Annotated in this window: 37 protein-coding genes; 12 read left to right on the top strand and 25 right to left on the bottom strand. The window is 47.7% G+C overall.

Features of this window, described 5'->3' with window-relative positions; all coding sequences use genetic code 11:
* Positions 1 to 46: 46 nt before the first annotated feature.
* Positions 47 to 409: a 7(1) septoil knot domain-containing protein gene (locus tag PMG25_RS04525; RefSeq protein WP_283765719.1), complete on the bottom strand. Its 363-nt coding sequence runs from the start codon at positions 407 to 409 to the stop codon at positions 47 to 49.
* Between the two features lie 51 nt (positions 410 to 460).
* On the opposite strand from PMG25_RS04525, the gene PMG25_RS04520 reads away from it, so the two are divergent.
* A complete protein-coding gene (locus tag PMG25_RS04520) occupies positions 461 to 1,726 on the top strand; it encodes a DNA cytosine methyltransferase (protein ID WP_283765718.1) in 1,266 nt (421 codons plus the stop codon).
* A gap of 50 nt (positions 1,727 to 1,776) precedes the next feature.
* Here the strand turns inward: PMG25_RS04520 and PMG25_RS04515 are convergent, their stop codons facing one another.
* The 3 genes from PMG25_RS04515 to recG all read right to left on the bottom strand — a co-directional run bounded on the left by PMG25_RS04515 (position 1,777) and on the right by recG (position 7,746).
* Positions 1,777 to 3,225, bottom strand: coding sequence for an ABC transporter substrate-binding protein (locus PMG25_RS04515; RefSeq protein WP_283765717.1), 1,449 nt, complete (start codon positions 3,223 to 3,225; stop codon positions 1,777 to 1,779).
* Between the two features lie 347 nt (positions 3,226 to 3,572).
* Positions 3,573 to 5,057 carry a methyl-accepting chemotaxis protein gene (locus PMG25_RS04510; protein WP_283765716.1) on the bottom strand — a complete coding sequence of 495 codons (1,485 nt, stop codon included), beginning with the start codon at positions 5,055 to 5,057 and terminating at the stop codon, positions 3,573 to 3,575.
* Positions 5,058 to 5,301: 244 nt separating this feature from the next.
* Entirely contained in the window at positions 5,302 to 7,746 is a 2,445-nt protein-coding gene (recG, locus tag PMG25_RS04505) for an ATP-dependent DNA helicase RecG (RefSeq protein WP_283765715.1), read from the bottom strand.
* A gap of 200 nt (positions 7,747 to 7,946) precedes the next feature.
* Between recG and PMG25_RS04500 the strand changes: the two genes are divergently transcribed.
* Positions 7,947 to 8,384, top strand: a complete 438-nt coding sequence (locus tag PMG25_RS04500; protein ID WP_283765714.1) for an NUDIX hydrolase — start codon at positions 7,947 to 7,949, stop codon at positions 8,382 to 8,384.
* Here the strand turns inward: PMG25_RS04500 and PMG25_RS04495 are convergent.
* The 7 genes from PMG25_RS04495 to PMG25_RS04465 form a co-directional block, all read right to left on the bottom strand.
* Positions 8,365 to 9,006, bottom strand: coding sequence for a hypothetical protein (locus tag PMG25_RS04495; RefSeq protein ID WP_283765713.1), 642 nt, complete (start codon positions 9,004 to 9,006; stop codon positions 8,365 to 8,367). The genes PMG25_RS04500 and PMG25_RS04495 overlap by 20 nt on opposite strands.
* 95 nt (positions 9,007 to 9,101) lie before the next feature.
* A complete protein-coding gene (locus PMG25_RS04490) occupies positions 9,102 to 9,431 on the bottom strand; it encodes an MgPME-cyclase complex family protein (RefSeq protein ID WP_283765712.1) in 330 nt (109 codons plus the stop codon).
* An 87-nt stretch (positions 9,432 to 9,518) separates the two neighbouring features.
* Complete coding sequence (locus PMG25_RS04485; protein ID WP_283765711.1) at positions 9,519 to 10,244, bottom strand: pyridoxine 5'-phosphate synthase; 726 nt, start codon at positions 10,242 to 10,244, stop codon at positions 9,519 to 9,521.
* 121 nt (positions 10,245 to 10,365) lie between these two features.
* Positions 10,366 to 11,175: a bifunctional hydroxymethylpyrimidine kinase/phosphomethylpyrimidine kinase gene (gene thiD, locus PMG25_RS04480; protein ID WP_283765710.1), complete on the bottom strand. Its 810-nt coding sequence runs from the start codon at positions 11,173 to 11,175 to the stop codon at positions 10,366 to 10,368.
* Between the two features lie 12 nt (positions 11,176 to 11,187).
* Entirely contained in the window at positions 11,188 to 12,474 is a 1,287-nt protein-coding gene (ftsZ, locus tag PMG25_RS04475; RefSeq protein WP_283765709.1) for a cell division protein FtsZ, read from the bottom strand.
* 324 nt (positions 12,475 to 12,798) lie between these two features.
* Positions 12,799 to 13,614 carry a cell division protein FtsQ/DivIB gene (locus PMG25_RS04470; RefSeq protein WP_283765708.1) on the bottom strand — a complete coding sequence of 272 codons (816 nt, stop codon included), beginning with the start codon at positions 13,612 to 13,614 and terminating at the stop codon, positions 12,799 to 12,801.
* Positions 13,615 to 13,703: 89 nt separating this feature from the next.
* Positions 13,704 to 14,123 carry a hypothetical protein gene (locus tag PMG25_RS04465; protein ID WP_283765707.1) on the bottom strand — a complete coding sequence of 140 codons (420 nt, stop codon included), beginning with the start codon at positions 14,121 to 14,123 and terminating at the stop codon, positions 13,704 to 13,706.
* A 188-nt stretch (positions 14,124 to 14,311) separates the two neighbouring features.
* Here PMG25_RS04465 and PMG25_RS04460 point away from each other — a divergent pair, with 188 nt between their 5' ends.
* Positions 14,312 to 16,078 carry a S8 family peptidase gene (locus tag PMG25_RS04460; protein WP_283765706.1) on the top strand — a complete coding sequence of 589 codons (1,767 nt, stop codon included), beginning with the start codon at positions 14,312 to 14,314 and terminating at the stop codon, positions 16,076 to 16,078.
* Entirely contained in the window at positions 16,075 to 16,293 is a 219-nt protein-coding gene (locus PMG25_RS04455) for a hypothetical protein (RefSeq protein WP_283765705.1), read from the top strand. Before PMG25_RS04460 ends, PMG25_RS04455 begins: the two co-directional genes overlap by 4 nt.
* A gap of 238 nt (positions 16,294 to 16,531) precedes the next feature.
* Here PMG25_RS04455 and PMG25_RS04450 read toward each other — a convergent pair whose 3' ends face one another.
* Positions 16,532 to 17,167, bottom strand: coding sequence for a ThiF family adenylyltransferase (locus PMG25_RS04450; protein ID WP_283765704.1), 636 nt, complete (start codon positions 17,165 to 17,167; stop codon positions 16,532 to 16,534).
* A gap of 193 nt (positions 17,168 to 17,360) precedes the next feature.
* On the opposite strand from PMG25_RS04450, the gene amt reads away from it, so the two are divergent.
* Complete coding sequence (gene amt / locus PMG25_RS04445; RefSeq protein WP_283765703.1) at positions 17,361 to 19,871, top strand: ammonium transporter; 2,511 nt, start codon at positions 17,361 to 17,363, stop codon at positions 19,869 to 19,871.
* A gap of 26 nt (positions 19,872 to 19,897) precedes the next feature.
* Here amt and PMG25_RS04440 read toward each other — a convergent pair whose 3' ends face one another.
* From PMG25_RS04440 to PMG25_RS04395, 10 genes are all read right to left on the bottom strand, one after another.
* On the bottom strand, positions 19,898 to 20,611 hold the full coding sequence (locus PMG25_RS04440; protein ID WP_283765702.1) for a DevA family ABC transporter ATP-binding protein: 714 nt from the start codon (positions 20,609 to 20,611) through the stop codon (positions 19,898 to 19,900).
* Positions 20,612 to 20,745: 134 nt separating this feature from the next.
* Positions 20,746 to 21,924 (bottom strand): ABC transporter permease DevC, encoded by a 1,179-nt coding sequence (gene devC, locus PMG25_RS04435; protein WP_283765701.1) that lies wholly within the window; start codon positions 21,922 to 21,924, stop codon positions 20,746 to 20,748.
* 166 nt (positions 21,925 to 22,090) lie between these two features.
* Complete coding sequence (locus PMG25_RS04430) at positions 22,091 to 23,566, bottom strand: phosphoglucomutase/phosphomannomutase family protein (RefSeq protein ID WP_283765700.1); 1,476 nt, start codon at positions 23,564 to 23,566, stop codon at positions 22,091 to 22,093.
* A gap of 408 nt (positions 23,567 to 23,974) precedes the next feature.
* A complete protein-coding gene (locus PMG25_RS04425) occupies positions 23,975 to 24,442 on the bottom strand; it encodes a hypothetical protein (protein WP_283765699.1) in 468 nt (155 codons plus the stop codon).
* A 73-nt stretch (positions 24,443 to 24,515) separates the two neighbouring features.
* Positions 24,516 to 27,308, bottom strand: a complete 2,793-nt coding sequence (locus PMG25_RS04420; RefSeq protein WP_283765698.1) for a CHASE2 domain-containing protein — start codon at positions 27,306 to 27,308, stop codon at positions 24,516 to 24,518.
* A 30-nt stretch (positions 27,309 to 27,338) separates the two neighbouring features.
* Positions 27,339 to 28,052 (bottom strand): DUF928 domain-containing protein, encoded by a 714-nt coding sequence (locus PMG25_RS04415; RefSeq protein ID WP_283765697.1) that lies wholly within the window; start codon positions 28,050 to 28,052, stop codon positions 27,339 to 27,341.
* Positions 28,053 to 28,249: 197 nt separating this feature from the next.
* A complete protein-coding gene (locus tag PMG25_RS04410; protein ID WP_283765696.1) occupies positions 28,250 to 30,712 on the bottom strand; it encodes a pentapeptide repeat-containing protein in 2,463 nt (820 codons plus the stop codon).
* Positions 30,713 to 30,798: 86 nt separating this feature from the next.
* The gene (locus tag PMG25_RS04405; RefSeq protein ID WP_283765695.1) at positions 30,799 to 33,375 is read right to left on the bottom strand and encodes a CHAT domain-containing protein; all 2,577 of its coding nucleotides are present in this window, start codon (positions 33,373 to 33,375) and stop codon (positions 30,799 to 30,801) included.
* Positions 33,376 to 33,487: 112 nt separating this feature from the next.
* Entirely contained in the window at positions 33,488 to 33,994 is a 507-nt protein-coding gene (locus tag PMG25_RS04400; protein WP_283765694.1) for a hypothetical protein, read from the bottom strand.
* Positions 33,995 to 34,385: 391 nt separating this feature from the next.
* Positions 34,386 to 35,453: a pentapeptide repeat-containing protein gene (locus PMG25_RS04395; RefSeq protein WP_283765693.1), complete on the bottom strand. Its 1,068-nt coding sequence runs from the start codon at positions 35,451 to 35,453 to the stop codon at positions 34,386 to 34,388.
* A 266-nt stretch (positions 35,454 to 35,719) separates the two neighbouring features.
* Between PMG25_RS04395 and PMG25_RS04390 the strand changes: the two genes are divergently transcribed.
* Together PMG25_RS04390 and PMG25_RS04385 are read left to right on the top strand one after the other, a co-directional pair.
* Positions 35,720 to 36,061: a nucleotidyltransferase family protein gene (locus tag PMG25_RS04390; protein ID WP_347178742.1), complete on the top strand. Its 342-nt coding sequence runs from the start codon at positions 35,720 to 35,722 to the stop codon at positions 36,059 to 36,061.
* Positions 36,048 to 36,395, top strand: coding sequence for a HepT-like ribonuclease domain-containing protein (locus PMG25_RS04385; protein WP_283751956.1), 348 nt, complete (start codon positions 36,048 to 36,050; stop codon positions 36,393 to 36,395). The genes PMG25_RS04390 and PMG25_RS04385 overlap by 14 nt, the downstream gene beginning before the upstream one ends.
* 301 nt (positions 36,396 to 36,696) lie before the next feature.
* Here the strand turns inward: PMG25_RS04385 and PMG25_RS04380 are convergent, their stop codons facing one another.
* Positions 36,697 to 36,912, bottom strand: a complete 216-nt coding sequence (locus tag PMG25_RS04380) for a hypothetical protein (protein ID WP_283751957.1) — start codon at positions 36,910 to 36,912, stop codon at positions 36,697 to 36,699.
* 15 nt (positions 36,913 to 36,927) lie between these two features.
* Entirely contained in the window at positions 36,928 to 37,440 is a 513-nt protein-coding gene (locus tag PMG25_RS04375; RefSeq protein ID WP_283751958.1) for a PIN domain-containing protein, read from the bottom strand.
* A gap of 492 nt (positions 37,441 to 37,932) precedes the next feature.
* Here PMG25_RS04375 and PMG25_RS04370 point away from each other — a divergent pair, with 492 nt between their 5' ends.
* The 5 genes from PMG25_RS04370 to PMG25_RS04350 all read left to right on the top strand — a co-directional run bounded on the left by PMG25_RS04370 (position 37,933) and on the right by PMG25_RS04350 (position 55,909).
* On the top strand, positions 37,933 to 38,778 hold the full coding sequence (locus PMG25_RS04370; RefSeq protein WP_283765692.1) for a PP2C family serine/threonine-protein phosphatase: 846 nt from the start codon (positions 37,933 to 37,935) through the stop codon (positions 38,776 to 38,778).
* 79 nt (positions 38,779 to 38,857) lie between these two features.
* A complete protein-coding gene (locus tag PMG25_RS04365) occupies positions 38,858 to 39,088 on the top strand; it encodes a DUF433 domain-containing protein (RefSeq protein ID WP_283765691.1) in 231 nt (76 codons plus the stop codon).
* 106 nt (positions 39,089 to 39,194) lie between these two features.
* A complete protein-coding gene (locus PMG25_RS04360) occupies positions 39,195 to 39,464 on the top strand; it encodes a hypothetical protein (RefSeq protein WP_283765690.1) in 270 nt (89 codons plus the stop codon).
* Positions 39,465 to 39,504: 40 nt separating this feature from the next.
* Positions 39,505 to 41,814: a protein kinase domain-containing protein gene (locus PMG25_RS04355; RefSeq protein ID WP_283765689.1), complete on the top strand. Its 2,310-nt coding sequence runs from the start codon at positions 39,505 to 39,507 to the stop codon at positions 41,812 to 41,814.
* Between the two features lie 679 nt (positions 41,815 to 42,493).
* Positions 42,494 to 55,909, top strand: coding sequence for a DUF4114 domain-containing protein (locus PMG25_RS04350; RefSeq protein WP_283765688.1), 13,416 nt, complete (start codon positions 42,494 to 42,496; stop codon positions 55,907 to 55,909).
* Positions 55,910 to 55,987: 78 nt separating this feature from the next.
* Here the strand turns inward: PMG25_RS04350 and PMG25_RS04345 are convergent.
* A partial coding sequence (locus PMG25_RS04345; RefSeq protein WP_283765687.1) for a hypothetical protein occupies positions 55,988 to 56,197 on the bottom strand: 210 nt, incomplete at its 5' end.

Here is a 56,197-nt window from a genome sequence, read left to right as displayed (position 1 = left end):
GGGCAGGGGGATGAGGGGCAGCCATTACACAACTCATTTAGGTTTGCTATATACCAGGAAAAGATTCAACGGTCTTGATTTTCACATCCGGGAAACTCGTTACATATTTAATCTTAAAATCCGGAAAATGCTCGACCTGCTTCCATTTTCCACAAGCATCGGGAAAATGGTCAACCCATTTAACGTTTAGATCCGGGAATGACTCAACCACCTGCACCTGAATATCGGGAAAATGCTCCACCACTTGCACATTTCCATAGAGCTGAATGCCGTTAAAACTGCAATTTTCGGAATTAATTCCATCCTCTGTTTTTCCCGGCAGAGCTGCTAAAATGATAGCCAGAAAAAGACTCAGACTGAAAAGCGCTATTTGTGGGAGCGATCGCCGCATGATTTGACCTCTTTTCATTTCACCCAATTATGCTATAATATACTGCTATCCAATCAGTGTTTCAAAACCGTGTCTAGACCGATCGCTGTAGACTTATTTGCCGGTGCAGGAGGGATGACCCTAGGTTTTGAGCAAGCGGGGTTTGATGTTTTGGCATCCGTAGAAATAGACCCCATTCACTGCGGCGTTCATCACTATAATTTCCCCCATTGGACGACTCTTTGTGCTGATATCTCCCAAATTACCGCCGCAGAAATCCGAGAACAATCAGCCATTGGCAAGAAACCCATTGATGTAGTTTTTGGTGGCCCTCCCTGTCAAGGATTCTCGGTAATTGGTAAACGCGCTTTAGACGATCCGCGCAATACCCTAGTTTATCATTTTATCCGCCTTGTTCAGCAACTGCAACCCAAGTTTTTTGTGATTGAAAATGTTAAAGGCATGGCCATGGGAGAGCATCGTTTATTTATCCAAGAAATTATTGAAAAGTTTGCCTACCATGGTTATAAAGTGGATCGCAACTACAAAATCCTCAACGCTCGTGACTATGGCGTACCTCAAAACCGAGAACGACTCTTTTTACTGGGATGTCATCAAGAGTTGTGCCTTCCCCAGTATCCCCAACCCTTAACCCACTTCACTTCAACTCAGATCAGTAACCCTGAACCCTACTTCGATCCCCATCCCACCGTTAAAGATGCCATTGAAGGACTACCTAAAATTTATCGATATCCAGAACTCGACAGCCAAGATTGGGTCATAGCTCCATTTAGAAATCATAGTCATTATGGTAAAATTTTACATGGAGTATTGAAATTAGTGGATGATTATTCTTATCCTCGAAAGTATGATAAAACCCTGTTGACTTCCAGCTTAAAAACTCGTCATACCCCTGAATCCATCGAGAGATTTAAGGCAACAAAACCGGGAAAAGTGGAACCGATTAGTCGATTTTTGAGGCTCGATCCCAAGGGACTCTGCAATACTTTAAGAGCAGGGACACCCGGCGATCGCGGTGCGTACACTTCTCCCCGTCCCATCCATCCCTTTGAACCGAGATGTATCACCGTTCGCGAAGCTGCCAGGCTCCATTCTTATCCCGACTGGTTTCGGTTTCATCGCACAAAATGGCACGGGTTTCGCCAAGTGGGAAATTCAGTTCCCCCATTTTTAGCCAAAGCCGTCGCTGCTGAAATTGGCAAAGCGTTAGGCTATGCTCCCGTGCGTCCCCGTAAAACGATTCAACTCGATCGCGAAGCGACTCCACAGGAGTATCACACCGATTTATTAGAATGGGATAGCACCACGGCCGCCCGTTATTATAGAGTACAGTAACCCACGTAGTAAAGGCGATCGCCCGATGACAGGCGAGTTAGAGGAGAAGATTAGAACTTATATTGGGCGATTTGCTGTTGCAGATATTGGTTGGGTTCGGTGGGATCAAAGCGACCAAACTTGAGGTCTTCGTAGCGCAAAATGAGGGTAGGGGGGGTTTGACCCAATTGTTTACTCAATTGTCGGGCAAGTCCAGTCATAAAGACTTGATCGGCGATCGCCTCATGCTCAAAATTATTCTGAGTCAGCAGTCCCCAGCGCTGGCATTGGGTGGTCATCCAATAGGAAAAACTTTTCCATGGATAGGGGTCAAAGTCAATGCGATCGGGAATGTTGCGGCGCACTCCCAAGCCATCCTCAAAGTTGCCGGTTAATACGGCGCTAACGGTGGCAAGATTAGCATTAATGTACTCTGGGGAGGCGATCGCCTGAGCCACTTCCTGTCGATGTTGGCCTTGCCGGGCATAATTTGCACTGTCAATAATGGCTTTGTTGAGAGCGCGGAAGGTACTGGGATGCTCTTTAATCCAAGCAGACGATGCCGTGAAGGAACAGCAGGGATGACCGGGCCATAGTTCTTGAGTGAGCAAATGGATAAACCCAATGCCTTGCTCGACGGCCTGTTGATTAAAGGGTTCGGCTACAATCATGGCATCAATCGTGCCATCCTGAAGACCCCTGAGCATTTGGGGCGGCGGTAAAGTGACTAATTGTACGTCGCGATCGGGATGGAGTCCCCCCACGGCTAGGTAGTAGCGCAACAGCAGGTTGTGCATGGAATAGACGAAGGGAATGGCAATGCGAAAACCCTTGAAGTCACTGGGGCCTTTCACACTTTGCCGATGACGGGAGGCTACGGTGATCGCATTACCATTAATGTTTTCAATGCTGGCTAACTTGATGGGAGTGGGAACCGAGCCAAGACCTAAAGACATGGCGAGGGGCATGGGGGAGAGCATATGGTAGGCATCGAGTTCACCGGCGATCGCCGCCTCTTGTACCTGAGTCCAACTGTTCATTTTGATCAGTTCCACGGTTAAGCCATATTTTGCATAAAACCCTAGGGGTTGGGCCATGATGATCGGGGTGGCACAGGTAATGGGGAGAAAGGCGATTTTCAGGTGAGTTTTCTCTAGGCGGGTGGTGGGAACCTCTTCGGCAAAGGGGTCTGGAGAGTTGCCTAAGCCGGTACAGTTGGTGAGGGTGGTGACCATGGCCCCCAGGAGCAGATGTTGTAAAAACTTACGCCGGTCAAAATGAGCGGAGGGGGCAGGGGGAAGCCCACCCTCGGCGAGCAGGCGATCGCCAAAAGCTGCCCCGATCACACTCCTCATTCCCCCGGCACGGTTGAGCAGGTCTTGCCAAACCTTAAGGGATGCAGGCGATCGGGACTGGGCAAGTATCCCCTCTAACCTAGACTGAAGTTCTAAGTCCTGGCAATAGGGACAGGCGATCCCCCCGATATGACTGTGGGTGGACAAGTTCAGCATCTTATTCATGACTGATTACTCATAACTCATAACTCATATCAAGTCCGGTTAAACAGTGGTCATTGCGACCGCAGGGAAGCAATCGCCGAGTTTACTAGGATAGGCGAGATTGCTTCATTCCGCTCCGCTCCATTCGCAATGACATACTAATAGCTAGTCTAAATGAGTTGTGCAACGGGAAATGCCCTCTCCCTTTCATGTCCGAAGGAAAATCCCTCTCCCACGGGAGAGGGACTTTTCCCCGTCTCCTGCGGGAGAAGGGGGCAGGGGGATGAGGGGCAACCATTACATAACTCATTTAGGTTTGCTATATAACTAATCCAACGAACTTGATATCATTACTCAACTCAACTCATTCAAACCAAAGCTCTGAGATTATGTAAGGCACGATTGAGTTGATGCATCCCCGTGCGGAGTTGACTAACTCCCAAAGCATTATTTTCGGCTGCTTGATTAATATCATTCATCGCCGTCAAAATTTGCTCCATGGCCTGGGCTTGTTGTTTAGCATTCAGAGCCAATTCTTGGTTATTGCTCACCACATGCTGCACAGCATCGATCACCCCCCTAAAGGCTTCAGCCATTTCTTGACCGATTTCCACCCCTTCGGCCACCGTTTGAGTCCCCACTTCCGTTGCTTGGGCAGAGGTGTCAATTTCCATACGAATTTCTGTAATTAGGTCATCGATCTGCACGGCTGATTTTTTGGTCGTATCTGCCAGGGTACGAATTTCTGCCGCAACCACTGCAAACCCTTGGCCCTTTTCTCCCGCTCGTACCGCTTCAATACTAGCATTGAGGGCAAGCATATTGGTTTGGGTAGCTAATTGTCTCACCACTTGGGTAATCTTTTCGATCTCCACGGATTTAACCGTCAGTTGATCGCTATGCTGGCGAATTTCTCCCACTTTAGCTTGTAAATTGCCGAGACCGGTTAACGTGCGTTGTACCGCAGCTTGACCCTGTTCTGAGAGGATTAAGGCTTGGTTAGCTCCGATCGCCGAGTAATTGGTTTGTTCTTCGGCATTACGAAGGGAGGAGCCGAGTTGATCGAGGGTGGTGGAGGTTTCCCGCACTGCGCTGGCTTGTTGGGTGCTATTGCGTTCTTGTTCTTCCAGGGTATTGGCGATCGTTTCGGATGTAGCGGCGATCGCGCTAGTCTCTTGAATCATCTGCTGGCTAATGGCAGTAGCAATGCCTATACCCAGCCCGAAAGCAATCACAGCAGAAATTCCAGCAATGCCGAACACCAACAAGGTTAACCCTTGCAGCGCCTGTTGCTGTTTCCCTTGTTCCTCATCGAGCATCCTTTGATCGTTGGCTTCAAACCGAACCACCAAGTCCTCTAGATTTTGGGTAATGGCTTGCACCTCACCCTCTAGCCAAATTTGCTCAACTTTCTGGGGTTTGCCCAATTGTAGATAGGAAATCAAGCGCCGATACAACTCATTCATGCGATCGCCCACTTCAATAATTTCATTCAGCGTCTGTTGCTGTTGCGGGTCTTGAATCAAGGCGCGAATAATCTCAGATTGGTTGTAGAATTGGGTATCCCAATATTCATAGCGCTCTAACTCATCAGCTCTTTGTCCGAGCAAATAACCCCGGCCGGCTTTTTCCAGTTCCGCAATACTAAAGGCCAGATCTTGCACCTCATCAATATTTTTGTGCAAAACCGTAACTCTTTTGGATCGTTCCTGCACCACTCTCACCCCCTGAACATAAACCAAAATTGCCGTCAACACTGATAAAACCACCGGAATAGAATAGCCCAGCAAAATTGAATTTCGTAGCTTAAACTGTTTGAGCAACTCGGTCGTTTGCAGAGGAGTTTCTATCATAGAACAATTCTCTTTTCAGGTTAGAACAGTTTGGTTTGCAGATCTATAGCAATTCTAAATGAGTTATAAATCATTGCCCCTCATCCCCCTACCCCCTTCTCCCACAGGCGCTGTCCTGAGCGAAGTCGAAGGGAGAAGGGGAAAAGTCCCTCTCCCGTGGGAGAGGGATTTTCCGCAAAGCGGACATGAAAGGGAGAGGGCTTTTTCTATTTCACAACTCAAATGGACTTGCTATAGGTTAAGTTTAGGTCATAATAGCTCCCCCCATTAACTGTTCATAGCGCCGTTGCAATTCTTGATTAATGAAGGGATAATTTCCCAACTCTGGATCTTCAGCAATCAAAGTTTCCGCCGCTTCCCGTGCCAACATCAGAATATCCTGATCTTGGACTAAACTGGCTAGAGCAAAATCCGGTAAACCCGATTGACGAGTACCTAAAACCTCCCCAGGGCCGCGAAATTGTAAGTCCATCTCCGCAATAAAAAAGCCATCCTGAGACTGTTCTAAAACATTTAACCGTTGGCGAGCATCAGGATTATTAGAATTCGTTAACAATATACAATAGGATTTATGGGAACCTCGCCCCACTCGTCCCCGCAGTTGATGCAGTTGGGAAAGGCCAAATCGTTCCGCATTTTCGATTAGCATCACCGTAGCATTGGGGACATCAACCCCCACTTCAATCACCGTTGTCGAGACCATAATTTGCACCTCATTGTCTCGAAACGCGGTCAACACTTCATCCTTATCCGCCGCACTCATGCGACCATGGAGTAAACCCACTTGAAATTCAGGAAAAATGGTTTCCGAGAGGTTTTTATGTTCGGCGATCGCGGCTTTAGCATTCAGTTTATCAGACTCCTCAATTAACGGAAACACCACATACGCCTGTCGCCCTTGGGCAATTTCTCGGCGCATCAGTTCATAAACTTTTTTGCGTTCTTTATGGGTTGAAGCCAGGGTTTCTATGGCTTGTCGTCCGGGGGGAAGTTCATCAATTTGACTGACATCTAAATCTCCATGCATGGTTAACGTTAAGGTTCTCGGAATGGGGGTTGCCGTTAAACTTAAAACATGGGGAGATTCTCCTTTTTGCTGCAAGAGTGCCCGTTGTTCTACCCCAAAGCGGTGCTGTTCATCAATCACCACTAAGCCTAAACGATGGAAGTTTACCCCGTCTTGAATCAGGGCATGGGTTCCCACCAGTAAAGGCAATTCTCCCGTTTCTAAATGGGCGTGAATTTCGCGGCGCTTCTTCACTTTCGTGGAACCGGTGAGCAGTTCCACCGGTAAATGGAGACGGTTAAACCAGGTGACTAATTTGCGGTAATGTTGCTCGGCTAACACTTCCGTAGGAGCCATGAGCGCGGCTTGATATCCGGACTGAATTGCCGCTAGAATCGCCATTACCGCGACGATGGTTTTGCCGGAACCCACATCCCCCTGCACTAAACGATTCATGGCAGTGGGCGATCGCAGATCGCTTAAAATTTCATTCACCACCCGTTCCTGTGCCCCCGTTAGGGCAAACGGCAACTCCTGATAGAACTGATCCATTAATTTGCCCGTCGGCATTAAGGGAATCGCTTTCTGATTTTTCTTCTGTTTATGTCTGCGCTGAAGAAAGCCTACTTGCAAATAGAAAAATTCATCAAAAATCAGTCGCCGTCTGGCTTGCTCTAGATTATCTTGATCGTCAGGAAAATGAATTTGAGTAATTGCTTGAGAGAGTCCCACTAAATTATAGGGCGCTAAAATGGGTTCAGGGACTGGATCGATTAATTGCTTGGCAGTCGGTAAAACTCGCCAAATCGCTTTACGAACCGTATCGGCTGTCACCCCTTCCGTTAAGGGATAAATGGGCACAATTTGACCCACAATCAGAGAATCCAATTCTCCGGAAGATTCTAAAACCTCTAATTCGGGTTTATCTAACGTCAGTCCATATTTATTCTTCTTCACCAAACCCGAAGCCGCCACAATCGAGCCAACCGGATAATTGCGTTTCTGGCTTTCTTGCCATCCCCTCTGAGTAAAATAGCCTCCGGCAAAAAAGCGGGAGATTTTTAATTGTCCTGTGGCATCTTTGAGGACAAGTTCTAAGATGGTGAGTTTCTTATTGCGCGGAGAAGAAAAACAGTTAATGCGCTTGACTTCGCCAATTACGGTGACGGTTTCCCCTGGTTCTAAATCGGCGATAGAAACTTGTGAGGCATAATCGGCATGGTTGCGCGGATAATAAAATAGGAGATCGCGAACGGTATTTAAGTTCAGTTTGGCTAACTGTCGCGCATGATACACCGAAAATTCAGGAAGCTCCTTTAAAAGGCGATCATGCTCCGTCGTCTCTGGCAGTTTTTCGCGCACCGTTGCCGCAGGAGCAGGTTTTGGGGAAGGAATCGCTGGGGGGTTCTGAAAGCGCTTTTGGGAGTCTGAGAGAAACTTCCGCGCCTGAGCAACAAGCTGTTGGCGCTGGGCAAATGTAAACTGGGGATAGGTTTGGAATTGATCCGAGAGTTGCGTCCATTGGCGCTTTTCCCGTGGCGAAAGGGACGCGGGAGGGTTAGCAAAACTGAGGCTGAGGAACTGACTAAACCGATATTGTTTGCCTTGCAGGTCATTAAATCCGCGCTCCTGTTCTACTGTCAAGGCTTTTTGGAGTCTTTGCCAGTCGGGTTCTTGAGTCATGGTGCTGAGAAGGCAGATAGGCGAGGGTGGGGCTGTTCCCCTTGATGATAGATCATTAGGCTCTAGGGCGGAGTAGCAGATATCGTAGGGTGGGCAGGAGTAGGCAGCAATATGATTCAAACCCTGCCAGCATACCCTGCCCAAGGAACACCAGAGACCCGATCTCTTAAACTTAAAGAGAACATGAGAATGGGTCGTTTATGATGGAAGCACAACCCACCGAGGTTGCTTTAGCTGTTCTTTACCGTGAAAATCGCTATCTGATGCAACTGCGCGATCGCATTCCCAATATACTCTATCCAGGGTTTTGGGGCTTGTTTGGCGGTCATTTAGAGCCGGATGAGTCCCCAGATGAAGGTATACGACGGGAATTGCTCGAAGAAATTGGCTATTGTCCCCCAGAATTGCATAAATTCGGCTGTGATACCGATCCAGGAATTGTGCGCCATATTTATCATGGCCCGTTAACCGTGCCACTGGAGAGGCTAATTCTCGGTGAAGGGTGGGATATGGAGTTAATTACCCCAGAGCAGGTGCAGGAAGGGCAGGCGTTTTCAGTCAAAGCCAATGAAGTTCGACCTTTGGGAACCCCCCATCAACGCATTGTATTGAGTGTGATTAACGCCGGTTGGGGGTAAGGTGTTGGACTTGGCGAGCGTCTACCAGGATAGCTGAAAAGCCGCGATCGCTCAAAGACATTAAGGTAGCGGCGGCTTCTTCTTGGTTTTCACTCTGGAGCGCCAGTAAATAAGAATTTCCCTGGAAATTTACCCAATAAATAGCAGTTCTCAGAAGGATTTGTAGTTGCCGAGCCGTATCTGGTTGATTATTGGAATTAACTAACACGGCAAATCCTGAACTGAGGGAGGGTAAACCTGGGTTTGGATTCGGTTGAACTACCCTTTGACCTGAGTCGGGGTCAATCATCAGCGCTTGTAAGCCCGTATTTTCAGTAATATATTGGCTCCAACGCTGACTCACTTGGGCATTAGCGAGATGACGAATTTGGATAACCATTTCCTGATTGTATTGACAGACTTGGGCTGTTTGATTCGTGGGTAAAAGATATTCAAGCACCAGTTGCTGACTAGAGGAGTCAGGCGTTTGCACCAAAACCATATATTCCCCTGGGTTGGGTGGAGGACAGGGGAATGGGCGGGTTTGACCCCAGGCAGGGGGAGACAATAGGAAAACAGTGGACAATCCGGCGATCGCCCGGAAAACTTGAGCCAGACTAGAGTTGTGCGGGTAAAAAGGCATAGGAGTAGAATCGGTTGTTTGAGTGATTAGTTTTCCCTGTTTCTCTCCTTGCCTACACCGATTTAGTCTGACCCATAACTGGGCCTCAATAGACTTTAAGACGAAGCAACAAGGGAAGCTAAGGGATCGGGGATCGGGTCTGATGGGGCTTCAAATTCACCCGTCAGCACATATTCTAAGCGAAGTTTGAGCCAGGTTATAAATTGAGGGTCTGTTGAGATAATGGCGGCTGCCGGTTGGGGACATTTGGCTTTAGCCGCAGATAGTTCGGGCGCGTCTAGAAAAGCGGGTTCAGGAACTAACCAAAAGTCAATTTCTTTTTCTTTTTCTTGGTAATTCCGGGTTCTTTCGCGCAAGACTTCTTCTAGGGGTTCCTCTTCCATGAGGAATTTTTTGCTGGCGAGGACGTAGTGATAAGTGGTCATAGGGTTTGGTTTACGTGAACACAGAGAGTTATTTTACCGGTAAATGGTCACGATGGGGGAATTGGTAAGGGGCGATCTTTCCCATTATTAAGGGGTTGTGCCCAGGATGGCGTGTTTCATCTCCCGCACGGCTCGTTCTAGGCCGACGAGGGCAGCCCGACTAATAATGGTATGGCCGATGTTGAGTTCTTCCATGCCGGGAATGCAGGCAACGGGATAGACATTCCAGTAGGTGAGACCATGGCCAGCGTTGACTCGTAAGCCTAGGGTACGGGCTTGTTCGCAGGCTTGGGTGAGCAGGTGTAGTTGGTCGCGTTGTTCGTTTTCTTGATGAGCTTCGGCGTAGGTTCCGGTATGCAGTTCGATAAATTTGGCTTTGATATCTGCTGAGGCTTTAATCTGGTCGGGGTTGGGGTCAATAAACAGGCTGACGGGAATACCGGCATTTTGCAGGGTTTGGACGACATTGGCGAGTCGTTCTCCTCCGGCAATAATGTCTAAACCGCCTTCTGTGGTCACTTCCTCTCGACGTTCGGGAACTAGCGTGATATAGTCGGGTTGGATCTCTAAGGCGATCGCCACCATTTCCTCCGTAGCAGCCATTTCTAAGTTCAGATGAGTCCGCACCGTCTGGCGCAAGACTCTCACATCTCGGTCTTGAATATGGCGACGGTCTTCCCGCAGATGCACCGTAATCCCATCTGCGCCACCGAGTTCAGCTAACACTGCGGCCGCCACTGGATCGGGTTCTACCGTCTTCCGAGCCTGACGAATCGTGGCAATATGGTCAATATTTACACCTAATGTGGGCAATCATCTACCTCCTATACTCTGTAATCAGAATCTATAGGGTTGATTATACTCTAATTGCTTGCGCTTACTGAATTGGCTCTCGATCGAGGTACTGATTACTGAAGAAATTACTGAAGACCCATTAATTCAGGCAAAGGGGAAAGAAATGTCCCACCGGGCCAGTTCCTTGACCAATTTCTAAACTCCATTTCAGGGCTTCAGTGACATAGTGTTTCGCTTGACGCACAGAGTCTCCTATAGAATGGCCGGTGGCTAGATTGGCGGCGATCGCTGCTGAAAGAGTACATCCGGTTCCATGGGTATTACGGGTGTCGATACATTCCGTTTCCAGCACTACCATTTCTTGGTTATCAAGCAGAACATCAATTCCCCGTAATTCTCCGGTCATTCCTCCGCCTTTAATCAAAACTCCCTGCACTCCAGATTGCCATTTTAGGGTTTCAGCCGCTTCCTTCATTGCCTGTAAAGAGTTGATTTCTACACCCGTGAGCAACTGAGCTTCATAGCGGTTTGGAGTCACTATAGTGGCTTGGGGGATTAACGCCTGTTGCAGGGTCTCTACTGCTTGCCGATCGATCAGTTGGGCCCCACTGCGAGAGACCATCACCGGATCGACAACCAGGGGACGCAGTTGCAGAGTTTGCAGGCGATCGCTCACAGCCTCAATAATCTCCGCATTCAGTAACATCCCTGTTTTCAAGGCCTGAACCCCCAGATCGTCAACCACTGCATCGAGTTGAGCCACCACAGCTTTTGGAGGCAAGGCATCGACTCGGTTAACGGCCACAGTATTTTGGGCCGTGACGCAAGTGAGAGCGGACGCACCATGGACACAATGAAACGCAAACGTGCGTAAATCTGCCTGAATGCCTGCGCCTCCCCCACTATCCGATCCGGCGATCGTTAGTACAACGGGAATTTTAGACTGCATCAACTCCTCCTCCTAGTTTCTAGGGGGACGACGACGTTGGAGGAAATCAGGAATATCCAACCCTTTAGGTTGAGGACTCATAGGAGAAGGACTCGGAGAAGGAGCTGGAGCCGGAGAAGGGGTAAAGGGCGCTTGATAGGTAGTGGGATTCGATCGCTGCTGTTGTACTGTTGCCGATGAGGAAACTTCCCCCGTAAACCCGGTAGCAATCACCGTAATCCGGATTTCCCCTTGTAGTTTTTCATCAATCACCGCACCAAAGATAATATTGGCATTGGGATCGACCGCCTCGTAAATCACCTCAGCCGCCGCATTCACCTCGAATAGAGTGAGGTCACTCCCACCCGTAATATTCAGCACTACCCCTTTCGCGCCATCAATAGAAGACTCCAGCAAGGGCGACGAAATAGCGGCGATCGCCGCCTCCCTCGCCCTCGACTTACCCGAACCACCCCCAATACCCATCAAGGCCGATCCCGCATCCGCCATTACCGCTCGCACATCGGCAAAATCCACATTCACCAAGCCGGGAACCGTAATAATATCCGCAATCCCCTGCACCCCTTGACGCAGAATATCATCAGCGACCCTAAACGCTTCCTGTACCGGTGTTTGCTCAGAAATCACCGACAACAACTTATCATTGGGGATCACAATCAGCGTATCCACCCGACTTTTCAGGGCTTCAATCCCCTGTTCGGCTTGACTCATCCGCCGCCGACCTTCAAACGTAAACGGGCGAGTCACCACCCCCACCGTCAGGGCCCCGACTTCTTTCGCCACTTCTGCTACCACTGCCGAGGCTCCCGTTCCCGTGCCACCCCCCATACCAGAGGTAATAAACACCAGATCCGAACCTTCCAGAGCCGTAGCCAGTTCATCACGGGACTCTTCTGCCGCCTTTTGTCCGATCGCCGGATTGCCCCCTGCACCCAGTCCACGAGTTAACTTCTGCCCAATTTGCAATCGATTCAGGGCGGCTGAACTCACCAAGGCTTGGGCATCCGTATTAATTGACCAAAACTCTACCCCAGAGACCTCATTAATCACCATCCGGTTGACCGCATTACCGCCGCCCCCCCCGACACCAATCACCTTAATTTTGGCCACACTACTCGGTGTAATATTTTGTAATTGATCTTCATCGCTTACCATCTGTTGATGCCCTTTAGAATAAGAAGAAGAGACTCCAGCACTTTTAAATGGATTTCCTGAATCCACGGCCGTCGAAGCATTGGATTGACTATCGCGATTCGAGTTGAGGGGGACATTCCCCAGCTTCTGATTGGGAGGTGTCATGGGCAGTTGCTTTACACAGTAAATATCAATGAATGTATAGTATCAAGATGGTTAAGGATTGACACCACTAGTCAGGTTGGCACAAATGGGCCCTAGCGCTCACTCCTTATACCCGCAAACTTGGCCAAGCCAGGGACTTGGCGGATTCACCATACCACCGATGAAGCTTATCATAGCTTTTACTCATGAGTTTATATATTCAGCTTCAGGTTCTCTCATCGAGTCAAGGGGGAATCGTTACCAGAAGTTTATCAGACTTCCCTAGAAAAAACGTTAACTCTTCCCTAAATTTACCGATTCATCCTCTCATCGGTCAGAGTTCTCTCAATTTTGAGAAGGGTTGAATGGGGTTGAGGAGGACTTGATCTCAATCGAAGGAGCGTCTGGATTTCTCAGATCAATATAGTTCATTTGCCCAGGAGCGACCTGCTTATGTAGCTCTCGCATCTGATCGAGCAGTTGTACTTGTTTAGCAAAGTTGGGGGTATAGGTTCCTAGATGCACTTGGCCTAATTCTGTGGTGAGGATTAGGTTTTTAGGGTCTTCCCAGTTGAGTTTGGTAATGTGAACGGGAGACTCCTTGAGAACTCTATAGACTTGGGGCCAATGGGATTGATAATGGCTAAGTTGGCCCATAACTTTCAGGGGAGGAAGAGGAAAATCGGTCAATTGGGTGTAGTTTTCCAAGGGCATCCAGATTCCTTGTTCATCAATTAAACCCACCGTTTTATTGTGTCGAGAGGTCATGGCGATCGCCACCGGAAACCGCTCCTTCACTTCAATGTGTAATCGCAGGGGAAACAACTGACGAGTGACTCGCGCTTGCGCTACGGGGCCATTCACTTCTAAGGTTTGGGCAATTTCATGGGGTTCGAGTCGAAAGACCGATTGAGGATACTCGATCGGTAAAATCTCCCGCAAGGCTTCGGCGGTCACCAATTGATTGCCCGTAATCACTACTTGTTCGGGATCGCGGATCGCCCAGTTAGGTTGGGTGAGCAGCCATCCTCCCCCATAGGCGATCGCCCCAACAGCCACGGTTTGCCACAGGGTTTGTAGTACCTTCAACCGTTGCCTTTGGCGGAGTTGTTTGCGTCGTTCGAGTAATTCCTGTTTAGAAATCGGTTGAATAAGGGTCATTGTTGGAATAGGAAAAAGGCAAAAGGCAAAAGGCAAGAGGGAATGGGGAATGGGGGATAAGGGGTTTTACCCCTCTACCCACAGGACTCTTAACCCTCGTTGTGCTGCAACCACTCCTGATTTAAATAGTTCCCCCATTCCCTGGCCAATTGTGCATCTGTGAAGGGAATTTTCACAGGTTCCTTTTGTCCTTTCAACTGTAAGGCTAAGGTTACCGTTTTTCCTTGGGGGGGTTCATCCCTGACTATTTCCCCATCGACCCACAGTTGCAGGCTTTCCAGGTCACTTAGAGCTAAAGTTTGAGGGTTAATCACCCCGGAAACCGTGGGTTGACCCCAAGTTAGGCGATCGCCTTTTTGTCCCAACGCCGCATAAATATCATATTTATAGCGCTCAAAGTCTTTAGCCCAATCTTCATAGACTTGTAATTTCCGGTATTCCCTCCACCCGGCCCAGGTTAATCCAATAAATACGGCCAGTAAGGGTAACCAGAGTAAACCTCGTTCCATAATCTTTCTCGTTCGTGATTTCTGGAGATGGAAACCATTTTTCCGCTATCGCCAATCTGAAAAGAATCGTTAACAATCCGGCTACAGGCCCCCCAAATCCCCTTGGGGATGAGTTATGGTTATAAGAGCTTCTCAGTTAACTTCTACTCCTAAGTATCTGTGACCACCGAATCCCGATTGTGTCAGCAATGAAAAAATTTCTACTCCTGTGCTTATTTATTTTTACATTAGGGTTTGCCCTATTCAACTCGGAAGGATTAGCAACCCAAGGAACCTATCAATCGATTATCCTGGATTTTCGCGAAGAGCGGGCCAACCAAATTCCTGAATGGGTGCAAACTCTTCATCAAGAGTATGGCACAACTCCGCGACTCAATAGTGAATTTTCTCTTGACGATCATGTTTATATTGTCGAGGGCGATCGCCTCTTGTTAGAGCAATTGCAAGCTACAGACCTGAAAAATTATACCGAAAGTATTGAGCCGAACTATATTTATCAGGCCACAGAGATCCCCAACGATCCCGATTATGCCAAACAGTGGAACCTCCGCAGTATCAATATGGAGTCCGCTTGGGATGACACCAAAGGCCAGGGGGTAACCGTGGCGGTGATTGATACGGGAATTACTCAAGTTCCCGATCTTAAGGATACGAAGTTTGCTCAGGGCTATGACTTTGTAAACGATCGCATCGAAGCCAAAGATGATGCCGGTCATGGAACCCATGTAGCCGGAACCATTGCCCAATCGACCAATAATGACTACGGGGTAGCTGGGATCGCCTATGAAGCCAAATTAATGCCCCTGAAAGTCTTGGGAGCAAGCGGGGGCGGCACGGTGGCTGATATTGCCGAGGCGATTAAATTTGCTGCCGACCATGAAGCCGATGTGATTAACCTGAGTTTGGGGGGAGCAGGGGAAAGCGCTCTGCTCAAAGAAGCGATCGATTATGCCTATAACAAAGGCTTAGTCGTCGTGGCAGCAGCCGGGAACTCCAATCAGAATGCTGCCAGCTATCCCGCTCGCTATCCCCATGCGATCGGGATTTCTGCCCTCGATCCCTCTGGCGCAAAAGCTCCCTATTCCAACTATGGCGCGGGGGTAGACCTCTCGGCTCCCGGCGGTTCAGAAGCCGGTAAAATTCTGCAAAACACCATCGATCCCCAAACCGGAAAAGCCGTCTTTGAAGGCTATCAGGGAACCAGCATGGCCGCGCCCCATGTGGCCGGAGTTGCTGCTTTAATTAAATCAGTGGGCGTAGAAGACCCGGAAGATGTCCTCAAAATCCTCAAAGAATCATCTCGTGCAGTGGAAGAAGACCCCCTGAATCATTTTGGCGCGGGTCAATTAGATGCCGGAGCCGCCGTTAAACTGGCTCTGAAAGGTCAGATTACGTTCAAAGACTTCTTCCGGTGGTTGCGGGATAATGGCTATCTGAATCCTCGCTTCTGGATCGATGGTGGGGCGATCGCCTTAATGCCCAAAATTGCCATGGTACTCGGTTCCTATCTCCTCGCTTGGCTGCTGCGGAACTATTTCCCCTTTGCCTGGAGCGGATCGTTAAGCACCGGTTTAGTGGCCGGAAGTACCGGACTATTCTTCCTCCGAGGATTATATTTCTTTGATGTTCCCCAATGGCCCTTCCGGATGATGGGCAGCTCGATCGCCGAATGGGGTAACGTCATTAGCGGCAGTCCCTTACTCAACCCCATTTTCGCCAGTGTTTTGATTCCCCTCATCCTAGTGATTGCCCTCTTGGGGAATCCTTCCGGGAAATGGTTAGCCATTGGCACAAGCTTAGGATTTGCCAGTTTCCTAGGCATTAGCGCCGTCACTGACCCGGCAATGCTCTGGTTAGGATCGGGTTGGCCCGCTCAACTGTTCCTAGGGGTAAACGCCCTCCTCTGCTTCGCCCTTGCTCGTTTAGCCGTCACTGGAGAAGGAAAAACCGCATGAGTTTAACTGTTAATGGGGTGATTGAACATAAACCCATGGGCCCGGGCACTTGGGCCCTAGTAGCCGATGGGACAACCTATGAACTCAAGGATGCTCCGGATGAGATCAAGCAATCTGGGCTTCAGGTCAAGGTTGAAGGAACCATTCGCGAGGATGTGATGACCTTGGCTATGATTGGCCCGGTTTTGGAAGTCCATTCCTTTGAAGTTCTATAAATCTAAGTAGTGGACCGGCAAGCTTAAAATTGGGGGTAAGAGTGTAGGTTGGGTTGAGGAACGAAACCCAACACCCGTCTGACGAAAGTTGGGTTTCACTTCGTTCAACCCAACCTACAGTTTTAAGCTTGCCAAGCCAGTAGGGTGGGCAATGCCCACCTGACTGGTTTTTAACTCTAGCGAGACTGGTTTTTAACTCTAGCGAGCGAGACGCTCGCACTCCCCAAAATTCCAAAACTTACTCCATAAGTTTGATGGAAAAATCAGCAAACGTAATCGTATAGCTATCCTGTTTTTGCTCGGTAATAAACCTCAAAATCGCTTCCGAGGCTACCGCAACCGTGAGTAAGACCAAATTGCGGGCGAGGGGATAATCACAGATATCATCATTGACGGGTGAAGGGACGCGATAATGATCGTTCCAAATAATTTCCCCATAGTCTGAGGCTAATCCAATATGTAGACAGGGAATTGAATGACTGCTGCAATAGTCTTTGACGCTTTGGCGACTGGGACTGTTGTCAAAGGTATCAATGACTAATGAGGAACCTTTCAGGCATTTATGAACGGTGTCATCGGTTAACCGTTGATTGATACTCTGTAAACTGATGCCGAGAGCGCGATAGAGAGTATTAGTAAGGATTTTAACTTTATAAGCGCCCACATCTGATTGATAATAGGGTTGGGTGGAGAGATTACGCTCTTCAATGCGATCGCCATCAATCACCTTAATTTGAGTTAGTCCTGTTCGGGCCAGATTTTCCGTCAGATTGCCCCCCAAAGCACCCGCCCCACAAATGGCGATCGGAAAGTCCTTCAGCCGTTGCATAACGGCTGCTGTACGATGTAATTCTTCATGAAAAAACATGGACATGGTGATACCTGACAGATCTGACAAGGGGGATCTCCATTGTATAATGTTAAAATGTTAAAGGTTAAGCCTTATGGTAGATGCAGAATCAATTGCTTTTATAGTGTAAAATAATATACTATTAATAACACTCCCTCTTTTTTCTGAGTATTGACTGATCTGCTGACCCTGGGGCGATCGCTGATCCCCCTGCTTTATGAATTTGACTGATATTCTTTGGGTTTTGGTCTGTTCCGGGCTTGTCTTTCTGATGCAACCCGGATTCATGTGTCTAGAATCTGGTCTCACCCGTTCCAAAAATAGCATCAACGTTGCAGTTAAAAATATAGCTGACTTTGGGATTTCGGTGAGCCTGTTTTGGGCGATCGGATATGCCCTAATGTTTGGAGAAAACCCTAGCGGATGGTTGGGAACCAGTAACTTTTTTATTAATATTAGCACCCCCTCCGTCGCCACTTTCTTTCTCTTTCAAACCATGTTTTGCAGCACCTCCACCACCATCGTTTCCGGTGCAGTTGCAGAACGGATGAAATTTGTCTCCTATTTGGTAGTGGCGGGTCTCGTTTCTGGCTTAATTTATCCCATTTTTGGCTGTTGGGCCTGGAATGGTCTCTACCTAGGAGAAAGCCACGGTTGGTTAGGGAATCTAGGATTTGTCGATTTTGCTGGCTCGACCGTGGTTCATAGCATTGGGGCCTGGGTATCTTTAGCCACTCTGTTAGTCGTCGGCCCCCGTGCCGGACGATTTCGATATTCCGGACACCCCCGCAAAATTCATGGGTCTAATATGCAACTGGCTGTCCTGGGGACTCTACTGCTCTGGTTCGGCTGGCTAGGATTTAATGGAGGCAGCACCTTAAGCCTCAATGACCAAGTACCTGGAATTATGGTCAATACCCTAATGGCCGGTTCATCGGGAATGCTGACTGGTGCAGCAATTGGTTGGTATCGGCGCAAAATTCCCCAGGTAGAAGCCTTAATGAATGGGTCTTTGGCTGGGTTAGTTGCTGTAACGGCCTCTTGTCATGCGGTCACCACCTTAGAAGCAGTCATGATTGGCATGGTCGGAGCAGGAATCATGATGATTGTCGCTCAAATGCTGGAAGATTTAAAAATTGATGATGCCGTTGATGCCATCGCCGTTCATGGAGGAGCTGGTATTTGGGGAACCTTGGCCGTTGCCTGGTTTGGCGACCCCAAAATTTTGGGTACGGGGTTAACAATTCGAGAACAATTTGGCGTACAACTGTTAGGAATTATTATTGCTGGAGTTTGGGCGTTTTGTCTGACTTATGGAATTGTGTGGAGCATCAATCAGTTGATTTCCTTACGAGTTTCTTTAGCTGACGAAAAAGTGGGTTTAAATATTTCTGAGCATCAGGCGAAAACAGAAATTCACGATCTATTTCAAGTCATGCAAGAGCAGGCGAATAATCAGGATCTAGCTCTGCGCGTACCGGTAGAACCCTTTACAGAAGTGGGGCAAATTGCCCATCGTTATAATCAGGTGATGGCGGCTCTAGAGGAAGCCGTGAGCAAAACTCAAGCGGTGTTTAATACCGCCAGTGATGGAATTTTAACATTTACTCTAGATAATTTAGAAATTACTAAAGCTAATCCCAGTGCAGAAAAAATTTTTGGTTATCCCCTCTCGGAGTTAATGGGATTATCAATCCATCAATTAATTGCTATTCCAGATTATCCTCTAGCTGACCGATTAACGGTAATTCGAGAGCTGGTTAAACCGGGTAGGCACGAGGTTTTAGGGTTACGCTCTAATGGAGAAGAGTTTCCGGTAGAGGCAACGGTCACTAAGGCGAATTTAGGAGAGCATCGCACGTTTTATGTGGGCACGTTTCGAGATATTACGCAACGGAAGAAAACGGAAGCCGATTTAGCGCAAGCTAATGCAGAAATTTTGGCTCTAAATCAGCAACTGCAAGAAGAAAATTTACGCATGAGTGCAGAGTTGAATGTGACTCGTAAATTGCAGCAAATTTTGTTGCCCAAGGTTGAAGAGTTGGCGGCTATTCCAGACTTGGAAATTGCCGGATTTATGGAACCGGCAACGGAAGTAGGTGGAGATTATTATGATGTTTTACTGCACGATATGGGGGTGAAAATTGCCATTGGCGATGTGACGGGTCATGGATTGGAAAGTGGGGTGTTGTCAATTATGGTGCAAACGGCAGTCCGGACATTATTAGAAACTCAAGAAACCGATCCTGAGCGCTTTTTAGATATTTTAAATCGCACGATTTATCATAATGTACAACGGATGAAGTCGGAAAAAAATTTAACGTTAAGTATTTTAGATTATGCGGATGGCAAGCTCAGGTTGAGTGGTCAACATGAGGAGTTTTTGATTGTGCGTGTGGATGGAACCATAGAGCGTATTGATACAATTGATTTGGGGATTCCTTTAGGGTTACAAGAGGATGTGTCTGCTTTTTTCGATTCAATTTTGGTGCAATTACATCCGGGAGATGGCGGAATTTTATATACGGATGGGATTACGGAAGCGGAAAATGCAGAGGGCAAGCATTATGGTTTGGAGCGATTTTGCGATCGCATCACTCAGGTGTGGCATGGGTCAGCCGAAGAGGTTCGCGATCGCCTGATTGAAGATGTACTTTCTTATATCGGCTCCCGCACGATGTATGATGATATTACATTAGTGGTGTTTAAGCGCAAACCGATCGCCTAGCTATCAAGCCAAAACCAGTTTGAACTCTAGCTTTGAAGATTGAATTGGCTGCTTTGATCTCGTTCTGAGAGTTGTCCATCTTCCATGTGGATGATGCGATCGGCGACATCTAAAATGCGGTTATCGTGGGTGACCATCAAAATGGTACAGTGTTGTTCCTGGGCTAAACTTTGCATTAACTCGACGACAGAACGTCCAGACTGGCTATCTAGAGCAGCAGTGGGTTCATCGGCAAGCACCAGGGGAGGATGGCTAACCAGAGCGCGGGCGATCGCCACCCGTTGCTTTTGTCCCCCGGATAAATTATCAGGGTAATAGTGTAAATGTTCTGCTAATCCTACCCGTTCTAACATGGCTGCCGATCGCTCTTTCATCTCCTGTGATGACCATTTTCCATGCACTTCTAATCCCATTTGCACGTTTTGCAGCGCCGTTAAGCTTTGATGCAGGTTATGAGCTTGGAAAATATAACCGTGTTTGCGTCTGGCTCTTGTCAGTTTACGCGCAGATGCGCCACAAAATTCTTCCCCCAAAACCTCGACGCTTCCCGACTGCACCGATCGCAGTCCTCCTACTAAGGTTAATAAGGTGGTTTTTCCCGATCCGGAAGGCCCGGTCATAATGATAATTTCACCAGCCTTAATTTCGAGCTGAATATCAAATAAGATTTGTTTGCGAAGATGACCTTTACCAAAATAATGGTCAAGATGGTTAATGGTAATTACAGAAGGTTTAGACATAATAGTTATTCCTTTTTCAACTTGATCTTGCCCTCTCCCTTTCATGTCCGCTTTGCGGAAAATCCCTCTCCCATGGGAGAGGGACTTTCCCCCTTCTCCTGTGGGAGAAGGGGCTAGGGGATGAGGGCAAGCGGTTAAAACAAATCGGCCGGATCGGCTGCTTGTAGTCTGCGGGTGGCGATCGCTCCGGACAAATTGCACATGACAATCGTTAAAATTAGGACAAACACCGCTCGCGAAAGGGTCATATACATGGGTAAATTGGTCGCCTGACGGGTGAGACGGTATAATCCCATGGAAACGACTAAACCGGGGAAAAAGCCGATTACTGCTAGAATTATAGCCTCTTCAAAAACAATCCCTAATAAATAGGTTTGTTGGTAACCCATGGCCTTAAATGTGGCATATTCTCCCAAGTGATCGGCCACATCTGTGGATAACACTTGATAGACAATAATTAAGCCGACTAAAAAACCCATGACTGCGCCGACGCGAAACACAAACCCGATCGCGGTATTGGTTGACCAATATTCTTTTTCAAAGGCGATAAATTCCTCATGGGTTAACACCTGTACATCTTCCGGTAAGCGGCTTTTGAGCAGATCGGCTACGACTTGCGGATCGGCTCCGGGTTCCAAATAGACTAACCCTGCATTGACTCCTCCCGCATCCCGACGAGGGGAAAAGATGCGGATAAAATTGCGATCGCTGGTCATAATCGTACCATCGGCTGCAAAGGATGCGCCAATTTCATACAGTCCCGCGATTTCAATCTGATGATTTTCTACCTCTGTTGTAGCCGTTTCACCCGCTAAAATTTGGTCTATGGCATAACTATAGTTGCCTCGCGCCGCTCGGTCAAAGACGACGGTATCCGGTAATTTAATGAGAGAGTTGTGTTGATCTAAACCCGCGATTTTGAAGGGGGGGCGATCGGGATTAAAGCCTAACACTAAAATCTTAGTCGCTCGTCCACTGCCGGGGATTTTCCAGTCCGCAATATTCACATAAAGCGGTTGAGCATCCGCGACTCCTGGCACGTCCATGGCTTGATATAATCGGCGACGGGTAATGGTACTTAAATCGATTAAATTTCGCGCTTGGGGACTCAGAAGAATAATATCGGCATCTAAGGCATTATGTAGCCGGGTATTACTGTTATAAAGGGCGGTCTGAAATCCGAGTTGCATGAAGATTAAAAGATCGGCAAAGGCAATGCCGGAAATGGCGATTAACAGCCGGGTTTTATCGTGACTGAGTTGGAGAAATCCAAGGGGAGTTCGGCGGGTTAAGTTTTTGAGGAAACGAAGCATGTTTATTTTAATTGATGGGTGAATTGGTAAGATCTTAAGTCATCAGGTGAGACCTCAATCTTGCGTTATCCGTAAATTTTAGCCAAAATGCACTGCACCCTGTTCTCAAATAAGACAAGGGACTCTAAGCCCCTTGTTTTGTATCTTGTTATCAAGAATGGGAGTTTTAAGTGAATTTATTTGCCCAATCCTTAATCCAATTTAAGGTTTCATGGACGTTTTCTAGGGTTGCGGCTTCACAGTAAAGACGTAAAACGGGTTCGGTTCCACTAAAGCGAACGAGGAGCCAACTGCCATCGGATAATCGGAATTTATAACCGTCAATGGTATTGCAGTCGGTAACAGCTTTTCCGGCAATTTCGATGAGGGGATTGGTTTCTAATTCTTGTAAAAGACGCGATCGCACGTCCATGCTGGCTAAGGGGAGATCGATGCGATCGTACATGGAGGAAAATCCGGTTGTTTCTTGCAGTTGATGATACAGATAACCGAGGTTTTGCCCAGACTGAACAACGGCTTCGAGGACATAGAGGGCGGATAGCAGGGCATCCCGTTCGGGAATATGGGTGTTATAACCCACACCCCCGGATTCTTCACCGCCGATGAGGACGGAATGTTCTAACATGCGATCGGCGATATATTTATACCCGATCGCCGTTTCATGGACAGATAGGTTATAAAGTTGGGCGACTTTGGGCATCAGATCGGAGCCACTGATGGTTTTTACCACTTCCCCGGTAAACCCCCGTCGGGTGGCTAAATGTTCGATGAGGACAGGGATGAGAATTTGGGTACTCATGTATGTGCCATCTTTGTCAATGGCCGCAATGCGATCGCTATCGCCATCAAAAACTAAACCGGTGACTAAATCGGAACTTTCTGCGGAGGTAGAAAAGTTCTTCATATCCTCTAATAATTGGGGTAAGTATTTGGGTAGGGGTTCGGGCGCACCGCCATCAAACAGGGGGTCGCGATCGCTATTTAATTCTCGAATATCCACCCCTAAAATTTTCGCCAGTCCTCCACCGGCTGCGCCATGCATGACATCGGCAAAGACGGTTAATTTACCTTGAACAATGGCTGCTTGAATGGCTCCAATATCCACTTTAGAGCGCAGAATTTCACAATAGGAGGGCCAAGGATCGAAGGACTCTAGGGTTCCCGGTTGTGGAGCAGGGGGCAGATCTTGGCTGAGTCGAGCTTCTATTTTTTGGGTCACGTTTGGGGACACGGAACCGCCAAAGGCTCCTTTGACTTTTAAGCCCAGATATTTACCGGGGTTATGGGAAGCGGTCATCACAATTGCACCGAGGGCCCCTTTTTCTTTGGCAGCCCAACTAAAGGCGGGAGTAGGGGCGTAGGTATTCGTGAGGAGGACATTAAAACCGGCATTTTGAATGGCTTCAGCAGCGACTTGGGCAAATTCTTCCGCTAGAAATCGGCGATCGTGGCCCACAATTACGGTACGATCGCTGTGATAAAACTCCGTTTCGCTGTCGCGATCGCCATAGACTTCTGCTAGAATCTGGGCGGCGATCGGCGCAACTTGAGCCACCCGTTCCATGGTAAAATCTGCCGCAATCACCCCTCGCCAGCCATCTGTACCAAATTTAATTGGGTTCTTAAAAGACGTTACTACCATAAACGCTGCCTCTTTCCATAAACGCTTCCTTCTTGAGTTTACCGCCAATTTTCGGTCAGTCTATAGCGCTTCGCGCTAGGCAAGAGGCAATAGGCAATAGGCAAGAGCTTGTATGGCTTAGGGTTTAGGTCTTCAAGATGTACTCCATCAAAGAGAGAATTGCTATACAAGCTTTCAAATGTCAATATTTGTTACAAATTCTCTCCAAAACAGAATACAGCGCTTTGCGCTGTAACGGAGTACAGTCTTATTCAGATAAGTCATTGCGAATGGAACGTTTATGTCGGCGACAGCCGAAAGTGGAATGAAGCAATCGCAAAATCCCCCAATCTTGGCGTTTCCGCTTCGCGGACATGAATACGAAGTATGCGCGAAGCGCGAATGCTTCCCTCCGGTCGCAATGACAATTTAATCGTTTAAATTGATTCTGATTTCTAACGGATTGTATTCGATCTCGACTCTCGATCCATATCTGATTTCAGGGATCAATGGGGCCAAGATTTCAATAATTGATGGATTGTGAAAGTGACGGATCTTCGTTTCAGGATGAGGGTAATAGATTAAACCATCATATTTTGCCCCTTCAAATAATACTCTACACCGTGAAAACGAAAAATCTTCAGGGGGATTATTCTCAATCCACTTCACTTGCTGAAACGTAAATTCAGGTTCCACAATCTCAAATGTTTTGGGTTCAATGGAAACATTCAAGGTTCCCTGAAAAAAGGGGGTTATATCTAGACCCAAGGCTTTGAAAAATGGAGTCTGCATTTCTATACTTCCCCTAGGATAGGGACTCTCTAACGCAGATCCAGAAGCAATCTGATGTCCCGGTTGTATAATCCCATCTACCTTTTGCCAAGAGCGATCGATCATCTAGATTATGCCATTATTACTTATTCTATTATAGCTTTTTTTCACTTGTTTATAAAAAAAACTGTCACTTTAATTAACGTTTAATTTTTGTATTTAAACCAGATTGGATCAAAAGGCGAATTTCTTTGAGTTGAAAGTTATCAGCCAACTCTTGCAGCTTGAGCGCAAAAGAGACATAGATCGAGCGATCCTTTTGCAGAGCAATCGCCTCTTTACCCAACTTCTGAATGTTGCCTCTTAGAGCTAAATTCAGTAATTCCTCTAAAACCTCCTGTTTCGGGAAAACCATAGGTTCTTCAAGAAGAGTATTCCCCGATAAATCCGTTGTCTCCCTCTCTGCTTTAACCCCAAAATCAACCGATTCTTGATTTTCATAAATCCATTCTAAATGCAAGCATTTTTGTAAATAAGAAAACAAAAGATCGACTTGTACGGGTTTTGGTAAAAAAGCATCCCCACCCACTTGTAAACTCTGTTCTTGATCCGTAGCAAAAACCTTAGCTGATGAAACAATAATCGGGATATCTTTCCAATTTGAGGAGTGGCGCACGGTTTTAATCAAATTCAATCCATCCATCACCGGCATCATGATATTCGTAATGATCAAATCGGGTTTATAGTTCTCCATTTGCGCCAATGCTTCCTCACCGTGATTAGCTTGAAGACACCTAAACCCTACAGATTCTAACAAGCTAATTATAATGGAGCGATTTTCCCACTTATCATCCACGATAAGAATTGTTTTAGCCTCTCCTTGGAAACCGACAATTTTATCTCGATCGTTAGAGGATGGATGTTCCCATTCGGCGGCTACATTCAACGGTAAATCAACCCAAAAGCGACTTCCTTCTCCTAGACTACTGTCTACCTGGATCTGACTCCCCATTAAGGCTACAATTTTTTGGCTGATGGTTAGCCCTAAGCCAGTGCCTTCTAACTGTCTTTTCCCTTCTCCAACCTGTTCAAAGGGTTTGAATATTTGTGTCATTTGATCGCCAGTCATGCCGATGCCGGTGTCTTCGATTTCAATATGAATGCAGACCTGTTGATAGGCATTTGAAGTGTGATCTAAAGGTTTTACTGATTCTATATTCTGTTGAGTGACCTTAAAAATAACTTGTCCCTGATCTGTAAATTTAATGGCATTTCCGAGGAGATTGATTAATACTTGTCGCAGACGTTTTTCGTCAGCATAAACGCCAACGGGAAGACGGGTATCTGGCTGATAGATAAATTCAATATTTTTTTGTTGCGCTCGCAGGCGAAACATTTCGACAATGCCCATCAAAAATGAGGGAAAATGAAAATAAGAGTTTTGTAGTTCTAGCTTTCTAGCTTCAATTTTGGATAGGTCTAAGATATCATTAATTAACGTCAGCAAATGAGATCCACATTGATGAATAATCTGAATCCCATCTTGTTGAACTTTAAGGAGATTATCAGCTCGCTGGAGAATCTGCGTATAGCCTAAAATCCCATTCAGGGGAGTCCGCAGTTCATGACTCATGTTGGCTAAAAATTCACTTTTGGCTTGATTGGCACTATCGGCGGCGATTTTAGCCTGTTCCAGCTCTTGGGTGCGATCGCGCACTTTTTCCTCTAAGGTATGAGAATAGTCCTGTAATTGCTCATTGGCCTGTTGTAATTGCCGTTGATAGCGGCTATTCGTGCCCAGAATGGCGGCAACCGTTAACGCAGAGAGGGGGGCAATCACCGGAATCCACCATCCGATTAAAAACGCACCATAGCCAGCCCCAAAAAGGATGATGCCACTGGCACTAACGGCTAAAATAGTGAGACCGGGAAAACTGCGAGTTGGTGAGAGTTTAATAGTCGGGAGTATCCAACTTAACAGCACTCCTACCTCAGACCAAAAGAAGACCCAAAGACCTTTTAAGGGTAAAGATAATACGGATAATAACGGGCGGCCATCTAGGGCAGCGCTTAACATCAGGCTGGCAATATTGGCGTGAATAAAAACCCCCGGCATCGGCTCGGAGGTCTCTTGATTACGATTACTGTAGGGGGTATGAAAAAAATCATTGGTGCTGTGAGCTACGGAGCCGATGAGAATCAGGCGATCGCGAATCAACTCTGGATCGAACTCTCCTTTAAGCAATTCCGTAATCGTTAGGGAGTCAAATCGATCTTCAGTTCCCCGATAATTGAGCAGAATTTGATAACCTCCTAAATCTGCTTGGCGATAACTGCCATTTTTTGAGGTTAAGGGACGAAATATGGCTTTTCCTAACTCATAAAACTTGCGCTCTGAATCAAGGGTTGTTAACTCAATTCCTTCCTCACGCAAATAATCTAAACTCGTGCGTACTCCCAACGTGGGAAACAATTGGCCATTTTCATCCAAAGAGACAATCAGCGCCCGTCGGATTTTAGAATCTGCATCGACTACCAAATCTGCTAGAGCAACTTGCTGATTTTCCTCTAGGGCAGAAGGGGGCGCAACCCGTTGTCCTACCGCTTTTTTAATCCCGATTAGATGGGGCGTTTGAGCCATGACCTGCATCCAGTCTTCAGTCCCTGGAGCCACCGGTAGATCCCGATATAAATCTAAACCAATCACCCTCGGATTGTGTTGATTGAGGATAGAAATCATTTGGGCTAATGTGCCATCACTGAGGGGCCAAGTTCCCATTTCATGAATATCGCGATCGTCGATGGTGATGGCAGTAATTCGTTGTTCTGGATCTTCTAAGGGACGATAGCGAAAAAACTGGTCTAGGGTTGCCCATTCGAGCAGTTGAAATCCTCCAGCCATTCCCGCAACCATCACCGTAGCGGTGACGCTTGGAGCAATGGTAAACAAGGGTTGCCATTGCTGAAAGATTACCTTGAGATGATGCCACATAGAAAGTTACTAGATCTGAGTACGCACAGCTTAAGGTTGCCCGGTGAGGATGGGTTGATTGGCGATCGCCTCAAGTCCAACGGATGTTAATAACTCTGTCCAATTTTGGCTCAACACTGGATTATCTGGTTCTTGGTTTTTTAATTGCACTAAAGAAAAAACCGTGTCATACCAAAGTTTAGCTTCAGCGAGATCTTCCACTTGTTTTAAGGAAAGATCGGTGGCAATCGAATACTCTTCTTGGGGTAAGCGACGAATCCAGCCCGTATATTCTGGGCTATCTGGTTCCAAGCTTTCCCCGCAAATGAAGGCGATCGTCCATTTATAATTCGTATTTTCTTTTAAGGGTGGTGCATCTTCTGGGACTTGAAATCCTATAATTCCAGGAGTTTCTGGTAGCTCCATTTCCTGCTGATAATGGTGTTCTCCGGTCTCCGTTTGCAAACTAAAAAACATCTTTTTAGCTAAAGTTTGGGGAACGTAGACATAAATCGTTGGCTTTTGGGCAACGGTAAAACCGATCTCGGTCTCTGGAAGTAAGGGAGTCACTGAGGGTATACCGTCTTGAGGAGCAGAGACGCACTGCTGTAGATCTCGCGAGCCTCCCCCTAATGTGGAGTCGGGCGCTTGATCTTCTGGCGGTTCAAAAATCACGGCGGGTGCGGAAGTTGCCATTACAGTTAGGGTAACTGCTGTGATTAAACCCAGCAGTCCGAATCGAGAAACTGAAAAGGGTTGTCTCATAGGGATAGGCTTAGATGAGCGTTGACAGAGGTCTTTATTCTATTGTGCTGGCTTTTTTGATAAAAATCCAACAAGTTTCGGTAAAGAATGGCAACTGTTGCTTGAAGAGTTGATGAAGCGATCGCCACCCTAGAGCCATATCTGATTTCTGGAATCAAAGGAGCAAGGATTTCCACAATTCCCTAGGGTGAATCGTTCTACTCCCAACGACTACAGTCCGGTGACTCTTGGGGGTCACCAGATTCATTCAAGGCTTGTAAGAATTCTGGATCAAATTGTACATCTTGCCAACTACAAGCCAATTTAACTTGCTCAGGGGTTAAGTGTTTCACTTGTCCCCACTTTTCCTCTGCCCGAAAGTCGGCTCCACCAAGGTAGGCATCACTGAGGTCGGCTCCACCAAGGTCAGCTCCACTGAAGTCAGTTTCACTCAGATCAGCTCCCCAGAGGCTGGCTCCACTGAGGTTCGCTTGCCACAGGGTAGCTTGACTGAGGTTCGCTCGATTCAGGTTCGCTCTACTCAGGTTCGCTCCCCAAAGGTTAACTTCAATCAGGTTGGCTCCACTGAGGTTGGCTCTATGGAGGTTGGTATCAATCAAGTTAGTATCAATTAGGTTAACTTCAATTAGGTTGGCCTCACTCAGGTTCGCTTGACTGAGGGTGGCTCCACTCAGGTCAGCTTGAGTGAGGGTAGCTCCACTCAGGGTAGCTCCACTCAGGTCAGCTTGACTGAGGTCAACTTGACTGAGGTTAGTTCCACTGAGGTTCACTCCACTGAGGGTGGAGTTAATCAGGGTCGCGCCACTGAGGTTGGCCCCACTGAGATTAGCTCCACTGAGGTTAGCGTCTCTGAGGTTGACTTCACTGAGGTTAGCTCCACTGAGGTTAGCCTCTCTGAGACTCTCACAATTACCGAAGACCAGAGGCATGAAATCAACGAATCGATCTGGCCAACGACAACCGCTAGTCAGATAACGAGCTACCTTGGGCTTTTCTGCCCAAGAACCAGATTCTAGAATGTTATAAGCCTGTTCAATTCTGGATGCTCTAATTCTTGGTTCAGCGATCGCCCATATAATAGCCATAGGAATCACCACCAGCCACCCTAACTTGAAGCGATTTCGCCATCTCTGTCGAACACTCGCCTGTATCCATTCAGTTACCCGTGCCGACAGGGGATAATCGTCTCCATATTCGGCTTCAAATTTTTTCCCCTCTTGCAACCGCCTTCCCTGCAACAAACCATCTTGACTTCTACCTCGGTTATCCCACTCTTTCGCTGCCCTTTCCAGTTGGCCAGCCATGCTCATCATCTCTCGATTCTCATTCACCCAAGTTCTGAATTGTCCCCAGTAGCGAATCAGGGTTTCATGAACGACCTCAACCGTTTCTTCTCCCCTCCCATCCTTATAAGTGACCACTAACCCCTCAGCCGCTAACGTCGTCACAAATTTCCGATGATATCCGCTTAACTCCCTTTGCATCACCGGTCGGCCCGTGTTTCCCCTCGTCTCTTCTCCCGGATTCACCAAGCGCATCAAAATTGACCGCACTTGCTGTTGTTCCTCCAGAGTCCAATGATTCAACACTCCATCTGCATGACGAGTTAACGCCCCTTTGACTCCACCCATCTTTTGATAGGCCACAAGATTAATCTGTTTTCCCTGCCGTTGTTTCCACAGTTGCGTCAGAGCAAACTCCAGTAAGGATAAGTTTCCGGGTTCCTCTATATCATCAAGAATCCTAGCGACCAAATCTGGCTCAAACTCCACCCCCAATTGTTGGGCGGGCTTCTCAATCACCTCCCGCAGTTGGCTCTGGCTCATCGCTCCCAACTTCATATCCGAGTGCAGCACCTGGGCAAAACGCGGATAGGAGAGTGCATCACCGAGAACATCTATCCCCATCGTCAGCACCAAGACCAAGGGCAAGTCAGACCCTCCATCACATAGTGTATCAATGAGCAAATCCAGAAACTGGCCAGGAGTGGCTTCATCCTCACAAACGGTGTAGAGTTCTTCAAATTGATCGGCGATCAAGAGTAACCGAGATTGGGGATAATGATGGCTAATCTGGCCCATGACATCGGACAACAAAACCTCGCCACTGCGGAGCAAATCTGCTAATTGATGGCTTTGTTTAATCTGTTGCGTTTGATTCCAATTGGGAGTATACAGAGGAACCAAGGCTTGAGCCAGCGCAAACCAGGGATCAGAACTCTTCTGTCGATCTTTATTGCGAATTGCTCCTGGACGAAAATAAGTAAACTGCCACCCTCCTTCCTGCTTTAATTTTGGCACTAACCCAGCCAAAACCACGGAAGATTTGCCACTGCCAGAAGTGCCCAAAATCGGAATAAAGTTCCGGGTTTGCGTGGCTTCATAGAGCTGGTCTATAAAATGCTCCCGTCCAAAGAAGAATTGGGCATCTTTGGGCCCAAAGTGAAATAACCCGCGATAGGGACAGGGTAAGCGATCCGGTTCCTCTCTCGATTCGCTAGAGGCGCTCTGAGTCTGGGATGGATAGTAGTAATTGTAGATAAACTGGTGCTGGTCAATCTGAAGATGCCGATCCGTTGTGCGATGCTCTTCACCGGATGTGCTGGTATCGCCCATTGCCTGTTGGTGTAGAGGTTGGTTTGGTTCTGTGTCCTGACTCATTGTCCCCAGTATGGATTAACGTGAGTTGCTATTCATCCTATTATTCACCTCTTAGTATTTCAACATTCATTAAAATGAAGTTGTCTCTAAAGCCAATTGCCGACCATGACGAAGGGGGCCCAGTAAATGGGATGATGGTATTTACTGTGCAAGAGGTTAATTTGCGCTTGTTGCAAGGCTTTGGCTTTGCTCATTCCGGGTTGATTCAAGTGTTGGTAAAAGTCAACCATAAATTGGGCGGTAGATTGGTCTCGAACAGCCCATAATGTAGCCAGAGTGCTTCTAGCGCCCGATCGCAGGGCAACCCCGGCTAATCCTAATATGGCTCGCTCATCTCCTTGTGCGGTTTTGCAGGCACTGAGTACGAGTAATTCGATGGGGTTTTGCAAGGGTTGCGATCGCGAGCTGACCAACGTATCCAGTTCGCGCACATTAATTTGACTATCCCAGGTTAAGATAAATGTCTCTTCTGCATCGCTGCTAAATTGACCGTGGGTGGCTAAATGGACAATGGGAAAAGGCGTTTCCTGAATTGCCTGTTTCAGTTCCTCTGCCGTAAATTCCCGATCGAGCAACACGCGAGTTTGAATGCGATCGCCAATTTGTTCCACTTCGGAAGCAACACCGGGAAGGGGGCGAAATCCTTGGCGAGCTTCACTGAGTCCGGCGGTGAGCGCTTGTAATTTTTCTGGCTCTAAAGGGGGAGATTGGATCAGTTTTAAGCTTTTGGTGAGGGCGATCGCATACTCTTCAACTAAATAGTGTTCTCCATCATAAAGCGCAGCCATGGGCACATTTTGCAACTGACTATCGAGAACAAAGACTAAGGTTTCAATTTTCGATGCTCTTAAGGCACTCTCTGCGGGTTGAATCAGCCAATTATAGGCTTGTTGGTAGAGCTTCAGCCGTTCTTGATTGGAATAGGCAGGGTGTAAAGATTGGCGCATTTGTCGTAAATGCTCTTCTAATTCCGGTTGGGGAATGGGGGTAGAGTAGTGTTGTTGGATGTCGCCGGGAAGCGTGAGAATGACTTCTAGGCGATCGGGTAAAATAATTGGATAAATAACCGCAGCTTTCGGGTCAATTTTATCAATGGGTGTCGGGCGGTTGGCTCGACAGGCTTCACGGAAAAAGTGATCTAATTCTGCCAGTTGCAGAGCTTCGAGAATGTCACGGGCTTCTTGCACCCGGTTTGGATCTTGTGGATTCTCCTCATCCGGTTGTAGCAAAAGACCAATTAATCCCCGATAAACTGGATCGATATCTTCCCTAAAAGAAAATTGCATATCTGGGTTGGTTGCTACCACATCCCCCCGAATTGACTCTAGGGTATCGACTGCCGAGCGATAGGCAACCAGGGCAGAACGTTCATCCTCTTGTTGCACCAGTAGTTGCCCTTGTTGCCAACTGGCTCTGGCTTGCAAGTCAGCCGCGCCGATTTTTTGGGCCATAAACAGAGCTTCTTGGGTGAGTTGTAGGGCGGTTTCCAGTTCTTCGTTTTGGGCATAAAGTTTACCCAGTTGCAAGGTTGCCCAGCCTTGCGCTCTGGAGTCTTTGAGGGTAAGGCTCTGTTGTCTGGCAAGTTCGGTGAGTTGGGCGGCGGTTTCTAGCAGCGTGGGGTCAAGTTCGGGTTGCAGGCGAAAGAGTCTCAAGAGACTTTCGGCGACGTTGAGATGGGCGTAAATACTGCTGTGGCTTAGGGGCAGTTGGGCGAGGTCAGCTTTTAATGGGGGGATTAATTCTAGGGCTTCAGTAAAGGCTTGTTGTTCGAGGTGGAGTCGGAGAAGGTTGGCGTTTGCTTGGACTTTGAGCAGGAGATGATCGGGAGTTGTGGCGATCGCCTGTTGATAATAGTCTAGGGCTGCTTCTGGATGGTTGCAATCTTTGGCCAAATTGCCCAAACTCAAGAAATTTTGGGCAATTTCTGAAGGAGCGTTCAAACTCTGGCTCAGATTTAAGCTTTCATCGAGTAATTGTTGGGCTTTTGCAAACTGAGCCGCGAGATGGAAGCTAACCCCCAAGGTTCTCAAGGCTTGTACTTTGAGCAGGCTAGGGGGTTGAGGTTCTAAGCGTTCGATCAGAGCATTGAGGAGGTCTTGCGATCGCTCATTTAACCCTAACCGTTGCAGAACCGAGGCTTGATTCAGTTGACTACCGGTTACCCCTTCCCCATCTCCGGCTTGCTGATAGGCTTGTTCTGTCTGTTCCCAAGCGGATAGAGCCGCTTCCAGTTGTCCCTGACTGTAATACAGTTGTCCTTGGGTATTGAGAACTTGGGCAAGAATGCCCACTTCTGAGGGTAAAGGCTTTAAGAGGTTCAGGGCGCTCTCCATGCTCTGTTTAGCGCTCTCCCAGTTGCCCAAACCTTGATAAGCGAGGGCGAGATAACTGAGAGTGAGCGCTTGTTGGGCTGTTTCACCGCTACGTTCAAATTGGGTGAGGGCAGGTTGCCAAAGGGCGATCGCCTGTTCATACTCCTGTTTTTGATACCATTGACGACCCTGGTCAATTAAATCAGTCGTCTTAGTCGTCGCCAAAACTGTTCTCGGTTGCTCCTTTCCCACTGCTGGCACTCCCATACCAACGAGCAGAGCAACAACCAGAGCAATTAAAGCGATCCATAAGAACTTTACCCAACGGTGTTTGTATCCCAGATATAGCATTTTCCCGATTACCGATTACCCCTCATCCCCCTACCCCCTTCTCCCGCAGGAGAAGGGGGAAAGTCAAGAATCCCGTGGGAGAGGGATTGAGGGAGAGGGCATGAATTACCCATTAATGTAGACAAGGCTGAGACAGTATACCGAATTGAGCTGGGGGAGAAGGTTCATCGGCCACTAATTCTATATTGCCGCGCTGATTCACGATCCATCTTTGTGCTTCTACAATCGTTGGTTGTGGCTCAAAAGAGCGATCGCCTCGATCTTCTATCTCTAAATTCGGTCGTAAATCTGACCAAATGGTAGCCGTGCTTAAGGTTTGGGTAGGGTCTTCCGGTAAACCTCCCCGTCCTTTGACGACAAAAACATTACCTTCATCTTCCGAACACCCCACGGTAATCAATTGACTGGGATCGGTGAATATTTGCGGGGACTCAAGGGTAAGGATGCGATCGTAGAGATGGATATTCCTAAACGAACTGACTCCATCAATGGTCAACTGGAGCGTTTGCGGAAGATGGAGGGGAGTGGTAGAACGCATTTGACCGAGGGTGGGACTCCCATAGATGAGCAGTCCCAGGACAGTGAAGCCATAGAGGGGGATAGGGTGGACAGAAAACATTGCGAGGTAATGGGTAATGGGTAATTAGGAAAACCGTTTTTTGCGCTATATAGCAAACCTAAATGAGTTATGTAATAACTGCCCCTCATCCCCCTACCCCCTTCTCCCGCAGGCGCTGTCCTGAGCGAAGTCGAAGGGCGCTGTCCTGCTTGCCCTGAGCGTAGCCGAAGGGAGCGAAGTCGAAGGGCGCTGTCCTGCTTGCCCTGAGCGTAGCCGAAGGGAGCGAAGTCGAAGGGAGAAGGGGAAAAGTCCCTCTCCCGTGCTAATCTTGTAGGGGTTTTAAGATAACCTGTCAATTTGGCTAAAAATCATCCAATATGGCAACGTTTGCTGGTGTGTTGACCAATCTGTAGGGGCGTTTCATGTCGCAAAGCGAAACGGCCGTTCGCCCCTACAGAAGCTCCCAACGACTACAATCAGGTGGCTCTTGAGGGTCAGCAGATGCGTACAATTTTCGTAAGAATCCTATATCAAATTTTGCGCCTTGCCAATCACAAGCCGATTTCACTTGCTCAAGAGTGAGGTCGGCTTCACGGAGGTCGGCTCCACTGAGGTTAGCTTCACGGAGGTTGGCTCCACTGAGGTAGGCTTCACGGAGGTTGGCTTTACCGAGGTCGGCTTTACCGAGGTCGGCTCCACTGAGGTTGGCTTCACGGAGGTTGGCATAATGGAGGTAGGCTCCACTGAGGTCGGCATCACTAAGGTCGGCTCCTCTGAGCTTGGCATTACGGAGGTTGGCTTCACTGAGCTTGGCATCACTAAGGTCGGCTTCATAGAGGTCGGCATCACGGAGCTTGGCATCACTAAGGTAGGCATCACTAAGGTCGGCTCCACTGAGGTCGGCTTCACGGAGGTCGGCTTTACCGAGGTAGGCTCCACGGAGGTCGGCTTTACGGAGCTTGGCGTGACTGAGGTCGGCTCCACTGAGGTCGGCTCCACTGAGGTCGGCTCCACGGAGGTCGGCATAATGGAGGTCGGCATCACTGAGGTAGGCTCCACGGAGGTCGGAGAGAAGGAGGTCGGCTCTAAAGAGGTTGGCGTGACTGAGGTTGGCGTGACTGAGGTTGGCTTCACGGAGGTCGGCATCAGGGAGGAGGGATCTAAAGAGGTTGGCTTGACTGAGGTTGGCGTGACTGAGGTTGGCTTCAAAGAGGTTTACTCTACTGAGGTTGGCTCCTCTGAGACTCCAACAACGCAAAGAAGTTAACTGATACCAAGTACAACCTTTAGCCAAATACCGAGCTGCTTCTGTCCGTTTGTCAATAGATCCTCCTATATGTTCTGATGCTAAAGTCTTGTAAGCAGCGCCAATTCTGAAGTATGTGATTGCCTCGTTAAGCGCAAAGACAACAGCGATCGCCATGAGCCAAAGCTTCCACTTCTGGGGACTTGGCCGCCTCTTGGGAACGCTGTCTTGGGGATGGGTAGAAGGGGATTGCTGAGAATCGGAAGTAGCCATGATGGGAAGGCTCTTAAAAAATGTCTTATATCTCTATTTATACTCCATTTTTAGGGATGGCGGGTAGGTCGCCAGGAGAAGACCATGATAAGACTGAAAGTCCACTGCACTATCGTGCCTATCCTGCGATCGCATAGGTCTGACTCTGTGAATGGGAGAGGATGGCGATCGCCTCTTCATACTCCTATTGTTCATAAATTGACGACCTTGTTCAATTAAATCAGTCATCTCATACACTGATGACAGATGACTTCAACCAAGCAGCTATGAGTACCACAATTGCTGAGGGTCAAATTTACGATCGCCTGGGGATAACTCCCGAACAACTGGTTGACTTTTGTCAGCGTTGGCATGTGGCTGAGTTGGCTGTGTTTGGCTCCATTCTGCGGTCTGACTTCCATGCTGGCAGCGATATTGATATTCTGGTATCCTATCAACCGACGGCTCAACGGGGACTGTTTGAAAAGATGCACATGCAGGAAGAGCTAGAACTCTTATGCTCGCGCGATGTTGATTTGATTAGCAAGAAAGCGATAGAACGCAGCCAGAACTGGATTCGACGCAAGAATATTCTCGATTCGGCTGAGGTAATTTATGTCGCGAGATAGAGAATCTTTAGTCGATATTATGACGGCTATACAACTTATTTTTCAATATACTCAAGGTATTGATTCTCAAAGCTTGAGCAGTAATCTAGAAAAACAAGATGCGATCTTGCGCCGGATTACAATTATTGGTGAGGCCACCAAAAGATTATCAAAAGAGTTTAGACAACTGCATAGCAGCATACCCTGGAAAGAAATAGCAGGTATGCGCGATGTGATTACTCATGATTATGATGAAGTCGATATTGATGAAGTTTGGAAAGTAGTTTCGGAGAATTTGCCTCAACTTCTGAGCTATATCGAACCGTTAGTTTCCAATGATGATAACCCAGAATAATTTAGGTTGGAACGCTGTGTGTGGGATGAGCAGAAGGGGGTTGCTGAGAATCGGAAGTAGCCATGATGGGAAGGCTCTTAACAAACGTCTTATATCTCTATTTATACTCCATTTTTAGGGATGGCGGGTCGGTCGGCAGGAGAAGACCATGATAGAATTGAAAGTCCACTGCACTATCGTGCCCATCCTGCGATCGCATGGATCTGACTCTGTGAATGGGAGAGGATGGCGATCGCTCCCGTCTCGGCTAATCTCGGCTAAGATGTATCAGACCCTATTCTCTCCTGCGAAGCGCTCTAGTTTAATCTGATTGAGTATCAGAAAAAGACTGTTTTTGACGCTGGTGAATATCAGCCAGGATATCATCCATACTCATTTCATCTAGCCATTGATGACGCTCTGCGGTGTAATCTCCATTGCCTGGGTCAAACAATCTCAAAAATTTTACCGAATCCACATAACCCAGGTTATCCACTAACACCTTAAAGCCTTTTCTAGCCAGTTCAACTGGAGTCATACTATTTTCGCCTCTTTAGGTTTCAACATCCATTAACCAAATCACAGGATTGGCAACTTTGACCCTGAGAATATCTTCATATTCTATCGCTTTTTTCATCAGGCGATCGTCAGTCGTTAAGAAAATATCAACATTCCCCTCTTCAGCGCAAGCGATATGTAGGGCATCATAAGATTTCAACCCTAGTCCAACTAACTCCCTTGCACGACCAACCACATTATCTGTAACTAATATATTATCTTGGGCAATTGATAAAGACTGCATAACTTGTTCCGCCTGATTAGGATTAGGATTTTGAGAAATTTCAGACTCTATAGCTGTGCTACTGATTAAGATAAAGTCCCCCGATAAACATCGTAAAGTAATTTGATCAATTGCCTCGGTCTCAAGTTTAATTCTCTGTTGTGATTGATCGTCAAAAGGGCGATGCAGACAGCAAACATCCATATAGATGCGATAGTTCACTAGATCGCTTCCTCCAATGTCAAGAATTTTTTCATATAGCCAATTGGAATAGTAATGAGACATGGCTGTAGGGGCGAGCGGCCGCTCGCCCCTACATATACCGATGTTCTAGATAGATTGTAGAGAGATTGATGTGTCTCACTGTTAATCAAGTTTACTCCATTTGTAGGGATGGCGGGTCGGCAGGAGAAGACCATGATAGAATTGAAAGTCCACTGCACTATTCTGTCCATCCTGCGATCGCATGGATCTCACTCTGTGAATGGGAGAGGATGGCGATCGCTCCCGTACCTAAGAAATTAATGGGTTAAGGTTAATAGGCTATTATGGCTGATTTAAAGGATTTTGGGACTGTCTCAGCTCAAATGAGGCAACGCAAGGAGTGCGTTAGCGTAGCGTGTCCGAAGGACAAACATCTTGCTCGCTAGAGAACGGCAGCGAGCAAGATGCTCGCACTACACTCATTAATCATTACTCATTACTCATTACTCACTTATTGCTTCCCTGCCCTGGGAATGACAGAATTGGGGTGAGTATCCACAACTGAAGCAACTGATGACCATGAGTACCCTGTCTGGAGATCTGCAAACCCCCATCCCCCACGATCCTGACCATATTTTATCGCCTTTGAATGGGTGGCAGGCGATCGCCAGTTCGGTGTTAGGAACGAGTCATCAGAAGCGGGGGCAACCCTGCCAAGATGCCCATGCTTGGGATATCCTGGGGCCGGGATGGATAGTGGCAGCAGTGGCAGATGGAGCGGGTTCTGCGTCGTTGTCGGATGTGGGAGCGCAAGTGGCAACGCAAACGGCAGTGGAGCAGATTAAGCGCCAATGGGATAAATTAGAGGCAGAACATGCCGAGGTCTGCTGGGAAGAGCTATTAGGGGAAGTGTTAGAACAGGCTCAAAATGCGATCGCCGCAGAAAGCTTGAGTCGAGATATAGAAGTGCGTCAGTTAGCGAGTACATTGTTAATTTTGGTGGCTAATTCCCAGAAGGTAGCAGTCGCGCAGGTAGGAGATGGAGCCGTGGTAATTGGCGATCGCCAAGGTCATCTTACCGCACTCACCCAGCCAGAAAACGGAGAATATGCCAATGAAACTACCTTTTTGATTTCTCCCAACGCCTTAGAGAGCGCCCAAATTAAGGTTTGGGAAGGAGAAATTGCCCATTTTGCCCTCTTCTCCGATGGACTGCAACGATTGGCCCTAAAATTACCCGAAGGTGATCCCCATGCTCCCTTCTTTACCCCCCTGTTCCGGTTTGTGGATCAAATGGAAGATGCTGAAGCGGCTCAAAGTCAATTGGAGGAATTTCTGGCTCATCCCCGGATTACGGAACGGACAGATGATGATTTAACTATGGTATTAGCCAGCTTGAAGTCAATGAAACATTCATAAATGCCAGAGGATCGCGATCGCTCCGGTCTAGGCTAAGATCTCTCAGAAGACGATTACCCATTACCGTGCGAAGCGCCCTATGTTACCCGCCAACCTTGCCAACCGCATTACCCTCGAACCCGGCAAACGGGGAGGAAAACCCTGTATTCGAGGCATGAGAATTACAGTTTATGATGTCCTGGAATACTTAGCCTCTGGAATGACCTATGAAGAAATTCTAGAAGATTTTCCCTATCTCACCCAAGAGGATATTTTAGCTTGTTTAAGTTTTGCTGCTCAACGGGAGCGATTGATAGTAGTCGTTGAGTAATCATGTTGTTATTTGACCAAAATCTCTCGCCTCGCCAAGTTTGGGATGAAGACAATAGGGCTGTCTTCATATAGCTGTCTCGTTTGTTTCTCGATTAGGTTACCGTATGGCTACACTGCAAATTGAAAACTTACCCGATGAAGTGTATCGTCGTCTTCAAAGTCTAGCGTCTGAACAGCAATGGACAGTTAATGAGGCGGTCATTCATGTCTTAGCACAATCCTTGGACGCGAATCAAACCATAACTGAATCCGTACCAGAGATGGAGTCGATGTCCGATATTTTGCACAGAATTCGCTCTCGTCCTAGAGCTAATCCGCAAGATTTTGGTTTTAGAGATAGCACGGTGTTAATTCGAGAGGATCGCGATCGATGACTTCTGAACTAAGATATGTCATTTTTAAATTCAACGAATCATGAAGCTTCAACGCCACTCAAATCAACACTGGATAGATTTACAATCCGCCACGGAATTAGGGGTGGGTGGTGAAGCGAAAGTCTATGGACTCAGCGAAGATCAGACTCTGGTGGCTAAGGTTTATCATAAGCTGAAACCGGAATATGGCCCTAAATTGGCGGCAATGGTGGAAAATCCGCCTAATAATCCTACTGCGAGTCAAAATCATCTTTCGTTTGCTTGGCCGGAGGATTTGCTTTTAAATCAGAAGCAAGAGGTGGTGGGGTTTTTGATGCCGCGCATTAGTGGAATGCGACCGATTATTGATTTGTATAATCCGAAAACTCGCCGCACTCAATGGCCTTGGTTTGAATATTCTCGGTTGCATCGAACGGCGCGAAATTTGGCAGGCGCTCTGAAGAGTTTGCATGAGCGGGGATATGTGATTGGGGATGTGAATGAGTCGAATATTTTGGTGACAGAAACGACTTTAATTACCCTGGTGGATATGGATTCGATTCAGGTGAAACATCCGCAAACGAAAGAAGTTTATCGCTGTCCGGTGGGTAAGCCAGAATTTACGCCTCCAGAGCTACAAGGTCAGTCCTTTGGTAATTTGAATCGTACTCCGGAACAGGATTGTTTTGGGTTAGCGGTGTTGATTTTTCAGTTATTAATGGAGGGAACCCATCCATTTGCAGGAGTGTATAAATTACCGGGAGATCCTCCGGCGATCGCCCAACGGATTGCTGAGGGGTATTTTCCCCATGGGACGCGATCGGTTCCCCTCACGCCTATGCCCGTATCTCCCCCATTCACAATGTTGCATCCAAAACTGCAAGTGTTGTTTCGGCGCTGTTTTGAGGAAGGGTTTGAAAATCCCCATGTGCGCCCAGATGCCAAGATGTGGCAGTTGGCGCTCCAGGAGGCAGAGAAGGAATTAATTACCTGTAGCAAAAACGATCAGCATCGCTATGGGAGTCATTTGGATCGCTGTCCGTGGTGCGATCGCACGCAACGGTTAAATGGGCGCGATCCCTTTCCCTCTCAAAGCGCCGTAAAACGGGGACTGCACCTGAAACCGGTGAACCGCAAGAAGATTCCCATTCAACCCGCTCCGACCCATCATTGGGGAGGTCATCGGGTGTCTAATGCCCCCTCAACAGCTCCAGGCTGGTCTAATTTTACGCCTTTGCCGCCCTCGAATTCTGGCTATCCCCAGAATACACAAGGAGGGCCCATTCCAGTGATGCAAGCCTCTTGGCGCGATCAAAAGCATCCTTCTCTACATCCCCTATTAGCGGGGGTATTTGTATTAAGTTTAGCAGTTGCAGGAGTTTGGTATGGGAATCAAAGCAATTTCAGAGAAATTCGGTTTCGTGCCCCCCAAAAAATAGAACTGAGCCAAGGGAATGTGCAGATTCGGCTGGCTCATACGATTGATTCCCAGAAAGAACCCATTAACGCGATCGCCATGAGTCCCAATGGTCAACTTTTGGCCAGCAATGGTACAGAAGGCACTGTGAAGCTGTGGGAATTACCCGGTGGAAGCCTGAGCCGCACCCTCAATGCTCATCAGGATCAGCGCGGTTCCTATGCCGTGAGTGCGATCGCCCTCAGTCCCGATGGCAAACTCTTGGCCAGTGCCAGTCGTAGCGATAATCGCTTAAAGATTTGGGATCTCGGTAATAACCAACAACGGCAGATTGAACCCCAGGAGGGATTACAGGGAGTGGTGACCTTAGCGATTAGTAGTGAGTATAAAATTTTAGCAACGGGCAGCCGCGATCGCACTGTCAAGCTATGGGACTTATATAATGGCTTTCGCCGCTTAACCTTTTCCTGGGAAACCGGATGGGTAAATCGTTTGGCCCTCACTCCCGATCAAAAAACCTTAATTGCGGGTACAGATACGGGAAATTTATATCAAGTTAACTTAATCAACTTACAAGACAAAGTGCTACCCAAAGTCACGAATTCCGCCATAGAAGCTCTGATTGTCATGCCCGATAATCAACGGTTTATCGTTGGTCAAGGTAGCCAAATTTTCATCCGCGATCTGACTTCAGGAGCGATACAACTGACACTGCTGCATCCGGGGGAAGTGAGAGCCTTAGCCGTGAGTCCCGATGGTAAACTTTTAGCCAGTGGTGGCGGCGATCGCACCATTCAAATCTGGAATCTAGACACCCAAGAAGCGATCGGCTTCCTCCGAGATCATGATGACGAAGTGTTATCCCTCGCCTTTAGTCCCCAAGGCGATCTCTTAGTCAGTGGGGGAGCCGATGGCAACATTAAGATCTGGCAAGTCAGTGAAAGCAACAATTAGCGATAGTCCCTACTAGGCGATCGCTCTACCGTATCAATCGTAGTGGCGTGACGCAGCTAAAATGAGCAATAGAGGAAGGAGTGCGAGCATCTTGCTCGCTGTCACCTCTAATATAAAATCTATTTATTTGCGCTACAGATCTCTGTAGGGGCGGGTTATACCCAAATCTTGTAGACTGACAACTATTTTTGTATTCATGTCCGCTTGCGGAAACCCGCACGAACCCACCATGTCTCTACAGTACACAGAAAGTAGCAACCATTTAAGGATTTGATATAACAAGCATCTTGCCCTGTCACCTCTAACAAGCAAGATGCTTGTCCTGCGGACACGCTACACCACCCATTCCTAAAACACCAAATGAGCTATGTCACGCCAGTAGGGTGGGCAGGAGAAAACCGCAGTATCATTCAAATTCTACAAGTAGACCCTGCCCACCTTAACATCTGTACCTGAACCACACTTCACATTTCGTTACAAGCCATTAATCCGATAAAACTCTCTTTGGACAAGGGATTGAGAGAACATAACTCAAATCGTCTCTTAAACAAAATATGAAGTTTTATTACAGATTTCTCGATTTTGCATAAAACTACCCCCCCAAAACCTGAGTACCTTATAGAAGCCTTCATCGCTTCTGCTCAATCATCATGTTGTGCATATACCAAGGATTACCCCCATGTCGTTCTTAAACTGGTTTAGAAAAAAATCATCCAAAACCTCCAACCCCCAAGACTCTCAAACCTTTATTCTCGAACCCATCCTCACCCCTAGCGGCATCGTCGATGGATTTGAAGAAACCCCAGATAACCTCGATACAGACAGTATTGACATTCCCGAACTTGATACTGACCTCGTTGAAGAGACCGATACACCAGAAACCCAAGAAGTAGAACCCGATGCCAATACCCGCGAAGAAATCGACACGGCTGAAGTCACTAATCTCATTCCAGACGAAGACATCGAAGAGATTGAATTTATTACCGACTTGCCAACAGAACAGGATACAGAACCCAACGAAGTCATCAATGCTGAATCCGAAGTTGACGGTTCTCCAGAGCAAGTAGTAGCGCCAACCTTAACTCTAGATGGAACGGGTGAAACAGAAGAGGGTACAGAACCGAGCAAAGTTATCGATGCTCAATCCGAAACTGAGGATTCCCAAGAGCCGGTTGTAGCACAAGCCTTCACCTCGGAAGCCACCAGTGAAGAGGAAATTCTTCCCACAACAGATGAGACAGCAGGGGATGAAACCCTGGAAAACTCAGATGAACCAGAAGAGGCTACCGACAAGAATCAGCAAGAGCAAGTCATTGAGCAACTCGCCCAACCCGAACCTAATTTTGAATTTGATTCCGGAGTCTTCACCGTTGGCGAAACTGGAGAAGTAGAAATTGAGTATCTCTTTGATGGTGGGAAATATCAGGGAGAAGTCGCCTTCTTTAGCTTAGAAGGCATGGACAACCTAGAACCTGGTTCAGAAGCCTTCATCCAAGAAGCTGCCGCTCGCGCCTTGGGTATCGAATCCACCGAAACCCCATCCGATGTAGGGGCGGGTTCATCAACCGATTCGTCGATTGACCCAGATTTAGGTGAACCCGCCCCCACCGACACCGATTTCCCCGCCGAAAATGCCCCTAAATTGGGTCATATCGTCATTTCTGACAAAACAGAAGGCGCGAAATTCGAGGGCGCTATGGGCGAAAAGAACTGGAATAGAGGGGAATTCGCCGGTGTGAAAACCGTGCAGATGCGCCCTGGAGACACCTTTGGCGTAATGCTCGTTCCCAACAAGAGCGTACAACAAGTATTCGATAACCCCAGTATCGGCGGTTCCGGTCGTCCTCTGTTCTCCCTTTCTACAGCAAATCCTGATGATGGGTTGCATGTGGGCCAAATTGCCGATGTTACCGGAGATGGCCATACCTTTGTCATGGAAGATATCCGGGTTGATGGCAACAGCGACTATGACTACAACGACATCATCTTCCGCATCAAAGGCGCGACAGGTAAAGCAGTACACCTCGATGACGTGATTGACATTGAGAACGACTGGCGCGAAACCGAATTAGGGCAAGAGATTCTCGATTATATTAAACCCGAACCCATAGAGGTCATTAGCGAGATTGAATCGGTGGTTTTAGACCCAGAAGAGTCTGAGCCAGTGATTGAATTATCCGATATTTTCGCAGTTGCAGAAGATGAAACAGTTACCTATGAGTTAGTTGAAGGGGGCGATGTAACCGAAGAATTACCTGATGATGTGCCTGTAATTCCGGGGATTGAGGACACCGAGCCTACAGAAACAGAAGCTTCTGCTAGTTTAGAGGGCGATCGCCTCCAAATCAACCCCCAACCCGAAACCGACATTACCGAAATCACCGAAATTGCCGTCCGCGCAGTATCCGAAACCGGAGAAAGCGCCATCCACACCATCGAAGTCGTCAACAACACCGTCTCCGAAGAATCCGTAGAAGCACTCAATACCGGCTTAGAAAAAGTTCAGGAAGCCCTTGAAGAAAATCCCGATAACCTCATCGAAGTCTTAGAAAATCCTGAACTTCTGCCCGTCGTCGAAGAAGTCTTTACTGAACTCGAAGACAACTTTGGCACAATTTACAACGTTCTAGAGCGTCCCGATATCCTCGAAAAAGTCGGCATTGCCCCCGAAGCCGCAGAAACCTTTAACGCCATTATCGACAACCCCGAAATCGGCGAACTCTTCGGCTTACCCGGTTCTCTGCAAGAAGCCTTCACCAGCGAAGACTTTAGCCAATGGGACAACTATCTCATTAACGCCCAAGGCGCAGCCTCCCTAATTTTACCCGACTCGCCTGATGTTCCCGTTGCCTTCATCGACTTTGCTGGAGACCATGGAGAAGACGTTACCGAAGTTTTCGAGTCCGTTAATCCCAGCAATGAATACGAAACATTAGGCATAGAAGGAAACAATTGGGCACAACAACTTATCGCCTATGTCGATACTCTCCGCGACGATGCCGGATTACCCACCACCAATAACCCCGTAGGGGCGGGTTCTGCAACCCTCCCCAACACCAACCCAGATTTACCTGAACCCGCCCTTTCCCCCACCATCAATGTGAATAACATTACTGGTGAAAATGCCACGGGTATGGGGGCAGGTTTACCAATTGATGCGTCTAACGGCCAAAATTTGGGTGAACCTGCCCCTACGGGTGACGCGAATAATGTGCGCGGTATCGTTAACCTCAGCTTCGATTTAACTCAAATCGACGACCAAGGGCAAATCACCACCCGCTATCAACTCACTCCAGAAGAACAACTCGCCCTGCAATACGCTCGCGATAACAACGTTCTCCTCGTTGTCGCCTCTGGAAATACTGGGGATGATATGTCTGCCTTGGGACAAGCTGCCGATGAATTCGACAACATCATCACCGTCGGTGCAGTCAACCCCACCGAAGAAGTCGCCGACTATTCCAGTCGCGGCGAAACCCTCACCCTCGTTGCTCCTGGAGGAGAACATAAAAATGACCCCGATGCCTTTGTCGGTACATCGCGGGCAACCTCCTATGTTACCGGAGCCGCGTCTTTAGTTTGGCAAGCGAATCCAGAATTAAGCTATCAGCAAGTCAAAGAGATTCTCGTACAAACGGCAAAAGACTTAGGCGAAGAAGGTTGGGATACCGAGAGCGGTGCAGGCTTGCTGAATGTCACCGAAGCCGTGCTGATGGCGGGGTTAATTGCTCCAGAAGAGGTCGTTAAGAGTGAAGATATCGACGTGAGGCGTTTTACCGGCGAAGGGCGGGTTACTACTCAAACTCGTGCGGCTGGAGAAGCCACCGAGCAGGCGATAGAGGCTCTCACCGATACCCAGAATCAGTTATTGCAGCAGTGGCAAACCCTATCGGATTTAGGTAATCCCGATTTAAGCTTAGAGGACTTGCAAAAAGCCCTGGAAGAGCAGAAAGAACAGGCATTAGAGCGCTATCAGCAAACCGACACCGATGCCGCCATTTCCCTTGCCGAGTCAGAACAGTTAGCCGACGCTTTAGCCTTGGCAACCCGCCATCATCAACTGGAATTAGGGCGCTTGCAAACCTTGCAAACTCGCCAACAGGAGTTAAACGAACAATTAGCAGCATTGAAAGCCGAGCGCGAGCAAGCAGTTGAAGGGAATACCGAGCAGATAGAGCTACTAGAAGAAGCCATTGCTCAGAGCAAGGAAGCAGTGAAAGACGCGCTGGCGAAACTGCAATACCAGTTAGTTGACCCCGATACTTTACTCGCTGACCCCGATGCTGTGCAAGCTGAGATTGACAAGTTAAAGGCGAAAATTGCCCAGTATCAACAAAAATCTGCGGCTTTGAGAGCGACTGCTTCGAGTTTTTATCAGCAAGGAGCGCAGCACCGGCAAATACAGCACCATCATACTCATCTTGCCCATCAGTATTCTTGGATAACTCAACCTCGTCGTTCTTGGCTAACTTGCGGACGCTCTCCCAGGCAAAAACATCCTCTATACAATCACCACATGGCTCTAGCCAACCAAGCTGGCAAAAATGCCTACAGTGCTGAAACCCAAGGTCATATCTTGTCAACGAATGCCGCGAAAATTGACCAGCTTGCGACTCAGATGAATCATCAAACTGATGTTTTGAGCGGTTACCAGCAACTCCTGGAGAATAATAATCAACGCCTCTCTCAACTTACCGGTGAATCTCAACATGCCAATCAAATCTTAAAAGTGCTGCAAGAACAAGCAGCCAAAAAGACTCAACTGGCAGAAAAATATTGGCACAAAGCTGCGTTAGCTGAACAACGGCGTAAGCAAAATCAAGATACGGCTAACCATCATAATCGTCTGTATCAGCCTAATGTTGGTCGTTTTAGTTGTGGACGACATCCCGAACATATTGCACCTCGAAATCAAGCCCAACATCAAGCCAATGTTGCTGAACGCGAACGCCGGGTTTTTGAACAATGGGCGCGACAAGCTCAAACCGAGGCCGATAACCTTAATCAACAGGCGCGAGCGTTGGCAGAACGGGTGGCAGATTGGCCGGAATTGAAACAGGGAATTCAATATGAAATCAATGCCAACGAGCAAAAATTGCAAGCAGAAGAAGATTTACTCGCCTTGCAAACTCCGGTGCAACGGCAGCAACTGGAAACCCTGGATTTACAAATTCAACAAGCTGAGGAAGAATTGGCGAAACTCGAAGGCGAGCAGTTACCCACTCAGGAAGATAAAGCCAAGGCAACGGAAGCTCGGTTAACGGATTTGCAAGAGCAATCTACAGCCAATCGTGAGGAACGGAAAACCACCCAAAAGGATTTACAAACGTTCCTGGAAACCTATGGCCATCTCTTGCCCTATCCAGAGCGCTTGCAAGCGATTAAAAAGCAAATCCAGCAACTGGAAGACGAGAAAATTCGCGCTCAAGAATTGTTGATACAGTTGGGCAATGCGGTAACGACGAATCCCGATTTAGTGGAGCAATTTGAAGCGGTGCAAGCCTATATCTCCGATATCGACGAACAACTGGATTGGGCGAAATTACAGGAAGACCAGATTAATTGGTCTGCTCCCCAATCTCCGCAACGGTTGGCGCTGGCGAAGTTGATTGAAGAGTTGGAAAACCGGCGCGATAATTTACCGGAAACCAATTCTTTGCCGTTGCAAGAGTATATCGATTTCTTGCGGGAAATGGAGAACCGCAGTACGAGTTTCTTGAATGGCTTTGATGACTTGCAAGACCGGTTAGATGCGGCGCAAGAACAACAAACGGATGCCAATGAAACCCTGGAGCGGTTGCAGGGAGAATATCGCGAGTTGGGACTGGAAAAAGCGGCGATTGAGGAAGAGAAGTTAATCGGGAAGCAAGTAGAGCTATGGCAAGAGAAGATTGACGAAGAACAGGAGGTTCTCAACGGTTATCGAACTCAAATCCGGGATGCTCATGGGGTTGCTGCACACTGGGAAAATCAACGGCATCACCATCAAAATAGTGCGAATTATTGGAATGGTCGAATTCGCACTTGGGGTGTTGTTCGCTATGAGGGTAAAAATCGACGACCGGTATATGGTTGGATTCATAATCACCAAGCAGAACATAATCGCAATGCGGCTCAAGCGGCGGCGAATAATGCGGCTCACCAACGGAATTTAGCCACTCAAAAAGCAAAAGAACTGGAGTCAACTTTACAACCCTCGATTCAAGAGTCAGAGCAAAAGCTGGCTAACCTGAAAGAGACGCAAGCGCAGTTTACCGCGATTCAAGCGATTAATGCTGAGGCTGATTTAGAGGATGCCATTGCCCTCAAAGAACAGCAGATTGCTGATACGAATACAGCTATCCGGACAACCCAAGAAGAGATTAAAATCCTTGAGCATCATCTGGCGCAGTCTGAACAAGATAAAGTTGGGCAAGAGGACTTGATTTCCGATAAAGAAGCTCAGATTGATGACATTGAATCTGAAATTGCGGAGACTGAGGGCAAGATTGCTGATAAAGATGCGGAAATTGGCGAACAACAGTCTGTTTTACAAGGCTATCATCAGCAGATTCAAGATGCGAATGCGGTAACTCAGAATTGGGAAAGCCAGCGTCAGCAACATGAAAACAATGCCAATCATTGGAATAGTAGAATTAACACTTGGGGAGTAACCGGTCATCGCTGGGAATCTTACCGATATAAATCAGGAAAAAATTGGCGTACTGGATGGCGACAAGTTCCGGTTTATGGTTGGATTCACAATCCTCAAGCTGTAGTTAATCGTGATGCTTCTCTGGCTGCGGCGCAAAATGCAGCTCAACAACGCGATATAGCGGCTCAAGACGCACAAAACCTGGCGAATCAGTTACAACCGGAAATTACAGCAACTGAAACCAAGATTGCTGATTTAGAAACAGAGAAACAAGGACTAGAGGCTCAGAAAGTGGCCCAAGAAACTCAATTGGCGAATCAGCAGCAAGCCTTGGAACTGTTGAAAACTGAGTTATCCGAGATTGAGGATAAAATCACTGAACTTGAGTATGATATTGCTGCCAATGAAGTCAAGATTGAGGACTTGCAGGCGCAACGGGAAATTAACGAAGAGGAGCGGGATTATTTCCAAGCAACTCTGGATGAAATTAATGAACGCATTGCCGATAAAGAAGTGGAAATTGCCGACAAATATCGGGAAATTGAGTTAACCGATAACTACTTGCGACAGATGAATACGGAAGTCGAGCGGCTCGAAAATCGGTTGACGGTTCTGAATGAGGCGGATGCGTTGGAATCGGATTATCAAAATGCGGCGGATGCTTGGCAAGAGGCGCTGGAAAATCAGGTTACTGCGACAGAAGAGTTGGTGGAAATTCGCCAGCAAGGGGAACAAGACCGGCAAGCTCTGTTAGGGTTACAATCGGATTTGGCTGAGACTCAAACGAATCTGGCAGAAGTGACGGCACAGCAGGAAGAATTGCAAGCTGAAGTGGCTGATGCTCAGAAAGATTTAGCGTTTACTCAACATCAATTACGGACGCAAGAGTTGCAGTTGCACAGCTTGAGAGCGCAGGATGCTCCCCTACGCAGTGCGGAAGGTTATTATTACGGACAAGCGCAATACCATCGTCAACATATGTGGTATTGGAATGGGCACACCTATGCTTATCATGGTGGCCATGCTGCGGCTTATCGCCATAATTTGCAAAAAGCGTCTCGGTTGGCAGAACAGCGCAATAATCTTTGGCCGAAAATTCAGGAAACTGAGGCGAAAATTGCGGAACTGAAAGGAGAAATTCCACCGAAAATGGCTGTTGTGAATGAGAAGCAAGCGGCCCTGGCTGAAGTGACTCCGAAAGTGACCCAGTTGACGGCAGAAGTGGCTCGAATTGAAGGGGATATGGCCCCGATTATTGCGCGGCTTAAACCCCTGCAAGAGGCGGAAAAGGCTAAATTAGCGGCGTTCCAAAATGCGGTGAATGAGGCGACTGATGCGGCGGATGAGTTGGCGGAAACGACTTCCGAACAAGCGGAAGCGCTGCAACGGATGATTAGCTTTGGGGTTTTGGGAACAGAGTCGGATGTGGATTTCTTTGCCACGGAAGTAGAACCCAAAGTTAATGAGTTTATCGAGCAGTTGGAAACTCGCAGCACCGAATTAACCGCAGAATTGGATAATTTGAATAATCTGATTGCTGATTGGGAAGACGAATTACGTCGAACCCCCATTGTAGGGGCGAACGGCCGTTCGCACCTACAGGCCTTGATTGATGAGACGACCATTCAGCGCGATCGCCTCTTAACCCGCCAGCAGGATAATAAAGATATCATCACCGCTCTCACTACCCGTCTCGAAGAAGCCACCAACGCCATTCAACCCCTGCGTCAGCAGCAAGAACTGGAAATTCGCCAGCAACTGGAAACCAATGATGAGCGGTTAGCAGCGCTTGAGCGTCAATTGGAGACGGAAGAAGCCACAGAGACAGCATTGAGCGAGGATACCATCTTAGCTTACGCGCAATTGGGCGATCGCCTCCGGCAAGACCTGGGCGATGCAGCCAAAGTTTGGACGGAGCAACTGCTGGAGGGACACGCACAAACCAAGGAAATTGGCGCAAGTCAGCAGGAATTATCCCAATCTGTCGATGATTTGGTGGCGTATATTGAGGAGAAACTGGGGGATGTTGATGGAGAGCGCGATCGCACGTTAGCCAATTTGCGCGATGCTATTACTACCCTGGAAGTCGCTGCTCCCCGCTATGACGAACTCGAACAAGGGCAAACCACCTTAACCCAAGAAATCGACAAGCTCAAACAGTGGATTGAACAAGATGCCCAGCTCTGGGAAGAAATTGCCCCCATTGCCGAGCGCTATGGTGCAGAGTCCGAGGAGTTGGCAGAGTACCAGCAGCAGTATGAAATCTACAAGCAACAGGATGAAGCACGAGCGCAGCAATACGAAGCTCAACGGCATCAGTATCAAATGAATGCGAATTATTGGAATAGCAAGGTTCGCACTTGGGGTATTACGGGTTGGCACTCAAGAAGTTCCTGGCTGCAACTGCTTAAAAAATTACCCGTCTATGGATGGGTTCACAACCACCATGCTGAAGCTCAACGGAATGCCTCTCAACATGCCGCTAATGTTGCCGCTCAAAAACGGAATGCAGCCTTACAACTGCCCACCGCTAAAGCTTACCGTGCGGAGTTTCTAAATAACGCTCCAGAGAATGGTACAGCGATTGACATTCTGCAAGCAGAAGCAGAATATAAGAGCCAAAAATATAATAACCAACTCGCCCAAGTCACCGGCCAACTCGCGCAAACCAATGCCCAAGCCTCAGCAGCCCTAGCCCAAGCCGACTGGTACGAAAAACGAGCAGCCCACCATTGGCATCGCAGTCGCAAAAATGGCCCCACTTGGACAGAGCGCCGGAAAACCTGGAAGCGCGGTAGGTCTGGTAGGAGAGAAGACCATTGGGTTACCCTCACCCACATCGATCATGACTGGATTCTCTGGGATACTTATACCAAGTATGCCAAGCAACTGCGCGAACAAGCCGTTCGTCAACTCGTTGCCACCGATAACCAGTCCCAGCAACAGGAGCGCTTAAAACCCCTAGCCGAACAATGGGCAAGCACCGTCAACGCCGTCAATGCAGCCGAGCCTTCTATTACTGCCAGTCGCAATTTAGTCGAACAGCTAGAAGCCAGTCGCGAACAAATTCCCGCCGCCAAGGAAGCGTTGCAGCAGCTCGAAGATATCTTACCGGAAGTCGAGCAACAGTTAGCTCAAGCGCAAAAAGAAGCCGATGCCTATAACGCCAAAGTTCTCGCCGAATGGAAAGAACTCGAAGCCAACGACAGCCAATATCTGCCCATGGTGGAAGATATTCTCAAAAAACGGGGCGCACTCAACCGCAAATCCCAGGAATTGCAGCATCAACTTGCCGATGTCGAGCAATGGGTAGAGCGGCAAACCGTTGCCCTGACGACGGAAACCGAGGAAGTCAACCGCCTGCGGGAAGACTTAATTGCCCAACGGGAAATCCTGTCCGAACAAATTGCCCAATCTTCCGGTAATGTTGACCTACAAACCAAACAGGCGCAACTGCAAAACGCCCTAGGGTTGCTCGACAATAAAGCCACCGTCTTGCAGCAACAGCAACGGGCATTTAGCCAAAAACGCACCCTCTTGACTGCCGAACATGAGGTCATTCTCGCCGAGCAACGGCTGCTCGATGCCTATCTCACCTCTCCCGGCGACTTAGAGCAGTTGCAACAACAGTTAGCTGATGCACGCGCTGCACTCGCCGAAGCCCAACGGTTGGCAGAGCAAGCGGAAGCCAGCAGTCAGGCGCTCACGGCTCCATTGCAAGAGGTGCAAGCCGATTTATTGGCGCAAAATGACGAGCATTTACGAGCCGCCAAAGAACATCAGCAGATTCTGCGCGACTTGTTGGAAGCGACGGAATTAAACGCCAACTATACCTTGCAAGCAGCCCAGAAACAACGGGAAGTCAATGACCTGGAATTCCAGATTCAGCAACGGTTGCAGGAGATGATAAGAAATGGCAATCAGGAGGCGAAACACCTGCTGGATGTAGCCATGCACAATGATATGGCGACGGCTGCGGAAATCTACTATCGAGATTATAGCGATATTGCCAGCGATACCGGGGGCAGTTGCGCTGGAGGGATTGCCCGCCCGGAAGACCGCGCCCTAGCGAACCGCTACTATCACGAAATGCTCACGCACCGCCAGCTACAGCACCGTGCCCAAGCGCAAGCCAACCACTTCGGCCACCTGAAACGCACGGCCCAAGCTCAGAAGAATGCGTTGCAAGCGCAACAAGATACGGCAGCGAAAATGCTGAAAGATATTAATGACCGCATTGCCGAAACTCAGGAGGAGCGAGAGCAGAAACAACAGGAGTTAGCGGTGGCTCAAGCCCGTCTAGAGGGCATTACCCGCATCCGGGAACAAACGGAGCAAACGTTTATCACCCTGATAAATTTAGAACAACTGAATCTCGCCCAAGCGCAGTTAGAGCAAACCATCGCTACCCAACGGCAAGAGGACATCGAGAAAGCGGTAGAGGAGCGCTTGGAGCGAGAGGCGATCGAGCTAGAGCGTCAACGGTTAGAAGCGCGGGCGAAGTTGGAGCAACTGGAGCAGTTGCAAGCCGAGGATGCCCTGCTACAAGGGGTGAATGCGGTGCGCTCTCAAGTCGGTTTAGACGGCGTTGATGGGGACTTTAACCCGGTACAGGTGCAGTCGCAAATGGCGACACTGTTAACCCAGTTGCAAAATTTGGAACAGCAACAACCGGAATTACCGCAAGATTTGAAAGCGCTGTTAACAGAGGTTGAGAGTGATATTCATCAGGCTTTGCAAGGCGAAGAAGCGGCTAACATTCAGGGCAATCTGTTTAAGGTGATGGCTGGTTTAATTGGCCAAGTTCAACACTATAAAGCCGATATTAATCGCATCGAGTTAGAGGAACAGTGGGATATTGCCCTGTTACAAACTGCCGAGCAAGATATCCAGAAAGCGTCTAAAGATTTTCTGAAAGAGTTGGAGCGAATGGAGCAGTTGGACGGTGAAAAACAAACTCTCGACCCACTCTATTTGGAGACTTTAAATAAAGTTGCTTTAGCCGAGCAAGCGGTTGATATTTCCAACGAACTCGCCCAACAATCGAAGGAAATGTTGGAGCAAATTATCGAACAACGGGTTGCCGAACGGAAGGCGCGGAAAAAATATTTCTGGAACAGTACATTGGGACTGATTTCGCAAGTCATGACTGTTCTTAGCACTATTGTTTCTATTCTCAGTGTTTCCTTCCCTGTGTTAATTCCTTTTGCCATTGGTTTAAGCCTGGCGACTGCGGGAATTACTGCCATTCAAGCGGTAATGAATGGAGATTGGTTAGGCGGTATTTTCAGTGTGGTAATGGCAGGTTTAAATGCGGTTACCATGGGTATGAGTAATACCCTGACTGCCGGAGCTAAATTAGCTTTGCAATCCCTACAATCTGTGGCTGCGGGTGCTTTTAGTGGCGCACGTTCGATTATGTCTGGCGAGAGCATTCTGGGCTTCTTACAAATCCTCGGCAGTATCGCCAGTGTCGCCTCTGCGGGTGTAGGTGGCTTGGTTAAAAACTTGAGCGCAACCACGCAAAAAGTGATGCTTTCCGTGGTGCAAAGTCTGGAAAAAGCCCCACAGATGATTTATGGAGGGATTAAGGCGATTCAGGATGGTGACTGGTTAAACGCGATAAGCAATATTTTCAATGCTGTTCTTTCCGTCGGTCAAAGTTTTGCCGGTAATTTCAATAGCACTCTGTCTAAAGTTTTGGAAGTTACCGGTAAAGCGGGTAATACGGGTCTGGCATTAGCTGGCGTGATTAAGGATGGTGGCATTGAAGGGTTGCTTTCTGGAATCAATGGTATCTTGAATATCTGGAAAGACGACCTAGTTGGTTTGGTTGATAAAATTTCTGGGAAAGAGGAGTGCATTTGTCCACCTGAGATCGATAGCAAACAGGAATCAAACTCTGATGATCGCGAACTTCAGGAAGTAGCAGAATATTATGGAGTGCCATTAGAAAATGTTTGGCAGGATAAGGATGGCAATATCTACATCGACCCAACAGGAACAAAGTACAGCACTACAAATCCAGAAAATGGTAATCAAGAAGAAAATGAACAACAAAATCAGGAAAAATTAGAAGGATCTGCACAAGGAATATCGCTAACTGAACTTGATGCTAATGGAAATCCAATACGAACTATTCAGTTTAAAGAAGCATACCCACAGCCAGAAGTGATATTAGAGGGAAAATATCCCGAACAGGTTCCCGAAAAGGCAACTAGATATGTTGATGTCAGAGATAGTGGAGTACCGATCGGATACATATATGAGTTAAATGGTCAGTACAGATTTGTTGATCGAAATGGCAACGATTTTCCTTACGGAAATGCTTTTGGCGATCCTTCTTCTTTATTCAAGGCTGATAATTCTGGTGTAGCTTCTGCTGAAAGCAAGGTTCTGGAAAGATATATCAAAGCAGTATTAGATGCTGCCAGTATGACTGGAGACTGGGCTATTGGAAAAGAGCGCGATCGCGTTTTCGGTCCGGGCAGTGTTCAGGTAGAAAGCATGATGGATTCACCAGGGGTCAATCAGGCAAGGGAACTGTTTTATCAAGGTAAACTGTCCCCTGGAGAAGCAAAGCATTATAATTTTGGGCCAAAAGAGTTTTTGGATGCAGGTCTCGATCCAACAGAGCAATTTGTAGGGAGCTATAATGTCAAGGTTTCTCCCAATTCAGATGGAACTGTTCAATTTATCGTTGAAAATACAACAAGCTTGCAGTCTTTCTTACGTTATGTAGAGTACATACCAGGGCTAAAAGATTTAGTTGATCCACCGCCTCTGTTTGAACGTAGTGAAGTTCCGTGGCTGTATGAAAACACTGGTTTTGGGCCAACTGGTAATATGAGGCAGATTTACACCTGGAGTGAACCTCAGCGTCCTAGTACGGCTGTGAGAATAACAAATATTTCTGAAAAATATGTAGATTCTACTCAATCACCCTGGATCAAAAATGGGCGACTGGGTGAAATCAAAGTTACTGGTGGTTATATGGAATCTCGTGGCCACAATTACAAAACTTATCAATCTCAAGCCATATTTGCAGATGGCAAAATTAGAACGATTGGCCCTGGTAATTACAATATTGGCATTGACTATGACGTGAAGGATAAGCGAGTTCGTACATGGTATGGAGGAGAGGTGGTTTCATCTGGAAAAGAAGGTGGTTACGGAACTCGTATCCGTATCAAAACTGATGTCAATTATAACTACAAAGGAACAGACTACCCAGTTTATACAGCTTACGCACACATGGCAGATAGTAAATATCCAAATGGTAGCCAAGTAAAACCAGGAGATAGAGTAATAGCAGGACAAGACATTGGAACACAAGGTAATACAGGAAATTCTTTCGGAACTCATGTTGATTTACAGGTATGGATTGAGGTCAATAATCAGAAAATTAATGTGAGTCCAAATGCTTTAGAATCTCAAATCAAATCGAGGCAGACAAAATAACTCAAGGTAATAAAGATGCGATCGCCCTCTGGTTATCCTTTGGCGATCGCCCCCTCTTCCTCAATCAACCTTCAGGACTCATCCCATGAACATCATCAAAACCCTATCCATCCTTCTCTTTGGCACTACCATCCTAGGTATTGCCTCCCCAGCACAACGGAATTCATGCCTGTAATGAAGTACATTAGAAAGATCCCCCCTAACCCCCCTTAATAAGGGGGGAACAAGAAAGTCCCCCTTTTTAAGCAGGGGGTTTTCAAAGTCCGGGGCAATCTTTAAAAGAAAAGT

The organism is Roseofilum capinflatum BLCC-M114, from assembly GCF_030068505.1.
Taxonomy (GTDB): domain Bacteria; phylum Cyanobacteriota; class Cyanobacteriia; order Cyanobacteriales; family Desertifilaceae; genus Roseofilum; species Roseofilum capinflatum.
This window is presented reverse-complemented; position numbering and strand designations above follow the sequence as displayed.

Bases quoted from the DNA above. Each gene is read 5' to 3' on its own strand.
- PMG25_RS04525 (WP_283765719.1), bottom strand. From the start codon at position 409: ATGAAAAGAGGTCAAATCATGCGGCGATCGCTCCCACAAATAGCGCTT.
- PMG25_RS04515 (WP_283765717.1), bottom strand. From the start codon at position 3,225: ATGAATAAGATGCTGAACTTGTCCACCCACAGTCATATCGGGGGGATC.
- PMG25_RS04510 (WP_283765716.1), bottom strand. From the start codon at position 5,057: ATGATAGAAACTCCTCTGCAAACGACCGAGTTGCTCAAACAGTTTAAG.
- recG (WP_283765715.1), bottom strand. From the start codon at position 7,746: ATGACTCAAGAACCCGACTGGCAAAGACTCCAAAAAGCCTTGACAGTA.
- PMG25_RS04500 (WP_283765714.1), top strand. From the start codon at position 7,947: ATGATGGAAGCACAACCCACCGAGGTTGCTTTAGCTGTTCTTTACCGT.
- PMG25_RS04495 (WP_283765713.1), bottom strand. From the start codon at position 9,006: ATGCCTTTTTACCCGCACAACTCTAGTCTGGCTCAAGTTTTCCGGGCG.
- PMG25_RS04490 (WP_283765712.1), bottom strand. From the start codon at position 9,431: ATGACCACTTATCACTACGTCCTCGCCAGCAAAAAATTCCTCATGGAA.
- thiD (WP_283765710.1), bottom strand. From the start codon at position 11,175: ATGCAGTCTAAAATTCCCGTTGTACTAACGATCGCCGGATCGGATAGT.
- ftsZ (WP_283765709.1), bottom strand. From the start codon at position 12,474: ATGACACCTCCCAATCAGAAGCTGGGGAATGTCCCCCTCAACTCGAAT.
- PMG25_RS04470 (WP_283765708.1), bottom strand. From the start codon at position 13,614: ATGACCCTTATTCAACCGATTTCTAAACAGGAATTACTCGAACGACGC.
- PMG25_RS04465 (WP_283765707.1), bottom strand. From the start codon at position 14,123: ATGGAACGAGGTTTACTCTGGTTACCCTTACTGGCCGTATTTATTGGA.
- PMG25_RS04460 (WP_283765706.1), top strand. From the start codon at position 14,312: ATGAAAAAATTTCTACTCCTGTGCTTATTTATTTTTACATTAGGGTTT.
- PMG25_RS04455 (WP_283765705.1), top strand. From the start codon at position 16,075: ATGAGTTTAACTGTTAATGGGGTGATTGAACATAAACCCATGGGCCCG.
- PMG25_RS04450 (WP_283765704.1), bottom strand. From the start codon at position 17,167: ATGTCCATGTTTTTTCATGAAGAATTACATCGTACAGCAGCCGTTATG.
- amt (WP_283765703.1), top strand. From the start codon at position 17,361: ATGAATTTGACTGATATTCTTTGGGTTTTGGTCTGTTCCGGGCTTGTC.
- PMG25_RS04440 (WP_283765702.1), bottom strand. From the start codon at position 20,611: ATGTCTAAACCTTCTGTAATTACCATTAACCATCTTGACCATTATTTT.
- devC (WP_283765701.1), bottom strand. From the start codon at position 21,924: ATGCTTCGTTTCCTCAAAAACTTAACCCGCCGAACTCCCCTTGGATTT.
- PMG25_RS04430 (WP_283765700.1), bottom strand. From the start codon at position 23,566: ATGGTAGTAACGTCTTTTAAGAACCCAATTAAATTTGGTACAGATGGC.
- PMG25_RS04425 (WP_283765699.1), bottom strand. From the start codon at position 24,442: ATGATCGATCGCTCTTGGCAAAAGGTAGATGGGATTATACAACCGGGA.
- PMG25_RS04420 (WP_283765698.1), bottom strand. From the start codon at position 27,308: ATGTGGCATCATCTCAAGGTAATCTTTCAGCAATGGCAACCCTTGTTT.
- PMG25_RS04415 (WP_283765697.1), bottom strand. From the start codon at position 28,052: ATGAGACAACCCTTTTCAGTTTCTCGATTCGGACTGCTGGGTTTAATC.
- PMG25_RS04410 (WP_283765696.1), bottom strand. From the start codon at position 30,712: ATGAGTCAGGACACAGAACCAAACCAACCTCTACACCAACAGGCAATG.
- PMG25_RS04405 (WP_283765695.1), bottom strand. From the start codon at position 33,375: ATGCTATATCTGGGATACAAACACCGTTGGGTAAAGTTCTTATGGATC.
- PMG25_RS04400 (WP_283765694.1), bottom strand. From the start codon at position 33,994: ATGTTTTCTGTCCACCCTATCCCCCTCTATGGCTTCACTGTCCTGGGA.
- PMG25_RS04395 (WP_283765693.1), bottom strand. From the start codon at position 35,453: ATGGCTACTTCCGATTCTCAGCAATCCCCTTCTACCCATCCCCAAGAC.
- PMG25_RS04390 (WP_347178742.1), top strand. From the start codon at position 35,720: ATGAGTACCACAATTGCTGAGGGTCAAATTTACGATCGCCTGGGGATA.
- PMG25_RS04385 (WP_283751956.1), top strand. From the start codon at position 36,048: ATGTCGCGAGATAGAGAATCTTTAGTCGATATTATGACGGCTATACAA.
- PMG25_RS04380 (WP_283751957.1), bottom strand. From the start codon at position 36,912: ATGACTCCAGTTGAACTGGCTAGAAAAGGCTTTAAGGTGTTAGTGGAT.
- PMG25_RS04375 (WP_283751958.1), bottom strand. From the start codon at position 37,440: ATGTCTCATTACTATTCCAATTGGCTATATGAAAAAATTCTTGACATT.
- PMG25_RS04370 (WP_283765692.1), top strand. From the start codon at position 37,933: ATGACCATGAGTACCCTGTCTGGAGATCTGCAAACCCCCATCCCCCAC.
- PMG25_RS04365 (WP_283765691.1), top strand. From the start codon at position 38,858: ATGTTACCCGCCAACCTTGCCAACCGCATTACCCTCGAACCCGGCAAA.
- PMG25_RS04360 (WP_283765690.1), top strand. From the start codon at position 39,195: ATGGCTACACTGCAAATTGAAAACTTACCCGATGAAGTGTATCGTCGT.
- PMG25_RS04355 (WP_283765689.1), top strand. From the start codon at position 39,505: ATGAAGCTTCAACGCCACTCAAATCAACACTGGATAGATTTACAATCC.
- PMG25_RS04350 (WP_283765688.1), top strand. From the start codon at position 42,494: ATGTCGTTCTTAAACTGGTTTAGAAAAAAATCATCCAAAACCTCCAAC.